The organism is Pantoea sp. E2023-21, assembly GCF_051302795.1.
Taxonomy (GTDB): domain Bacteria; phylum Pseudomonadota; class Gammaproteobacteria; order Enterobacterales; family Enterobacteriaceae; genus Pantoea; species Pantoea ludwigii_A.
Map to the genome: position 1 here is coordinate 743,828 of NZ_CP195344.1, position 56,425 is coordinate 800,252.

Here is a 56,425-nt window from a genome sequence, read left to right on the forward strand (position 1 = left end):
CAAACAGCATGCCGCTGACGAACGGTTTGCCGCGGAAACGATAGCGATACAGGGCGACAGCGGTCAGCGAGCCGATAAGGGTGGCGCAGCTGGCGGAGAGTACGCCCATCAGCAGCGAATGTTGTGCCGCCTGAATCAAGCTGTCGTTATTCATCAACAGGCGATACCACTGCGTGCTGAAGCCCTGCCAGTTAATGCCGAAGCGCGAACTGTTGAAGGAGTTGACGATTAAAATGATGATCGGGATATAAAACCAGGCATAAATCACGGTCATGAAGCCGCTGCGTAACCAACGCGCCATCATTGCAGCTCCACCTTGCTGTTCAGCATACGCGCCGCACGCCAGTAAGCCAGCAGCATCAGCCCCATCAGCAGCGTCATCACAATACTGGTGGCGGCACCGAACGGCCAATCACGGATATTAAGGAACTGGCTCTTAATGACGTTACCAATCAACAAATTTTTTGCGCCCCCCAGTAAATCCGCCACGAAGAACAAGCCCATCGCCGGGATAAACACCAGCAGACACCCGGCGACAATGCCCGGCATGGTCAGCGGCAAAATGATGCGCCAGAAAGTTTTCACTTTATTCGCGCCAAGATCGCGTGCCGCTTCGAGGCAGGATTTATCCAGCTTTTCCAGGCTGGAGTAGAGGGGCAGCACCATAAACGGCAACAGAATGTAGATCAGCCCCAGAATCACCGCTTCTGAGGTGTACATAATGCGAAACGGTTTGTCGATTACGCCGATCCACAGCAAAAATTCATTTAGCCAGCCGCGCGTGCTGAGGAAAATTTTCAATCCGTAGATGCGGATTAGCGAGTTGGTCCAGAACGGCACAATCAGCAGGAACAGCATCAGCGGACGCAGACGCGCGGGCAGCTTAGTCAAACACCAGGCAAACGGATAACCGAGCAGCAGGCAACAGAGCGTGGCGATAAACGCCATATTCAGCGAATGCAGCAGCACATCGGCGTAAAGCGGATCGAGCAGCCGCGTGTAGTTGTTGAGGGTGAAGGCCATACTGACAAAATGCGCATCGTCACGCGTCAGGAAGCTGGTGGCGAAGATCATCATGTTGGGCAGCAGCACAAACAGCGTCAGCCAGCTGACGATAAGCAGCACAATGACGTTCTGCAGACGGTTACGCATCAACTTCATACGGCAGCACCACCTCCCAGTTTGCTACCCAGCTGACGGCCATCTTCTGGTTCAGCGAGTGGTCAAAATCGGGATCGTCTTCGTTGAAGAATTCGCTCACCGTCAGCAACTTGCCGTTCTCCAGCTCAACGGTAGATTCCAGCGTCATGCCTTTATAGTTGCGCTCGCGCACATAGCCGATCAGATTATCGCTGCGGCTGTCGTGATCGATCTCTTCCACGCGCAGATCTTCCGGACGCAGCAGCACATGTAGCTTATCGCCCACGCTCACCGGAAAATCACACTGCAGTTCACATTCGCGGCCTTCCACGCAGGCGCGGATGGTGGGCGCATGATCGCTGTTTAGCACCTCGGCATCGAACACGTTAATCTCGCCAATAAAGCGCGCTACAAACAGGTTGGCGGGCTCTTCGTAGATTTCGCGCGGTGTGCCGTCCTGTTCGATGCGGCCATCGCGCATCACCACGATACGATCGGACATGGTCAGCGCCTCTTCCTGATCGTGAGTAACAAAGACAAAGGTAATGCCGAGCTTACGCTGCAGCGCTTTTAGCTCGTTTTGCATTTGACGACGCAGCTTGTAATCCAGCGCCGACAGCGACTCATCCAGCAGCAGTACTTTCGGACGGTTGACCACCGCGCGTGCAATGGCCACGCGCTGTTGCTGACCGCCAGAAAGCTGATGCGGACGCCGATCGGCAAAGCTCTCCAGCTGCACCATCGCTAGCGCATCGTTAACGCGCGTGATGATCTCCGCTGATGGCGTTCTCTGCATACGCAGGCCAAAAGCGACATTTTCAAACACCGACATATGCGGAAACAGCGCATAGCTCTGAAACACGGTGTTGATGTGGCGATGCTCGGCCGGCAGATCGGTGATGTCATTATCATCAAGAGTGATGTGACCGCGATCGGCATCTTCCAGTCCGGCAATCAGGCGTAAAATGGTGGTTTTTCCGCAGCCGGAAGGGCCGAGCAGCGTGATGAATTCGCCGTGACGGATGGTCAGGTCGAAGTCGGAGATGATGGTTTTGCCATCAAAAGCTTTACTGATGCCAGAAAGCGTAACCAGCGCGGGAGCGCGTGTTTGCGTCATTTTAGTCACTCAGTCTGATGGTGAATCAGGTTACAGCATAGCCGCGGTTGACGGCTTGCGGTGATGAAGGGCGCGATGATACCGCAAAAATGTGTCAATGCCATGTTTTGCCACGGATTTACCTTGAAAACTCCGAAAAATGCCGGAGTATGCGTAACGGGAAAGTCGGACAGGCAACAGTGAGCGAATTTTCAACGCAATTCCCGTTGAGAGAGCTAACCTGAAGGATAATGATTTGACGCAACATGGCGGCAGTAGGCCACCATGATAATGACGCAGGTTCTTTAGAGGGATGACAGATGGATCAATTACTTGAGCGTTTTCTCAGTTATGTCGCAGTAGAAACTCAGTCAAAACCTCAGGCACGACAGGTGCCAAGCAGTGAAGGGCAGTGGGCGCTGGCGCGTCAATTACAGGAAGAACTCATCGCGCTAGGCTTTGTTGATGTTTCTCTGAGCGATCATTGCTGCGTAATGGGTACTTTACCGGCAAACGTCGATTGGGCTACGCCGGTGATCGGCTTTATTTCGCATATGGACACGTCTCCGGATTTCACCGCCAAAAACGTCAATCCGCAGATTATCGAAAACTACCGTGGTGGCGATATCGCCCTCGGCAACGGCGATGAAATTCTGTCGCCGGTGATGTTCCCGATCCTGCATAAGCTCATTGGTCATACGTTGATCACCACCGATGGCAAAACCCTGCTGGGTGCCGATGACAAAGCCGGTATCGCCGAGATCATGACCGCGATGGCGCGTCTGGCAACCAGTGATACGCCGCACGGGGCGATTCGCGTGGCCTTTACGCCGGATGAAGAGATTGGCCGCGGTGCGTCGCACTTCGATGTCGAAGGTTTCGCTGCCGATTGGGCTTACACCGTCGATGGCAGCGATCTCGGCGAATTTGAGTTCGAGAATTTTAACGCTGCCACCGCGATGGTTAAAATCACCGGCAACAACGTGCATCCTGGCAGCGCCAAAAATGTGATGGTTAATGCGCTGGATTTGGCAATGCGCTTCCACGCTGAACTGCCAGCCAAAGAGAAGCCGCAGTATACCGACGGTTATGAAGGTTTCTTCCATCTGCATACCATCAAAGGGACGGTTGAGCATGCCGAGCTGATGTATCTGATCCGTGATTTTGATGCCGACAGCTATGCCCAGCGTAAACAGCTGCTGGAAGAGATTGGCCAGCGCGTGAGCCAAGGGCTGCAAAGCGAGTGTTCGATAAAAGTCGAGATCAGTGATAGCTATCGCAACATGCGTGAGAAGGTTGAACCGCACCCGCACATTATTGAGCTGGCGCTGCAGGCGATGCGCGACTGTGGCATTGAACCGAACGTCAAACCCATTCGCGGTGGCACCGATGGCTCTGCGCTATCGTGGAAAGGATTGCCTTGCCCGAACTTGTTCACCGGTGGCTACAACTATCACGGCAAGCACGAGTTCGCCTCACTCAATGTGATGGCGCAGTCGGTGGAGGTAATTGTGCGTTTGGCTGAGCTGGCGGGGCAGAAGAAGTGACAGTAACCGGTGCGCATAAATGCGCACCTTACAACGCAGGGCCGCCATTCATGGCGGCCGAAAAGTAGCTTACTCGCCGAAGAACCAATACCCGCTATTTACCAACGCTGCCAGCTGCGCCAGCAGTGAAGGATCGTCCAGCGCATCCCCGAAATCTTCCAGCGTCAGCACGTGATTATGCGCCAATGCTGCCAGCACATGCGGATGGCTGCAGGTGACGGATTCACCGTTGACAAACACCACATCGCCGATGGTCAACACGCGCAGGCCGCCGAGTCGCGTTAGCGCATCACCTTGCTGTAACGCATCATAGATTTCATCCGGCTGATAAGGCGGCTCCGGCGGGGCGACGTCCAGTTCGTGACGCGACTGGGAAATGAATTCGCCAAACCACTGATTAAACTGCTCCGGCTGGTTAATCACATCCATCATCACTTGACGGATACCTTCCAGTTCCGACGGCAGGATTTGCGATGGGCAATCACGCGATGGCACATCCGGATCGCTGTAGCGATAGCTGCCCAATTCGTTAGCCAGCATGTGATCGGCAAAACCGCTGATCAACTCGCGACCATTTGGCGCGCGGAAACCGACCGAATAGTTGATGGCGTTTTCCAGCGAATAGCCTTCATGCGGGAATCCAGGCGGAATATAAAGAATATCGCCGGGCTCCATCTCTTCATCAATAATGGCGTCGAAAGGCTCCACTTGAAGCAGATCCGGGTGCGGGCAGTGCTGCTTCAACGGCACTTTTTCACCCACGCGCCAGCGACGACGGCCAGTGCCCTGAATGATAAACACATCGTATTGATCAAAATGCGGGCCCACGCCGCCGCCGGGAACGGCAAAGGAGATCATCAGATCGTCAACGCGCCAGTCGGGCAGGAAACGGAACGGGCGCATTAGCGCAGCAGAAGGTTCATGCCAGTGGTTTACCGCCTGCACCAGCAGCGACCAGTTACTTTCGCCGAGATGATCGTAGCTCTCAAACGGACCGTGGCTGACCTGCCATTTGCCCTCGTTATGGCTAACAAGGCGACTATCCACCTCATTTTCCATTGCCAGACCGGCTAGCTCGTCTGGAGAAATAGGGTCGACGAAGTTTTTAAAACCCCGTTTAAGCACCACCGGGCGTTTCTGCCAGTAGCGCTGAATAAAGTCGGGCCAGTTGATGTCGAGCTGATAGTCCATATAAGGCGTCCGTTTGCTGCAAAGAATGATGGCAAGTATAACAGCCCGCGTCCCATTCTACTCGCGGTGATGCTCGACTTCCTGTCGCTGAAAAATGACTTCCATGCGCGCGCCACCGAGCGGGCTGGTCGTGGCGATCACCTGACCGGCATACTGTTCGAGGATGTCGCGCACCACGGCTAAACCTAATCCCTGGCCTGGGCGCAACGTGTCAGCGCGCTGACCGCGCACGAAGATCAGGTCGCGTTTGTTTTCCGGAATACCAGGCCCGTCGTCATCGATAAACAGATGCAGCGTTTTGTCGGTTTGGCGCGCGGTGACTTCAATGAATTCGAGGCAGTATTTGCAGGCGTTATCCAGTACGTTACCCAGCACTTCCATAAAATCATTTTTGTCGCCGATAAAGGTGAGCTCTGGCGAGATATCCAGCGTAATCGCCACGCCTTTGCGCTGGTAGACCTTGTTCAAGGCAGAACACAGGCTATCAAGTAACGCCGAGACCGAATGCAAATCACGCTGAAGCGGATTGTGATCGGCCTGCATGCTGGCCCGATGCAGGTAATAGCCAATTTGCTGCGAGATGCGGCTGATCTGCTCCAGCATCACCGGTTCGGCCTCTTCAATGGTTAACTCTTTGCCATTGCGTACGGAACGCAGCGTACTTTGGAGCACTGCCAGCGGCGTTTTCAGGCTGTGGGTGACATCTGAAAGGGTAGTGCGATAGCGCGTATAGCGCTGGCGTTCGTTAGTCAGCAGCAGGTTAAGATTGCGCACCAGGCTACGGAGCTCTTGCGGCGGATTATCATTGAGATTCTCGCGCTGCCCGGTTTCCAGCTCGCGCACCTGCGAAGTAAGATCGCCAATCGGACGCAAACTCCAGTGCGCCGCCAGCCACAGCAGCGGAATCACCAGCAACAGATTGGCCGCCAACACATAGCTAAACCACGACCACACCACATCAGAGTGCTGTAGCTCTTGTGGAATCGAATCGACCACCACGATGGTCAGCGCGGGTAAGTTGGTCGTGGCATCGTAACGGTTAACCGCCACCGAGTGGGTAAAGGTATCGTTGCTGTCGCTATCCAGAGCATGCAGCCGCTCTTTCGCTTGCGTGTTATTTCCCATCGCCGCCATGCTGGTACGCGTGCTGGTGTCGATTTCGTAAAAATCAGGTTTGAGCAGCCATTCGCGATGAATCTTGGTTCGGATGTCCGGCACGTCACGCTGTTGCCACAGCAGCTTACCGTGCTCATCGTAAATAAATACCAAGGTGGGGAAATTGAGCGTCATGCGCTCCGGCTGGCCGATGGTGAGTTGATTGTCGTGCCACTGTGCTAGCGTGAAGAACAGATTGCTCTCGCCGCGCATCACGCGATAAGTATTTTTATCGAAGCTGACTACGTAGCCAACCACGGCCACCATGCCGTAGGAGAGCGACAGAAACAGCACGATCGCCGCTGTCGCCAGCAAAAAACGGGCGCGGAGTGAAAAAGGGCGTAAACGTTGTAACCACGTCATAAATCACAGATCAAAGCGATAGCCCTGGCCGCGCACGGTGTTAATCACTTCGCTCGGATAGAGTGAAAGAATTTTTTTGCGCAGACGACCCATCAGCACGTCGATGGTGTGACTTTCGCGCAATTCAGCATCGGGATAGAGTTGCAGCATCAGCGAATCTTTGCTCACGACTTTACCGGCGTTACGAATCAATGTTTCGACGATGGTGTACTCAAAAGCGGTGAGTTTCACCGGTTCGTCTTGCACCGTCAGTTCGCGGCGTGACAGATCGACCTGGAACGGCGGCATGGAGATAATCTGCGAAGCGTGTCCGCTATTACGACGCATCAGCGCCTGTAAACGGGCGGCAACTTCCTCGATATGGAACGGTTTGGTTACGTAGTCGTCGGCCCCGGCTTCCAGCGCTTCAACTTTGGCTTGCCAACCTTCGCGCGCGGTCAATACCAGAATCGGTTGGCGAACGGCATCGGTGCGCCAGCGACGGATCAGCGACATGCCATCTTCATCGGGCAAACCGAGATCCACCAATGCGATATCGGGGATATGCTCTTGCAGGAAATAATCCGCTTCTTTGGCATCTTCTGCGGCATCGACCTGATGGCCCATTTCACGCAACTGCACGGCGAGATGATGTCGCAGCAGCGCGTTATCTTCCACAACCAGAACACGCATAGTATTTCCTTAGCTTCCAACGTAGTGATGTTGGAAAGAGTATATGCGAAGGCAGCTAAACCAGAGAACAACCAGGCGCGCGAAACGCGCCTGGTTAACGCATTACTTCAAATCATCAACCATCTGAATTGCACGGCCGAGGTAGTTGGCTGGCGTCATCTGCTTCAGACGCACTTTTTCCTCTTCCGGCAGGTCGAGACTGTCAATAAAGGTCTGCATACCTGCGGCATCAACACGTTTTCCGCGCGTCAGCTCTTTCAGCTTCTCGTACGGTTTTTCAATGCCGTAACGACGCATCACGGTTTGGATCGGCTCAGCCAGCACTTCCCAGTTATGATCCAGCTCATCCAGCAGACGATCGCGGTTCACTTCCAGTTTAGAGATGCCTTTCAGCGTGGCTTGATAGGCGATCAGCGCATAGCCGATGCCTACGCCCAGGTTACGCAGCACGGTAGAATCGGTCAGGTCGCGCTGCCAGCGTGAAACCGGCAGTTTGCTGGCCAGATGCTGCATCATCGCGTTGGCCAGGCCAAGGTTGCCTTCGGAGTTTTCGAAGTCAATCGGATTCACTTTGTGCGGCATGGTGGAAGAACCGATTTCACCGGCGATGGTTTTTTGTTTGAAGTGATTCAGCGCGACGTAACCCCAGATATCACGATCAAAGTCGATCAGAATGGTGTTGAAGCGCGCGATGCAGTCAAACAGTTCAGCGATATAATCGTGCGGCTCAATCTGCGTGGTGTACGGATTCCAGGTGATGCCCAGCGAGGTCACAAACTGCTCGCTCAGCTGATGCCAATCCACTTCCGGATAAGCAGAGATGTGGGCGTTGTAGTTGCCGACCGCACCGTTGATTTTACCCAGTACGTCAATCTTGCTCAGCTGACGCAGTTGGCGCTCCAGGCGGTACGCCACGTTCGCCATCTCTTTACCCATGGTCGACGGCGTCGCGGGCTGGCCGTGGGTGCGCGACAGCAGCGGAATGTCACGGTATTCGTGCGCCAGACCTTTAACGGCATCGATAAGCTGGTTCCAGAACGGCACGATCACATCGCGACGTGCGGTTTCCAGCATCAGCGCATGAGACAGGTTATTGATATCTTCTGAGGTGCAGGCGAAGTGGATGAATTCAGACACCGCATGCAAGGCGGGCACATTGGCCACTTTCTCTTTGAGGAAATACTCCACGGCTTTAACGTCGTGGTTAGTGGTGCGCTCGATGGTTTTAATGCGTGCCGCGTCTTCTTCGCTGAAATTGGCGACAATGGCATCAAGGAAAGCGTTTGCGTCGGCATCAAATGCAGGAACTTCCTTGATCTCTACAGTCGTAGCCAGTTTTTGTAACCAGCGAACCTCAACCTCAACGCGAAATTTCAGCAAACCGAACTCGCTGAAAATGGCGCGCAGTGGGCTGACTTTATCGCCGTAACGACCATCGACAGGTGAAACGGCGGTCAGAGAGGATAATTCCATCAGTGCAACTCCTGAATCGTTTAACAATGATGCCAGGGCAGCGCTTAATACGCCGGGCCCAGGCGGGATAAAATGGTTTTGGCTTCGCCCAGCAGACGCTGGCGCGAGAACATCAGCTGCAGACGGCCACCGCCAACCTGCTGCCATAACACCGCAGAGCGAATGCCGGCCAGCAGGGCGGCGCGCACTTTACTCTGCACTTGTGAATTCTGTAATACCTGCGGCGAACCCGTTACCTGAATGCGCGGGCCCAGCGGGCTAATCACATCCACATAAATGCCGGCCATCGCGCTGGTGATGGTGTCCGATTCCAGCTCGTAATGCGCTAACTGGCGGTCGAGTTGGCTAATGCGCTGTGCCAGCGTATCCATCGCGGTTTTATTGCCGTGTAGCTTACGCTCCAGCACCATCATGCTCAGCGTATAACGGGTCAGTTCCGCGCTAGCACCTTTACGGTTGCTGCTGTTCAGCACGGCCATCAACGTTTCTAAGCCTAACTGCAGATTGGCCTCATCGTTGCCAAACACCGCCAGCGTCGAGCCGGGATTGAGATCGATCAGGCTGCGCAGCGACACATTCAGTGCCGCGTTATTGCAATGTCCTTGCTGCGCGAGCTGTTGCACCACATGGGCGGCCTGGCATACGCCCGCCAGCGCCAGCGTAATCTCATAATAGTTCTTAGCCACGCTTAACTCCTGTCATCGCGTCGGGCAGCGCCGACCTTAGGCTTCTGCCAGAGGCAGGCGTTGTTCGATAATGCCGCCGCCAAGGCACACGTCACCGAGATAGAACACGGCGGATTGGCCTGGCGTGACGGCCGCAACCGGCTCGTCAAAACGGACTTCAATACGGTCGTCGCCATGTGGAATGATTTCACATGGAATGTCGGTCTGGCGATAGCGCGTTTTCACCGTACAGCGCAGTGGGGCGGTGATCGGCTGGCGATCGACCCAGTGCAGCTGTTGGGCAATCAAACCCACTGACATCAGGCGCGGATGCTCGCCACCTTGCGCGACGATCAAGCGATTGCGCGCCACATCTTTGTCGACCACATACCAGGGATCGTCATTGCTCTCTTTACGACCGCCAATGCCCAGGCCTTTACGCTGGCCGAGCGTGTGATACATCAAACCCTGATGCTCACCGACGATGTCGCCGTCAACGGTCTCAATCTCGCCCGGCTGCGCAGGCAAATAGCGGCCGAGGAAGTCGCGGAACTTGCGCTCGCCGATGAAGCAGATACCGGTAGAGTCTTTCTTCTTCGCGGTGATCAGATCAAGCTGTTCAGCGATGCGGCGCACTTCTGGTTTTTCCAGTTCGCCCACCGGGAACAAGCTTTGCGCAATCTGCTGGTGGCTCAAGGTATAGAGGAAATAGCTCTGATCTTTGTTGCCGTCGAGGCCGCGCAGCAGACGGCTTTGCCCGTCAACATCCTGACGGCGCACATAGTGGCCGGTGGCGATGAAGTCTGCGCCGAGATCGTCCGCCGCGAATTCGAGGAAGGCTTTGAACTTGATCTCTTTATTGCACAGGATGTCGGGGTTCGGCGTGCGGCCGGCTTTGTACTCTTCCAGGAAGTGTTCGAACACGTTATCCCAGTACTCAGCGGCGAAGTTGATTTTGTGCAGTTTGATGCCGAGTTTGTCACACACGGCTTGTGCGTCGGCCAGATCATCGGCGGCGGTGCAATACTCCTCGCCATCGTCTTCCTCCCAGTTCTTCATGAACAGGCCTTCTACCTGATAGCCCTGCTGTTGCAGTAACCAGGCGGAAACGGAAGAATCGACGCCGCCGGACATTCCGACGATCACTTTTTTCTGGCTGTTGTCAGACATGACGCACTCTTAAATTACAATAAAAACAGGCGGCGCATTCTATCATGCAGAAGCGGGGCGCGCACCCTCATGAAACGGCCACTGGAACGGCGCGACCAGTTGCAGCGGATATCGCTCGCCTTGTTGCCACAGCCGCACGCTTTCTGCCACTAACGGCGAACGCAGGCGATTGGCCGTTAGAATCTGCTCTGGCGGCAGCCACCAGCAGCAATCGATGTCACGATCGTGCGGCGAAGTCTCGACTTTTTCGGCCAAATCGAGGCCAAACAGGAAACGCACAAAAGGTGTATCGTCCGGCGCAATCCACTGCTGTACGCCAAGGAAATATTCGGGTTGGGCGTCGATGCCCGTCTCTTCAAACAGTTCACGCTGCGCAGCTTCGAGAAGGGTTTCATCGGCTTCAAGATGCCCGGCGGGCTGATTCCAGGTGATGCGGCCATGCACGCGCTCTTCGACCACCAGCAAATGTCCCTGTGCTTGCACCATACAGGCGACGGTTACATGAGGTTTAAACATCCTTCCTCCGAAATTGTTAACTAAAAGTTATTAAATGGCTGCGCTGATGTCGCGCCATTCACCCGGCGGCAAATCGCCTAACTGATGTTCGCCCATCGCAAAGCGAATCAGGCGCAGCGTCGGAAAACCGATATGTGCCGTCATGCGGCGAACCTGCCGGTTACGCCCCTCAAACAGGGTGATTTTCAACCAGCGAGTGGGGATCGCTTTGCGCTCGCGAATCGGCGGCTGGCGCGGCCACAGCCACTCAGGCTCGGCCACTAACTCCACGCCCGCCGGCAAAGTTGGGCCATCTTTCAGCGTCACGCCACTGCGTAATGGGGATAAATCTGATTCCTGCGGTGCCCCTTCCACCTGCACAAAATAGACTTTCCCGGTGCGCTTGCCGGGCTGCGTCAGTGCGGCCTGCAGTGCGCCATCGTTGGTTAAAATCATCAAACCTTCGCTATCACGATCGAGGCGGCCTGCGGCATAAACGTCGCTTACCGGCACAAAATCCTTCAGCGTGCGGCGTCCAGCTTCATCACTAAATTGTGGCAAGACATCGAATGGTTTGTTAAAGAGTATGACGCGTCTTGGGCCTTGTGGACGGGCATCGCGGCGCATGGGCTTACGTACCGGGGCGTTCGCACGCTTATCCTGGTGAATTCGTTGAGAAGTTTTTCGCATGGGCTTTGCAGTCAGAAACATTCGGCGCATTATAGCGCGAAACTACGGTGATTGGCGTAGCGGAAATAATCAAGTAGTATTGACCCGCATCTTACAAATCATTAACAAAAAATCGCTCGAAGGAGAGGTTGATGGAAAGCAAAGTAGTTGTTCCGGCGGAAGGTCAAAAAATCACCCTGGATCAGGGAAAACTGAATGTTCCGAATAACCCGATTATTCCTTACATTGAAGGTGACGGTATCGGCGTTGATGTTTCCCCGGTAATGTTGAAAGTGGTTGATGCCGCTGTGAAGAAAGCCTACAACGGCGAGCGAAAAATTTCCTGGATGGAAATTTACACCGGCGAAAAATCAGTAGAACTCTACGGCCAGGATGTCTGGCTGCCGCAGGAAACCCTCGATTTAATCAAAGAATACCGCGTTGCTATTAAAGGCCCGCTGACCACCCCAGTCGGTGGTGGTATTCGTTCTCTTAACGTTGCGTTGCGTCAGGAGCTGGATCTGTACGTATGTCTGCGTCCAGTTCGCTACTACAAAGGCACACCAAGCCCGGTTAAGCGTCCAGAAGAGACCGACATGGTGATCTTCCGTGAAAACTCAGAAGATATCTATGCCGGTATCGAGTGGAAAGCGGGCACGCCAGAAGCGGATAAAGTGATCAAGTTCCTGCGCGAAGAGATGGGCGTGAAGAAAATTCGCTTCCCTGAGCAATGCGGTATCGGCGTTAAGCCATGCTCGGAAGAGGGCACTAAACGTCTGGTGCGCGCAGCGGTTGAATACACCATCACCAACGATCGTGATTCTCTGACCCTGGTTCACAAAGGCAACATCATGAAGTTCACCGAAGGTTCTTTCAAAGACTGGGGCTACCAGTTAGTGAAAGAAGAGTTCGGCGGCGAGCTGATCGATGGCGGCCCGTGGATGAAGTTCAAGAACCCGAACACCGGTAAAGAGATCATCGTTAAAGACGTGATCGCCGATGCCTTCCTGCAGCAAATCCTGCTGCGTCCAGCTGAATACGACGTAATCGCCTGTATGAACCTGAACGGTGACTACATCTCTGATGCCCTGGCGGCTCAGGTTGGCGGTATCGGTATCGCCCCTGGCGCGAACATCGGTGACGAATGTGCACTGTTCGAAGCGACCCACGGTACGGCACCTAAGTATGCAGGTCAGGATAAAGTGAACCCAGGTTCAGTGATTCTGTCAGCAGAAATGATGCTGCGTCATCTGGAGTGGTTCGAAGCGGCTGACTTAATCGTGAAAGGTGTTGAAGGCGCTATCGCTAACAAAACCGTGACTTACGATTTCGAACGTCTGATGGAAGGCGCTAAACTGCTGAAATGTTCAGAGTTTGGTGACGCAATCATCAGCAACATGTAATTTGCCCTTCAGGCAGAAAGCATAACGGGAGCCATTGGCTCCCGTTTTTTTTAATCTGCAATTCGCGGTTACCGCGGCTAAAATTTATTGCATTGCCAGCACCGACTGAGCATCAATGATCATACACTTGCCTGTGCAGTTCTCATTACCGGTAAGCACAGGTGATACAGGTAGAATGAAATTCATCGCCGTCTCTTTTTTCACGGTGAATGCCATACCTGCAAATGTCCAGGGCATACCCAAAGATAAAGAACCAAACTCATCATATTTCGATGATTTTGCAATTTTAGGCAAATTTTCAGTATTCAATCGGTAGTAAAGGGCGCCATCAAACTCTTTTGGGACGACTTTAGTGATCTCGGCCTGTAAAAGCGCATATTCTTTTTGCTGAGGCGAAGAAAAGCCCTCGTTAATATTACTGGCTGCGAGTAATCCGGCAGCGACAGGAAGCAAAATAGCGATATAACGTGAATATCTGGTTTTATCGATAATAAAGAAAAGCCCGAGCAGGAAACAGGATGTGGTAATCAACGAGATCGCCACTATAGTGCGGTAAGCTGCCCAACTCTCAGTGACGAGCAAGTTTGGTGTCACAGCTGCAATAGCGAACAGCAAAGATAACACGACTTTCTCTTTGCCATGATCTTTAATCTTATTCAATCCAATGAATATAAAGATGAGAGAAATAATGATTGATAATGCTTTTCTGCCGGTATCAAAATTACAGATGGCATTTTTTAAGGGTTCAGCAAAGAACCATTTTATTTTTCCAACCACGTCAAAAGTAATGTTACTTCTTGACAGTGTCTCGCCAAACAACAGCTGCGGTACAGATTTGGCTAATATCAATGCCATCAACATGCCAAAGAATATCATGGCAAAAATGCGCAACAGTTGCTTTTTTTCGACTTTCCGTGCGGTTAGACAGGTATCCATAAAGGCAAAAAAAAGGAAACACATTGCGGTGGGTTGATAAATAGCAAAGGACAGGATAATCAGCAAGGCTGACAAGGCAATTCCGATAAAACCACGCAATTTAGTGAGGGCCGAGTAGCTTAATCCCGCAAGAAGAATAGATGTGACAAACGGAAAACACACTGACCAGGCGTTGAATACCTGAAAAGAGGGCAGCAAACAAATTATTAAAGAGAATATCACTCGCTGAAAATTATTTCTTAGAATCCCTCTCTCAGTGATGAATCTGTATAAATAACAACTCAGTATTATGAGAGTAAAAACAGATAACAACCTTAGCAGTATTAATGAATCGACACTGAATATCAGGAAAGAAAACAGGAAGCGCAAAGCGCCATATGCTGGCCTTCCTGAAAGGGCGTCCCACTTAAAAATGCTTGCGGGATCACTCTGAGAATTGAACAAATAGTACCAATCATCAGAAAAAGCATAGCTTGAGAGAAAAACAGGACTGTAGCAGGCAAACAAAGCGGCAGCTAAAAAAATATAAACTTTGAGGTTGCTTCTAAATATGTTAGTCATTTGTTTCCTTTTTTATATATCGAGGTCTATGTTTGGTTTCAATATATATTCTGCCAATATATTCACCTAATACACCTATCCCTATTAACTGAACTCCACCTAAAAAGAGTATTGATACCAGCAATGATGGATAACCTGCTACAGGGTTTCCCCAGATTATTTTATCAATAATCATCCATGCCCCAATCATCCATGCCCCATAAAGGAAAGACAACGCTGCAACCATAAACCCAATATAGGTCCAAACTCTTAGCGGAAAGGTTGAAAAACTGGTTAGTCCTTCAAGAGCCAGATTCCAAAGTCGCCAGCCGTTGAACTTGGGTTTTCCTGCGACGCGCGCTGAGCGGCTATATTCTACGATGGCAACATCACCTTCAACCCAACTTAGAATACCTTTCATAAACAGATTTCGTTCCTGCAACAGCTTGATGTTTTCTACTGTGGCGCGGGAAAGTAAGCGGAAATCGCCAACATTCTCCTCAAGCTTTGGTGAACTGATTTTATTGTGTAGCTTGTAAAACCATGCGGCAGTTTGACGCTTAAAATGACTATCACTACTTCTATCAATGCGTTTTGCTAATACAATCGGCCAGCCTTCCTGCCATTTTTTTATTAGCAGGGGAATCACGTCAATAGGATCCTGAAGGTCAACGTCGATCGGAATCACTGCATCACCACTCGCATGCTCAATGCCTGCGAGCAATGCGGCTTCTTTACCGAAGTTTCGAATTAAGCTAATGACTAACACAGACTCGTCATCATCCCGAAGTGACTGAATAATCTGCTCTGTTTTATCGCTACTGCCGTCGTTAATGAAGATGATTTCGAGATCGTAAGAAGAGAGTTTTTCTTTAACGGTACGGTAAAATAGGGGAATGGCATCTTCTTCATTGAAAACGGGAACAACCAGAGAAATTTTCACTTTTTCACCTTAAAAACAATAAAGTTTGAATAGATGAAGCCAAATATTAAGCTTAATAGAGAAAATGAAATAAGCGTAATAATCGGATTGATTTGCGTATGATCGGCAAAACTGCCAATACCTGCAGCCATCATGCCCATAAAAGCAACAAACATTACATAGCGAAGTGTTGTGGCTTCGGTTTTGAAGGTCCAGCGTGCATTAGCAAAGAATGAAAATGTCACGGCGACACTGAAAGCCATTAGATTAGCCAGCCATTGACGAGTATTCATAGAATACAAAGCGGCAAACACCATCCAATGTATCAACGTGTTAATGATGCCAACGGATAAAAAACGAGAGAAGAGTTTTAACATACTGAAATGTTAGCCATGGCGACATCATTATATTCAAAATGGATGGGAATTTTACATGCTGAGGTGGAATAAATAAAGTTGTAAAATCAACGTTTTCTCAGTCACGTTATCAGCGAAATGCATTCACTCACTATCAAAAAAATAACGGGAGCCATGGGCTCCCGTTTTGATGGCTTGCATCAATCGACTTGCTGCTCATTGGGTTTGGCCAACTGCGCCCGCTCCTGCGACAACCGCCAGAAATCGCTGCCGCCCGGCTGCTGGTACATCCGTAGCGAGAAGTGACCCACTATCGCGTAAATATATTCGAATATAGCCGACTGGGAGTTCTCGTAATCCACCCACAGCACTGACGAGGTGAAGCAATACACTTCAACCGGTAAGCCCTCAGGCGACGGTTTCATGGCGCGCACCACGATATACATGTCCTTTTTGATATCATCGCGCTGCGACAGCCATGCCGTCAGGTATTTACGAAATACCGTCAAATTGGTAATGCCGTTTTCAGCAAACCAGCGTTCGCCTACTGCATTGCTATCGCGGCCATCCATCAGTGCTGAAAGTTGCTCACTGACGCCACGGATTTGGCTCATTTGCTGCACCATGTCGTGATCGAGAAAGCGTATCGACATCTGATCAAGATGAAAACTGCGCATGATGCGGCGAGCGCCCGAAGAGAACATCGCTTGCCAGTTGGTGTAGGTTTCCGTGAGGAAGTTTTTGGTGGGGATGCGCGACAGCGTATTGTCCCAGTTACGAATGGTGATGGTGTGCAGCGCGATATCGATCACTTCGCCGCTGATGCCGTTATCCGGCATCTCAATCCAGTCGCCAAGTTGCAACACATCGTTTGATGAAACCTGAATATTGGCCACCAGCGACATCAGCGTGTGCTGGAACACCAACATCAATACCGCCGCGACCGCACCCAAACTGGAGATAATAATCACCGGCGATTTATTCGACATAATCGCCAGAATCATGATCGCCGAAATAATGTGCACCAGAATTTTGCCGACCTGAATATAACCTTTGATCGAGTGATTCTTGCGTTTGGCTTTTTTCGAATAGGAGTTATTAACAATCTCCAGTACTTCGGTAAAGAACAGCGATAAATAGACGAAGAACAAAATGCCGCAGATGGTCTTTATCGCTATCAGCAAATGCTCAGGTAAATCCGGCATAAATTGCAGCAGGTAATAAACCGTGATCACCGGGATAAAGTTGGAGAGCTTCTCCGACAGCCTGACGTCCTTATCCAGCGGCACCTGATTCTTGTGCGTGCTGAAGAACACCTTTCTGACCACCTTAACGATAAAGAATTTACAGATAAGATGAGCAATCATGCCGGCAAACATCAGTAATAGCAGGCTAAAAGCGGCCGAAAGCACCGTGTTGCCCTCAATAAAATTTTGTATCTTGCTTAAGTAATTCATTTCAACCACATGCCGGACAGTGTTGGCGGGAATTCAAACATAAACACGCCGAAGGCGATATACGACGCGTGCGCAATAGTCTACATCATCTCTGGTTTACATTCCCTTTCGCAGAAATTTGAAATCGATAGCAATTAAGCGTTAGCGACAGTGTGTCTTACCCATTAACCCGCTATCTTCAACGCTTACGATTTAGGAGGTGGTATGCAAGGTGTCATCAAGTTCGTCAAAGGCTGGTTGCTGTTTTCCCTGTTGTGGGGCGTTTTTATGTGGTTTGTGTCGTGGCAGGCGCAGGGTAAAGAGTTTGGCATGGTAATCGTGATGAGCTTGTATGCGGGATTGATATACCAGGCGCTGATGACCATGGTTGCACGCTATAAGGCGCGGCGTTCGCAGGCTTGAGCGTTACAGATTAACGAGTAACGGGGCCAGCACGGCCCCGTTTTGACGGATTATTTCCGTCCGAGCAGAAAACCGACAATCACACCAATGCTGGCTGCAACTGCCAGGCCGGTCGCGGGATTATCGCGTACCGATTTCACCACACAATCCGCTGCGTCCTGAACCGCATAGCTGGCCTGAGCCGGATAACGACGCGCCGCGCCTTTAGCTTGCTGGCGGCGTGAGCCGGTGAATTCGCCAAATTTTTCCTGTACGGCACCTGCCGCTTCATTCAATTTTGCTTCCGCTTTGTCGCTCATAATAACTCCCTGATAGTGGTGAATGTCCTGTAAAGCGTAGTCAGAGAAACTGTAGTCAGCAAATGACGCAGCGGTAAAGGTTGTAACAGCAGTTTGCAGTACGCGAAAATTCTGTCTCTTGCAGAAAGCTATTCGTTTCCACGATAAGCCGGATACCAGCTGACCAAAAAGTGGCGCAGATGATCAAAACACCATTCGGCATCATCGGCTTGCTGGCAATAGTAGCGTATGGTCACTTTCTCATAGCGCAGATGGCGCTGCTGCAGCGGTGACCAGCCCCAATCGAGCACGGCACGTGCGTAATTGATCAGCGTGCCACTCTGCATATTGTGCTGCTTCTCTTGCCGACTCAGGTAGATCTCAAACGCCCGATCGAGATTTTGCGTCTCTTCCGTGTTGAAGCCAGCGATGGTCGGGCGAAACGCCACGTCGATAAAACCACACACGCCATCTTCACGCTGCTGCCAATCGCAGGCGAGCGTCATAAACAAGCCATCCTGCAAATTCACCTCTTCCAGCAGACGCCGCATATTTTCGGAATGTTTACCTGCGCTGATTTCATCAATACGATCGGTTTCCTGCGTGAGGTCAAATCCACAGGGATTAAGCGTGCCATTAGTATTGGTGGTGGCCGGGAAGGGGAAATCGATATAGCCGTTGTTATCCAGACTTTTTTCCATCATGCAGGTCCGCAGCGTGAGATGGGCAGACAATAAACCATCTCGCGCTGCGACGCACGGCTTATGGGCACGTCCAGGTGATCATGGTGTTCTGATAGGGATTGATCAGGCGGAATTGTTTATCCGACAAACGCTGCGCGTACAGGCCTTCAGCGGTGACGGCCGAGGGCACATATTGAAAACGATCGGTGGAGTGCAACGTTCCGCTTTGCACTTTTACCCCATCGCGCGACACAGCGAAGGCGCTCACCAAATCAAAGATGCGCGCTTGGGTATTGCCCATCGATTGTCCATAAATCGTCGACACTTCGCCCGGACAATCGACACCTTTCGGCGAGGAACTGCAGCCAGCTAAAACTAAAAGGGTGAGTACAACCGTAATTCGCCACATGAGCACCTGCTTCTTTCCCTGGTTTGCAATGGCACGCCAATGCGTACTGATAAGTGGATCATAGCAGGTCTGACGCTGCTTCCCATTTGTCATTTGTATAATCGTTAAGCGGAAGGAATGTTAAGGGGTGACTTTAGTAGCAGAGAAACGGTATTCTTGCCAGCGTTGCGCATCAGGTAAGCAAAACAAGGGTAAATGAATGAAAGAAGAAGAAGCGAGTTTAATGATTCTTCAGCACGCGATTGACAAATTAGAAGCCGACAAAAAAAAGCAGGTCATGAACTGCGTAGCGGCCATCCAGGAAGTAATGCAGCGTTTTGATGCCGACGAGGCCGGGCTGGCATTGATGTTAGTCGCGGCACAAGTGGCTGCTGAGTAGTTTCCTCTTCCCTACCATCCCGTCGCGTACTCTGTAAAATGGCATTGCTGCTGTTAAGTCGAAAGACTTACCGCAGCAGCAATGCCATTACGTCTTCATCTTTCTGCTGCCTGGCATTCAATATGTGCTACCCTTCTGTAGAAAATACCAACGAAATCATCATGTAACCTCAGCGGAGAATCCAATGAAGGCGATAATAATGGCCGTTGGCGTGCTGGCTTGTCAGATTGCGCCCGCCTGGAGCGAAACCGAATATCAAATCACCTGTCCCGGTCGTCCCACTATGACGGTATCGCGTGCCGAATATGGTTTGAGCACTTTAATGTGGCCCACGCGCCATTTCCAGATTGCTGCCGGACAGCAGCGTACCAGCCTGAAAGGCGGTGACAAAGTCGCCATCACCCGTTTTCGCAATGGCGATCAGCTAATCGTGAATAAAAATAACGATGAAACCTTCTTCGTCTATGCCAACAGCAACAAGTTGCTGCCCTGTAGCCGCACCGATCAACGTGACGCGCAGATTCTTTCGCTGGAACGCGACGACGACAGCGCACGTCCTCACTCGTGACTTAAATCAGTTGCCGTTGGCGCAGATCCAGCGGTGACTGTTCCGCCTCATCAATCGCTGCGAGCCAGCTCTGCAAGTTCACTTTTGCCCATGAAAGATGGCCGCGCGTGGTGCTCATTAACACCACATCGGGACGCAATGAGCGGTAAAGCTCCAGCGACTGCTGCAATTCGGTGGGATTACTTTCCGGCATCAGCACGCTGATCCAGCGGTTGTAGTCGCGGGTAAGCGTATCGCCAACGAAAAGATACGTGTGGCCCAGCGGCGAGTGATAGAGATAGCTGCTACTGCCGGGCGTATGACCGGGCGTTGGCAACAGGTGAAAATCGCCGAAGTGCGTCTCTTGCTGGGTGAAGGTTTCGTCAGGCTCAATCACCAAACTGACCGGACCCAGCGAACGACTGTGACAATAAAGCGCGCTATTAAAGCGTTGCTGAATAGCGATTGCGCCTGGCGCGGCTTCATGCCAGTGGGTGAAATAGTGGCGAATAATACCGCCGGCATCATTGATGAATTCATGGTCGAGCGGATGCTCCACGCGACCAATCAATAAATTGCCACGTGGATGGCACAGCATAAAGCCATGCATCATTAAATCACTCGCCGTCTCTTCAGCGGGGAATTCTGGGGTGGAGATCCACAAGTCGTCGTACAGTGGCTTCAATGTCGGTCTCCTGCGGCAAAACGTTAGCGCAATGTCGGGTGGCCGGTGAAGGCGAACTGTGCTTCTCCCTTCTCAATCTGCAACGTGGCGCTGGCACCGAGCGGCAATGTCACAGTATCGGCATCGTGGCCAAAAGCCAGATCGCTGATCACCGGAATCTGGAACTCGTCACGGATGCGCTGCCACACGGTGGCAAAATCAAAACCGTTGTCGTACGCCGACAGCGTGGTGCTGGTAAAGCTGCCGGTAATAATCGCTTGCTGGCGTGACAAGATGCCACTTTGCTGCAGCTGGATCAGCATCCGTTCGATGCGGAACGGATGCTCGTTCACATCCTCGATCACCAAAATGCCACCTTCGATTTGCGGCATCCACGGCGTACCAATCAGCGAGCAAATCATCGCTAAATTGCCGCCCCACAAGGTGCCTTGCCAGCGACCGTGGTCCGGGCTTTCGCTGCGCCAACTCAGATTAACTGTAGGTGATGTTAGCGTTTGCCAAAAGTGCGATAGGGTAAAATCAGATAATGTCTCTGCGCCGAAATTACCGGCCAGCATCGGGCCACTGAAAGTAATAAGCCCGCTATGCGACAGTAACGCCAGTTGAATCGCGGTGAAATCGCTGTGTCCGCACAGCGCCACCGGCTGATCAAGCAAGCGACGTTGCAGGCCCGCATAATCGATCTTATCCAGTAATCGTGAGGCACCATAGCCGCCACGTACCGCCAGCACGATATCGGGCAGGGTATCCAGTGTTGCCAACGTATTAATATCATTCAGCCGCTGTGCATCATCACCGGCAAAACGCTGATAGCGGCGGGCGATCGCTGAAAGGTTCTCAAGGTGATGACCTGCGGTCTCTAAACGACTCACCGCGCGTTGGGCGGCATCCTGATTGTGGCAATAACCTGAAGGGGCGATGAGACGTAGCGTGCGGGGCGTAACCATAACTTCCATCCTGCTTAGAGTCGCTGGCCGATGATGACGAAATACGTTATCACAGTCACGGTAGCGTAAGGGTTTTTAACGATTTAGGATAAACGGTAATTTTGCATCGCGCTGCGCCAGGTATGATAGCTTGCGCCAACCTTATTGCGGAACCAAAAATCAGTGAAAATTCGCCTACTTATGCTTTCTGCACTGCTGCTTGCTGGCTGTTCAAGCGAGCCGGAAAAACCGGCACTGCCCGAAAAGAATACGCCGTTAACCCAGGCACCGCCGTCGAAAGTGAATGATGCATGGTCAATGTTTACCGAAGATGCCGCCAGTCATTATGGCGTTGATGAGAAGTTAATCAGCGCCATTATTAGTGTCGAATCCGGCGGCAATCCCACCGTAGTGAGCCGTTCCAATGCGGTCGGTCTGATGCAAATCAAGGCCTCTACTGCGGGCCGCGAAGTCTATCGCACTCAGGGCCGTCATGGTCAGCCTTCCTCTTCTGAGTTGCGCGATCCGGCGAAGAACATCGATATCGGCGCGGCCTACCTTAAAATCCTGCAGGACTCCGCGTTAGCCGGTATCCGCGATCCGCTGACCCTGCGTTACGCCACCATTGTGTCCTATGCCAACGGTGCGGGCGCCTTGCTGCGCACCTTCTCGCGTGACCGCGACCGCGCCATTGCGATGATCAATTCCATGACGCCGAATGAGTTTTACCAGCACGTGCAGAACAAGCATCCAGCGGCGCAGGCCCCGCGCTATTTGTGGAAAGTCACCACCGCCTATCGCACCATCGGTTAATGTTCGTAGGGTCGCCATTCATAGCGACCTTATCAACAACCGCACCACGCTAACCCTCTGCTAATAATCTCGCCGTCGGATAATCGACAATCAACACCTGTACGTAACCGCCGCGTAACGCACCGCGGATCGCCTGGGCCTTCTCTTTGCCGCCCGCTAACGCCACCACCTGCGGGCAGCGTTTCACCTGCTCTAACTCCATGCCGATGACCGGATCTTCTGCCGCGCTGAGCACTGGCTGACCATCGGCGTCGAAATAGTGCAGGCAGATATCGCCCACCGCACCGCGCTCGGCCAGCGTTTGTAGCATCTCACCATCGTAATAGTTGCCGGAATTGCGCAGCAGGGCGGAGGGCTCAAGATCGCCGATGCCGACAATCGCCAGATCCACCTGATCAAACTTCTCCAGTACCACCGCCACATCGGGATTGACCGACAAACGCTGGCGATCCTGCACCGAATGTTCAATCGATTGCGATGGCAGCAGCCACGCCGGGCAATCCAGCAGTGCCGCAAGATTCTGTGTCAGTATAGTGGCCTGCACATTGCCGTTGGCCCCCACGCCACCCAGCAGTTGAATCACCCCTTTACACGGCGCGCTCAACGGATGAAGGGCATCGACCATGGCACGGATCGTGCCGCTCCATGAAGAGATCCCAATCAGCTCGTCGGCACGCACACGTGTTTCCAGATAGTGCGCGGCGGCGGAACCGATCGCCTGTTTGATCTGCAACGCAGAAGCCTGATCTGGCACATCCACCACAATCACTTGCGGCAGTTGATAAAGCTGCTCAAGGGTTTTTTCCAGTTCGGGAAACACATTGGCCGGCGGCACCACGCTGATCTTTACTACCCCTTCTTTCACGCTGCGATTGAGGATGCGCGAGACAAAGGATTGCGACAGCTTCAGCAGTTGCGCAATGTCGGACTGCTTCCTGCCTTCCACATAATAAAGCGTGGCGATTTTCACCATCAGCCGCTGTTCATCCTGTTTTGCCATGGTTTTTTCTCTCTCTTAATCTGCCTGGTATTGTTAATCAGCCGGTCATAAATAACAACGCAGAACATTTTGTGATCGTTTTCGCTTTTTGACGATTGGGCATTGGACGTGCTCAGAAAGCCAGCGCATAGTCATTATGCATATAAAATCGCAATTGAATATATATTCAATCGGAGATAACAAATGAAAGCCTCTGTCCTCAAAGTCTCTCTACTTGCTTCTATCATGATGATGTCAGCGGCGTCGCTGGCAGCGGATAAGGGGTTGCTGGCCATCATTACGCCATCGCATGACAACCCATTCTTTAAAGCCGAAGCCGACGGTGCGCAGGAAAAAGCCAAAGCGCTCGGTTACACCACGCTGGTGGCATCGCATGACGATGACGTCAACAAGCAAAACCAGCTGATTGAAACCGCCATTGCGCGCAAAGCCAAAGCCATCATCCTGGATAACGCCGGCGCTGATGCCACGGTTGGCCCGGTACAAAAAGCCAAAGACGCGGGTATTCCGACCTTCCTCATCGACCGCGAAATCAACAAAACCGGCATCGCCGTGGCACAGATCGTCTCCAACAACTATCAGGGCGCGCAGCTCGGCGCGGAGAAGTTCGCCAAACTGCTGAACGGTAAAGGAGATTATGTTGAGCTGCTGGGCAAAGAGTCGGATACCAACGCGGGCGTACGTTCACAGGGTTATCACGACGTGCTGGATGATTATCCCGACCTGAAAATGGTGGCACAGCAGAGTGCCAACTGGAGCCAGACCGAAGCCTTCAGCCGCATGGAAACCATCCTGCAGAAAAATCCCAACATCGTTGGTGTGATCTCGGGTAACGACACTATGGCGCTGGGTGCGGAAGCGGCGCTGAAAGCGGCCGGTAAAACCAATGTGATCATTGTCGGCTTTGACGGCAGCGATTACACCCGTGACTCCATCATAAATAAAGGCAACATCAAAGCCACCGTCCTGCAGCCGGGCTGGGATCAGGCGCAAATGGCCGTCGAGCAGGTGGATTATTACCTGAAGAATGGTAAAGCGCAGAAAGAAGAGAAGCAGCTGATGGATTGCGTGCTAATTGACGACAGCAACGCCTCGAAGCTGAAAACCTTCAAGCTGGCGCAATAAGGTGGAGGTCGGCATGAAGGGGAAAGCGCTGGGCGGCATGTTGGTCGCGCTGCTGACGCTGATGTTAGCCGCCTGCACCGTGGTGGATCTTGATGCAGACGGCAAGCCCATCATGCCGAAAGATCCTCATGCCAAGCCGGGGTACAGCGATCAAACGCCGCAGCAGATCGCGGAATCAAGCTGGACCAGCCGCGTGCAGCAGCCGGCAGAGAAGCAGGCGCTGAGTTGGGCAGACATGGAAACCAAGAGCCACACCGTCAAAGCGGGCGGCAGCGAGAGCGTGTTTGTGCGCGCGGCGGGCACGGTGACGGCATTTGATCACAGCAATGAACGGGAGCGCAGCCTCACCCTCACCATTAACGGTAAACCGGTGAAGGTATTGATCGGCCCGGTGCTGCGCGGCAACGCCATTCGCGATGCAGCTGGATTCCGCTTCGAAGAGTTCACCAATCAGGTGCAATACGCGCAGCTGACCAAAGCGCTCAACCGCCATGCGGTGAAGCAGCTGCCGACGGTGGATGCCAGCTGGGTGGGCAAACCGGCGCAGGCGCTGCTGGCGGTGAGTATGGGCGCGGGCACGGTGGATGATGTGGTGGCGGTTCACCTGCAGCAGGGGAATCCATAATGAGCGACGAGATTATTCTGCAGGCCAACCAGATGTCGATGCTGTTCCCCGGCACGTTAGCGCTGGACCGGGTGGACTACCGCGTGTGGCGCGGCAAAGTCAATGTCATCATCGGCGAAAACGGTGCCGGAAAATCGACGTTGATGAAGATTCTCGCCGGCGTGCAGCAGCCGAGCAGCGGTGAAATGTTCCTCAACGGCAACAAAGTGGCGTTTCACAGCACGCGTGATGCCGCGCACCACGGCATCGGCATGGTGCATCAGGAGCTCAACCTGTTTGAAAACCTCAGCGTAGCGGAGAACATTTTCCTTGGCCGTGAGATCCAGAGCGGCATTAGGCCCATTAATGAAGCCGAGCAGAAACGCCGAACTGCCGCGCTGATGCAGCGACTCGATCAGCCGATTTCGCCGGATGAGAAGGTCGGCAACCTAAAAGTCGGTCAACAGCAATTGGTGGAGATCGCCAAAGCGCTGGCGGAAGACGCCGACATCCTGATCCTCGATGAGCCCACCTCGGCACTGAGCAAAACCGAAGTGGAGATCCTGTTTCGCGTAATCCGCGAGCTGACGCGGCAGGGCGTTTCCATCATTTATATCTCGCATCGGCTGGAAGAGCTGATGGCGATTGGCGATGTGATAACCATTCTGCGCGACGGGCGCTTTCAGGCCGAAGCGCAGGTTAGCGATATTGATGTGCCGTGGATTGTGCATGAAATGCTCGGTAGCGATCCGGTTAACACCTTCCTGCCGACGCATCGCCAGTTTGGTGCAGCGGTGTTGGAAGCGGAACACATTACCTGCGTCAGCCCCAACGGCAACACGCTGGTGGATGACGTCAGTTTTCAGGTGCGTTCTGGTGAGATCGTCGGCATTTACGGTTTGATGGGCGCGGGGCGCACCGAGTTGTTTGAGTGTCTACTCGGCACGCAACGCAATTATCTCGGCAAGCTGTGGCTCGACAGCAAACCGCTGCCCACGCGTTTGCCAACCGCTGAACGCATCCGCATGGGCATGAGTCTGGTACCGGAAGATCGTAAACGCTCGGGCATTTTTCCCATCTCATCGGTGGCGAGTAATCTGACCATCGCCAGCCTGTGGCGACGTCTTTCACATCGCACTGTGATTTCTGAACAGGCCGAACGCGAAGTGGTGAACAGCACTGTCGGCAATCTGGCAATTAAGATCTCTTCGCCAGACGTTGCCATCAGCGCCTTAAGCGGTGGCAATCAGCAAAAAGTGGTGATTGGCCGTTCGCTGCTGACCAATCCGCGTTTGTTGCTCCTGGATGAGCCAAGTCGTGGTATTGACGTCGGAGCCAAAGCCGAAGTGTTCCGCATGATGGTCAAGCTGTCGGAGCAGGGCATTGCGGTGGTGTTTTCGACTTCCGACCTGAAAGAGATCATGGCCGTCGCCGATCGCATCATTGTGATGTCTGGCGGCAAATTGACTGCTGACCTACCGCGCGCTGAAGCGGAAGAGGCGGCGCTGGTTAAAGCAAGCGCACAAGGGTTCTGATATGAAAAACAACGGCGCGCTCGCGCTCGCATCGCCTGGTAAAGCCTTTAACTCACGCGAAAGCCTGATTCTGCTGCTGCTAAAACTGCGCACCTTTATTGCGCTGTTTTTGATTGTCGGTTTCTTCGCTATTACGGTGCCGGATTTCCTCGCGGTCGGCAGCATGGTGATCATGGTGAAACACATCGCCATTAACGCCTTCCTCGCCCTCGGCATCACCTTTGTCATCATCACTGCAGGTATCGATCTCTCGATCGGTGCCACGCTCGGTTTGTGCGGCATGATTGCCGGCTGGCTGATTACCAAAGGCATTGTGCTGCCGATGTTTGGCATCGCCATCTTCCCCAGCGTGTGGGTGATTGTGCCGATTGTATTGCTGATTGGCGGGATAATTGGCGCGGCAAACGGCTGGATCATTACCCGTTACAACGTGGCGCCGTTCATCTGCACGCTCGGTACCATGTACATCCTGCGCGGCACGGCCATGCTCACCTCGGGCGGCGAAACGTTTCCCGGCCTGCAGGGCAATGACATGCTGGGAAATACCGGATTCGACAAGATTGGCGCGGGCTATTTCCTCGGTTTGCCGTGGGCCATCTGGATGATGGTGCTACTGGCGTTGGTGATCGCTTACGTTGCGCGACGTCTGCCGTTTGGCCGCCAGGTTTACGCCATCGGCGATAACGAACGCGCCGCGGAGCTCTCGGGTGTGAAAGTGAAGTCCGTAAAAATCTGGGTGTATGCCATCTCCGGTTTTTGCGCGGCGATTGCCGGCATCGTGGTCTCGTCACAGCTGGTGGCCAGCCATCCGGCGAACGGGACGTCGTTTGAAATGAACGCGATTGCTGCCGTGGTGCTGGGAGGCACCTCGCTGGCGGGTGGACGCGGCACTATTCTCGGCACGCTGATTGGTGCCTTTGTTATCGGCTTCCTCGCGGACGGTTTGATCATGATGGGCGTTAGCGAGTTCTGGCAAATGGTGATCAAAGGCATCGTCATTATCGTGGCCGTGATCATCGACCAAATGCAGAGCCGTATGCAGCAGAAAGCGGCAGTAGTGGCGCAGAAAGCGCTGATTGAGGAGGGCGGTAGCCCGGCAAAAAGTTAATCGGTTGGGTGCAGGCGCTGATTGTCTGCACCTTTTTTTCATCATTGTGAATAAATATTCATCCGTGCTTTAAAATTCAGAGGTGTCTATGAATCCTTTCAAATACTCGGTAGCGGATCTGGCAGCGAAAGCGCGCGCCGTGCGCCGCCGCATTATCCAGCTGAACGCGGGCAGCCCGGCGGGCGGTCACACCGGTGCCGATCTCTCTCAGGTGGAGATCCTCACCGCGCTCTATTTCCGCATTCTTAACTGCGCGCCCGATCGTACCAACGATCCGCAGCGCGATATCTATATCCAGTCAAAAGGTCATGCGGTGGGTGGTTATTACTGCGTGCTGGCAGAAGCCGGTTATTTCCCCACCGAATGGCTGCCGACATATCAGCATTCAGATTCGCACCTTCCCGGCCATCCGGTACGACAAAAAACGCCGGGCGTTGAGCTGAACACCGGTGCGCTGGGCCACGGTTTACCCGTGGCAGTTGGCATTGCCTTGGCCGCGAAAAAAGATAACAGCGACCGACGCATTTTTGTCGTCACCGGCGACGGTGAACTGGCAGAAGGCAGTAACTGGGAAGCGGCGCTGGTCGCGGCGCATTACGGCCTCGATAACCTGGTGATCATCAACGACAAGAACAAGCTGCAGCTGGCGGGCCATACACGCGACATCATGAACACCGATCCGCTGCCGGATAAATGGCGCGCCTTTGGTCTGGACGTGAGCGAGTGCAATGGCAATGACATGGCTGCTGTGGTGGAGGCCATCGAAAACCTGCCGCGTAACGGCGGCAAGCCACAGGTGATTGTGGCGCATACCGAAAAAGGCTTCGGCATCTCCTTTATTCAGGGCAAACCGGAATGGCATCACCGCGTACCGAAAGGGGAAGAGATTGAGTTGGCACTGGAGGAGTTGAAAGATGAGTAATGCAAAACACCTGGCGACAGTAATGGTCGAGGCATTTATTGATGCGGTTAATCGCGGCGTCGATTTAGTGCCGGTGGTGGCCGATTCCACCTCAACCGCCAAAATTGCGCCTTTTATCAAGGAGTTTCCCGATCGCCTGATCAACGTTGGTATCGCGGAGCAAACGCTGGTCGGCACCGCCGCTGGCCTGGCGATTGGTGGCAAAGTCGCCGTTACCTGTAACGCCGCGCCGTTCCTGGTTTCTCGCGCCAATGAGCAGGTCAAAGTTGATGTCTGCTACAACAATACCAACGTCAAACTGTTTGGCCTGAATGCCGGGGCCAGTTACGGCCCGCTCGCCAGCACCCATCACAGCATCGACGACATTGCAGTGATGCGTGGCTTCGGCAACATCGAAATCTATGCGCCTTCTTGTCCGCTGGAGTGCCGCCAGATTATTGAGTATGCGCTGGCCCACGTCGGCCCGGTATATATCCGTCTCGATGGCAAAGATCTGCCACAGCTGCACGATGAAAACTATCAATTCCGTCCGGGCCAAATCGATGTTTTACGTGAAGGTCATGACATTGTACTGGTGGCGATGGGCTCCACCGTTCACGAGGTGGTTCACGCCGCCGAGCAACTGCATGAGCAAGGCATTACAGCGGGTGTGATCGCCATTCCATCGATTCGACCTTGTGATACCCAACAGCTGCGCGAGCTGTTAAATCACTATCCAGCGGTGATTACCGTGGAGGAGCACAACGTCAACGGCGGCGTCGGCAGTTTGGTCGCTGAAGTGTTAGCGGAAGGCGGTTGTGGCATTCCACTGTTGCGTTTAGGCATCCCCGATGGCGAATACGCGATTGCGGGCGATCGCGCCTCAACCCGCGCGCGTCACGGTATTGATGCCGCCAGCGTGGTGAAGAGTGCAGTGCGCATCTGTGCAGGAGCGTAAAGATGGCAGGTTCGTTAATACTGGCAATTGATGAAGGTACCACCAACGCTAAAGCCATTGCGGTGGATCGCGCCGGAAACGTGGTGGCACGCGGTAGCCAGCCGCTGACGCTGGAACATCCACAGCCCGGACTGGCGGAGCAGGATCCGCTGGCGATTTGGCAGGCGGTGAAACAGGCCGTAAGCGATTGCCTGGCACAGTGCTCAGGTGCTGCGGTAGCAGCGGTGGCGATCAGCAACCAGCGCGAATCGGTGCTGATTTGGCAGCGACATAACGGTGAGCCATTGACTCCGCTGGTGAGTTGGCAGGATCGCCGCTCAGAGGCTTTTTGCCGCGACTTACGCGTGGCGGGTAAAGCGCCGCGCATCACTGGACTCACCGGATTAGCGGTCGACCCGATGTTTCCGGCCGGCAAACTCACTGGCATGCTCGCGACGCTGCCAAATGGATTAGCACGCGCGCAGGCGGGAGAACTCTGCATCGGTACGGTGGATAGCTGGCTCAGTTGGCAGCTGAGCGACGGCGAAAGCTTCGTCACCGATCATGCCAATGCGGCGCGCACTCAACTCTACAATCTGCACAGCGGTGACTGGGATGATGAATTGCTGGCGCTGTTCCATATTCCGCGCGCGGCATTGCCGCAGATTGTGGCCTCCGCCAGCGCGCAAGGCGTGGTAACACGCAATGATATTCCCGGTTTAGCGCCCGGCACGCCGATTTTGTCACGCATCGGCGATTCGCACGCTGCGCTGCAAGCCCAGCGCAACGGCAGCGAAGAGGTGGTCAAAGCCACTTACGGCACCGGTTCATCGCTGATGATGTCGATGGCAACGCCGCTGCTAACGGAAAATGGCCTCAGCACCACGGTGGCGTGGCACGACGGCACGCTGCGCTATGCCTTCGAAGGCAACATTACGCACACCGGTTCCGGTGCGGCGTGGCTCGGCCGCATGCTGGGCATCAATGATCCGCGAGCGCTCACCGCGCTGGCGCAGCGCAGCGAACACAATCAGGGTATTTATTTTGTACCAGCACTCTCGGGCCTGGGTGCGCCCTGGTGGGATTTAAAAGCACGCGGCATGGTGTGCGGGCTAACCGATGCGGCAACGCCAGAGGTACTGGCGCGCGTGGCGCTGGAATCGATCACCTTCCAGATCGCCGACGTGTTTTTTGCCATGGAGCAGGCCAGCGGTGTGCAACTTCCTGCGTTGTGCGTGGATGGTAGCGCCACAGAAAATAGCTGGTTGATGCAGATGCAAGCCGATGTGTTGCAGCGGCCGCTGAAACGCGTGCCGACGCCAGAGGTTTCAGCGCTGGGTGCGGCCCTGTTGGCGGGCCGCACGTTGGGCTGGTGGCAGCAGGGCAGTGAGATGCAGGCGTTACAGGGCGGCAGCGTGATCATGCCGCGTGAGGAACAGGCGCAAAGCATGCAGGAAAATTATCAAGGCTGGCTGGATGCGGTGGCGCGCTGCCGTTTTCAGCCGCATTGACCAGGCGGTCGCCATGAATGGCGACCTACGATTGCACGATGCGCAGCGGGATTACTGGAAACGATTCGCCTTGTCACGTGCCAAACGTTCCAGCGCAAAAATCACCTGCTGTAACTGGCGTTCCTGAATCGGTTCGATGGCGGTAAAGCGGAAGCTGAGGCGCGGTGTAACACGGGTGTCGTTCTTGCTGGTCACCACGGTACGTTCACCAATGTGCAGCAGCTGAGCCGTCACCTCAAAATGACCGTATTCAGCCAGATCGACGCGCAGCTTTTTAAACGTATCGCCGCGATTAAGGCCTTCCGGCAGCGCTTCGTCCAGCAGCACGCCCACGCCACCTAATGAGAGATCCTGCAGGCGGAAACGCGCCGTGCGACCGTCCGGCCACTGGCTGTGGCAATAAAAAACCGGTTCCAATGGCGCATTGACGCGGAAAAATTCACGACGCTGAATCTGCCATACCAGTTCGGGTAGTGAAGCGGCAAAAGCAGGTAAGCCTTCGAATTCAATACGCTGTAAACCGGTTAAACCAAATTCTACTTTGGCACCGTGCGTTTCGGCGGCGATATTCACTTCGCCACCTTGCAGCGCTAAATCGTTATCCAGCGCGTTGCTGCCGAGGTCAAAGATCACCTGATCTTCATCGGCTGACAGCAAGCGGCTGATAAACTGACCGCGCGAGAAATTCACCATCAACAGGGTTTGAAAACGCAACAGGTCTTTCATCACGCCTAAAACAGCTAACGTGCCTCGCTTGAGGTATTGTTCTTTATCGGCTTCACCCACGTCCTGCTCCACTTATCCGATTATTATTTTCACGACTGACAATGCTGTTCGTCTGTTATCGGCGACGCTTCGCTAAGCTTTAGCCTGCGAACGATGATTTACTGTGCTGAATTGCGATGCAGATCAAAAAATCCCGGCTATACTTGTTGCGGTGAACACATTGATTAATAAAGTAAGGAGCAGTAAATGGGTATTCTTTCATGGATTATTTTTGGTCTGATTGCCGGGATTATCGCCAAGTGGATTATGCCGGGTAAAGATGGCGGCGGCTTTATCATTACCGTGGTGCTGGGTGTGGTAGGTGCGGTTGTCGGTGGCTGGATCAGTACCCTGTTTGGTTTCGGTAAAGTTGATGGTTTCAACTTCGGCAGTTTCGTGGTGGCGGTCATTGGCGCCATTGTGGTGCTGTGGATCTACCGTAAAGTGCGAAGTTAACCGCGCAGAGATTTGATGAAATCCGCCATCCCGCAAAGGATGGCGGATTTTTTTATGCCTGCTTAAAAGTCGTAGCCCACCGTGGCCATCACGGTACGCTCAGCCCCGCGATAGCAGTAACCGGTGCCGTAACAGGCGGCCAGATATTTTTTATCGGTCAGGTTGTTGGCATTAACCTGCAGCCAGGCGCCTTTCAGCTGCGAATTCCACGCACCAAGATCCGCGCGTACCGACGCATCAAACAGCGTCACGGATGGCAAACGCGTAGTGTTCTCGTTATCGGCCCATTGCTTACCGATATAACGCACACCGGCACCGGCGCTCAAGCCGTAATCAAACTGATAATGCCCCCACAACGACGCCATGCTGTTCGGCGTGACATACGGCGTATGGCCTTCGTTACCGTCTACGGAATCCTTAAAGCGCAGATGGTTCAGCGTGTAGCCCGCGATGGTGCTGAAGCGCGGTGTCAGCTGATTACTCGCCTCCAGCTCAATGCCCTGCGAATGCACTTTGCCCGACGGCGTGTACGTGCCGTCCTGCACGTTGCGGTTGGCGACATCGTCCTGCGTCAGATCGTACACCGCGATCGAATACATATCGCGCGTGCCCACCGGCTGATATTTCACGCCCGCTTCATACTGCTCAGAGGTGGTCGGTTTCAGCTGATTGCCCTGCGGATCGGTTAATGAAGCTGGCGTAATCGCCTGGCTCCAGCTCACGTAAGGTGAAATACCATTGTCGAAGGCATACAACAGCGCGGCGCGGCCACTGATGTGATCGTCCTGACGACGGCTGGTGCCGTTTTCCGAGACGATGCGGTCATAGCGGCCCGATAAGTCCAGATGCCAGCGATCCAACTGCAACTCGTCCTGCAGATACAAGCCGGTCTGATAGTAGCGGCGCGTCTGCGATGTCCAGGAGAAGTCCGGCATGATGCCCACTTCTTCACCGTTCCACGCATTCAGCGCGCTGGCGGCGCCGCTGGCTTCAGTAATGTCGTTTTTATAGCGATGATACTCCGCGCCCAGCGTCACACGATGCTGGACCGCGCCCGTCGCAAAATCGGCCTGCAACTGGTTGTCGTTAGCCCATGCGCTGAGCGAAGAACGCTCGCCGGAGAAGTAGCGGTTCAACAGGTCTGGATTGGTGGCATTCCAGCCAATTTGATACACCTGATCGAGCTCGGTATTCGAGTGGCTATAGCTGCCGGTGGAGTGTACCGACCATACTTCGTTGAAGCGGTGGGAAAAGTCATAGCTATAAATCTGTTCACGACGCTTGAACTGATCGAGCGCGCTGTCGCCTTCGTAAAAGCCGTCGCTCAACGTGCGGCCATTGTGGCTGTAAAGCGTGCCTTCTGCTGGCACCGATCCATGATAGCCGCCAGAGGGATCTTTCTGCAGGTAGGCGCGCAACACTAAATTGGTGTCTTCACTTGGCTGCCACATCAGCTGCGGTGAAATCGCGTACTTCTCTTCACGCGTGTGATCGTACTGCGTATCGCTGTTGCGCGTGATGCCGGTTAAGCGAAATGCCCACTGATCGTTAATGGCGTTGGTGTAATCAAACGCAGCGCTATTGGTGGCGTTCGTCCCGCTCGACAGGCGGAAATGGCCCTCTTCGGCGAACTGTGGACGCTTACTCACCATGTTCACCAATCCACCCGGCACCGTTTGGCCATACAACGCGGAAGAGGGACCTTTAATCACATCAATACGATCGAGGAACCAATTATCCACCTGCAGGATGTTGAAGCTGCCGCCGTCACTCATGACGCGCAGGCCATCGAGGAAGGTGTTATCGACATCGCCGCCGTGGAAACCGCGCAGCGCGATGGTGTCGTAGCGCGTGGCCGCGCCGCCAAAGTTGGTGAATACGCCCGGCGTGTAGCCCAGTGCCTGATTAAGATCTTGTGCGCCCTGATCTTCCATTTGCTGACGCGTTACCACCGAGATGGATTGCGGTGTGGTAATCAGCGGCTGATCGGTTTTGCTGGCACCGCTGCTACGCGTGGCAAGATAACCCTGCGTCGGTGAGGTGGCGCTTTCTTGCGGTTGCGCCGTGACGACAATCGACTCTTCGGCGAAGCTGGCAGCCGGTAAAGCCAGCGCCAGCGCACACAGCACGCGGCCACGTTTAAGGGTAAACAGCGAGGTCATGAGAGGTTCCTGTTGTTTTAATGAGAATGACTATAGAAATTAGATTGAGAATTATTATCTTTTGCGAGGTGTGTTTCAAGGTGTGAATTTGTTGTAAGAAGGGTATGAGAAAAATGCACAAGGTGGCACGAAGCATCCGTAGCGGCGCAATTTATTGCGCATTCTTTGGATGGGCATAATGCCGCCATTATTACGCGCGATAAATCGCGCCGCTACGGATTGTGCGGTTGCCGGGTGTATTCACCCGGGCTAAGGAACAAGGTTACTTCGTGGAGGTTAACGCCGGCATATCAGGAATATCACCGGCGCTGTTACAGGTTTTGTCTTTCGGGCAGTACTTGTCGAGCAGTTTCAACGTCACGCCATTGGTCCAGCCGAAACCATCCTGCAACGGATACTCACCGCCGCCTCCGCCGCCCAACTGTGCGCCTTCAACCACATACTTCTCCACCAGTTTGTGCTCCTTGTCATAGGTGGCTTGCACGTTTTGCAGGAAGCGCTGACCAATCTGCTGCGCCAGTTTCGGTTGGTTATAATGCTCCAGACCTTCCACCGCCACCCATTGTAGCGGCGCCCAGCCGTTTGGCGCATCCCATTGCTGGCCGTTATTCACCGTGGTGGTCACCAGTCCGCCCGGTTTCAGCAGCTGTTTCTCCACCGCTGCAGCGGTGCGTGCGGCTTGCTTGTCGCCGGCCAACTGCATATAGAGCGGGAACAGCGTCGCGGCGGTCAGCTGTGGGTGAACCTGCTTCTTCTGGAAGTCGTAATCGGCGTACCAGCCTTTTTTGTCATCCCAAAGATAGCGATTGATCGCGGCCTGACGTTTCTCGGCATCCGCCGCAAACTGTTTGGCTTTGTCATCCTGCTTGTCCAGTTTGGACGCTTTAGACAATGTCTGTTCGAGGTGGAACAGCAGGCTGTTGAGATCGACCGGTGCCAACTGCGTGGTGCGGATGGACGCCAGATTGTGCGCATCAGTGAACCAGCGCGAACTGAAATCCCAGCCTGACGCCGCACCCGCGCGCAGATCGCGATAGACCTGCTGCTTGTTGCGCTCTGGCGCTTTATTGGCAGTGTTAACGTCATCCAGCCAGGATTCGGTACGCGGCGCATCGCGATCGTCCCAGTAGCGGTTGAGCAGCGTGCCGTCGCTGAGTTTGATCACACGTTTGCTGGCCTGTCCGGCAGCGACTTTGTCGCTGTCCGCCATCCAGTAATCGTACTCTTTCTGCAACTGCGGCAGGTATTGGCGATAGACATCGTCGCCTTTATGCGTCGCCAGCAGGTCAACCATCAAGCTGAAGAACGGCGGCTGCGAGCGGCTGAGGTAGTAACTGCGGTTGCCGTTGGGGATATGGCCATATTTATCGAGTTCGGTGGCGAAGTTTTCCACCATATCCTGCACGCGATCCCAGTGACCGCTCTCCGCCAGACCGAGCATGGTGAAGTAGCTGTCCCAGTAATAGACTTCGCGGAAACGGCCGCCAGGCACGACGTAAGGTTTTGGCAGCGGCAGCAGCGAATCGTACTGGCTGGCGCTCTGCGCCGTGCGCGTCAGCACCGGCCATAAACCGTTGATGTGCTCACGCAGGCTTTGCCCGGCAGGCGGCACATATTTGTCTCCCTCTTTTGGTAGCGTGAAGTTGCTATCGACAAAGTGCTTGAGATCGAAGTTGCGCTGGTTTTTTTGCATCTGCCAGTCGGCCAGAATCGAAGAGGGATTAGATTTCGGCACCGCATCGGCGAAGGTTTTTTGGTCCGGATAAAATTTAGCCTGCTGTACCGCATTGAACAACGGTCCCAGGCGCACATCCGGTGGCTGCGGTTGGTTGCTGAGCATGCGGCTTTGATCGTCGGCGTGCGCGGCGCTGGCACCGGCCAGCAGAGCGGCGCTCAGTAAAAAGGTCAGACGCGCGGGCGTGAATACGGCATTTTTTATCATCGGTTTTTCTCCTTGTCCGAAAAGGTGGTGTGCTAACGCATTGACCACCCGAACAACTTTAGTCGCTATCGCGCCGCTTAGCCTCGCACAGCGGCGGAAATGTGAAGCACCCGGAATTAATCACGCGAGAAATTGCATCAAGGCTAAGGTTTTTGCTTGCCCTGTTCGGCTATTTGCCTGAGGCTTAAGCAAAAAAAGGAGAGTCGTATGGAGATTATCTGGTATCACCCGTCGCTGGCGCCCCAGGGCTGGCTCGACGGCTTGCATCAGCGTTTACCGGGGGCGCGCGTGCGCTGCTGGCAGCCGGACGACACTGCACCGGCCGATTATGCCGTGGTGCGTTCTCCGCCGGTTGAAATGCTGGTGGACCGCCCGCTGAAAGGCGTGTTTGCCATGGGCGCGGGCGTGGACGAAATCCTCAAACAGCTGCGCGATAATCCGCGGATGCTGGCAGACGACGTGCCGTTATTCCGTCTGGAAGATACCGGCATGGCGCGCCAGATGCAGGAGTACGCTAACTGGTGCGTGCTGGGCTGGTTCCGCCGTTTCGCTGAATATCGTCAACTGCAGCAGCAGGCGCAGTGGCAGGAGCTGGACGGCTTCGATCGCGAGAACTTCACCATTGGCGTGCTCGGCGCGGGCGTGCTGGGGCGTAGCGTGCTCGAAAGCCTGCGTCAATGGGGCTTCCCGCTGCGCAGCTGGAGCCGTTCGCCGAAGCACATCGACGGTGTGCAAAGCTTCCATGGCCGTGAACAGCTTGATGCCTTCCTGAGTGGCACACAGGTGCTCATCGACCTGCTGCCCACCACGCCGGAAACCACAAATTTAATCGACAGCTCCTTGCTCAGCGCATTACCGCAAGGCGCGTACTTCCTTAACCTGGCGCGTGGCGCACATGTGGTAGAGGACGATCTGCTGGCGGCACTGCATTGTGGTCAACTGGCGGCTGCCGCGCTGGATGTGTTTCAGACCGAGCCATTGCCGCAGCATCATCCGTTGTGGTCTCATCCGCATGTCACAATCACGCCCCATACTGCGGCCATTACTTTGCCTGGCGAGGCGATGGATTACATTGCGGATGCCATACTTGCGCTTGAGCAGGGTAAACAGCCGGGCGGTTTGGTTGATCGCCAACGCGGCTATTAATGCACATTGGTCAGGAGATGAAGATGTATCCCGTTGATTTACATATGCACACCGTTGCCAGTACGCATGCTTACAGCACGCTGCACGATTATGTGGTGCAGGCAAAACAAAATGGCCTAAAGCTATTCGCGATTACCGATCACGGACCCGATATGGCCGATGCACCGCACCACTGGCACTTCATTAATATGCGTATTTGGCCGCGCGTGATTGATGGCGTCGGCGTACTGCGTGGTATTGAAGCCAACATTAAAAATCAGCAGGGCGAGATTGATTGCAGCGGCCCGATGCTTGATGCGCTGGATCTGATTGTCGCAGGCTTCCATGAACCGGTTTATGCGCCGCGTGACAAAGCGCATCACACTGAAGCGATGATTGCCGCGATGGCCGGCGGGCTGGTGCATATCATTTCCCATCCAGGCAACCCGAAATTCCCGGTAGATATCCGCGCGATTGCTGAAGCCGCCGCGCATTATGATGTCGCGTTGGAAATCAACAACTCCTCCTTTACCCATTCGCGTCCGGGCAGCGAACCGAATTGCCGCGCCATTGCCGAAGCGGTACGCGATGCCGGTGGCCGTCTGGCCTTTGGCTCAGATTCACACACGGCCTTTACGCTGGGACATTTTGAGCACTGTCTGCGCATCACCAGCGCAGTGGATTTTCCTGAAGATCGCGTGTTAAATGTCACGCCGCGTCGCCTGCTCGATTTCCTCGAACAGCGTACCGGCAAACACATTGCTGAATTTGCTGATTTTTAACTTTTTTGCCTCAAGGAATTCTGTTGCATGAATGAGTTTTCCATTCTCTGCCGCGTTATCGGCTCGCTGTTTAATCGCCAGCCGCAGGATCCGCTGCTGGTACCGCTGTTCACTCTGCTGCGTGAAGGCAAACTGCAACAGCAGTGGCCGCTGGAGCAGGATGAACTGCTGACGCGTCTGCAGCAGAATAGCGATCCGCAGGCGCTGGCCGCCGACTATAATGCGCTGTTTGTCGGCAGCGAGTGCAGCGTGCCGCCTTATGCGTCACAGTGGCCGAACGGTGTCGCTGAAGCGGACGTGCGTGCGTTCCTCAGTGCTCGTGGCATGCCGCTGAGCGAAGCGCCAGCCGATCACTTTGGCGTGCTGCTGCTGGCGGCATCGTGGCTGGAAGATCAGTCGGCAGAAGATGAATCCGCCGCGCAGCTGGCGCTGTTTGATGAGTACCTGCTGCCGTGGTGCGGCGCGTTCCTGGGCAAAGTGGAAGCGCATGCGACCACGGCGTTTTATCGCACGCTAGCGGCCTTGAGCCGTGAGGCGATTCAGGCGATGTACGACGAGCTGAACGAAGAGCAGGGCGACGAAGCCTAATCGTTACCAGCTTGCTGCGCTGCTACCGAGCTTCACGCCCGGTGTCGCGCAGATCATTGGCGTGCCGGGCAAATAAGCCGCGGCACGCAATCTCTCCGCAATGCCCCACTGATTGAACTCAACGCTGCTCAGCACATCATCACGCTGCGCATGAATACCGTTTTGCGCATTCTCTGGCGCGGCACCGCACTGCTGCAACAGCCGCGCGGTGCGGGCCAGCGATAAACGTGCCTGCCAGCCGACGCCATGGCGTAAACGCTGACGCAAACCTTCCAGCACCGTGGCGGCTATCAGGTAACCGGTGGCGTGATCAAGCGCCTGCACCGGCAGCGGCGTTGGTTTATTGCTGCCGCTCCAGTGCATGCCCTGTTCGGCGATGCCGCAGCCCATCTGTACCAGACTGTCGAATCCGCGTCGGTTGCGCCAAGGCCCGCTCCAACCCCATGCATTCAGGCTTACATCGACTAAGCCAGGCGCGAGTTTGCGGCGTGCATCGGCATCCAGCCCGAGTTTTTCTAATGCATCAGCACGATAACCCTGTACCAGCACATCGCTATGCTGCAACAGGTGGCGCAGCTGTTCACGCCCGGCGCGCGATTTGATATCAAGCCGCGCACAGCGTTTGCCGCAGGTGATCTCCTCTTCCAGCGTCGGTTCGTGCCAGTCGGGCGGATCGATGCGCAATACCATGGCGCCGAGGCTGGCAAGAAAGCGCGTCGCCACCGGCCCGGCAATGATGCGGGTGAGATCCAACACCCGCACGCCGAGCAACGGGCGCGCGGGCGATAACGCCCAGGCTGGGATCGCTGCTTCACCGTTTGCCTGCTGCGCGATCAGCGGTTCCTGTTGCACGGCGCGGCCTTGTGGATGCTGCAACCATTGCGCTTCGCTACGCATCTGCGCGGCGCAGCCGCCGGCATCAATCACCGCCTGTTCCAGCGTAGTGGCGGACCAGCGTGCGACCGCGGCGGCCAGCGAGGCACGATTCGCATGCTGACCAAGCACGCGCTCCATCGCCGCGCGATGATGAGCCGCATTGGTGTGCAGACGGATCCAGCCGTCAGCGCAGGCATAATCACCGGCGAATTCGTCCCACAGAGCAGCGGGCGGGCGATTGAGCGGGATCAGGCTGTGTTGAAACCAGCGCGAGGCGAGACGCACGTTGACGCTGACCGGCGTGGATTGACCGAGCAGATCGCTCAGCGCCTGGCAAGCGAGGCCCGTGCTGGTGGCCGCCAGTTCGCTCACGGCGAAGGCAGACGAGAACGTATCGGGCTGGAGAAAGGTAAGCGCGGGCAGCGGGGCCGTGCCTCGCAATCCCTGCCACATTTGCTGCCAGAGTGCGGCAGCACGTTGAGAATCCATGTTGAGTCTCCGGATAACGCGCGAGACTCAAGCATAGCAGAGGGAATTTAACGGCGGCGTAAGCGCGGGAAACGCGCGTGCATGCGCAGGTTACGCAGGTTAATCACCGCAATCGCGGTGCCCAGCACCACCAATGAGGCGCCGAGGATTTTGAAGCTGTTCATGCTGTCGCCGAGCACCAGCACGCCCATCAACACCGCCAGCACCGGCGTCAGCAGCGAATAAGGCATGATCAGGTTGACGTTGTACTTCTTCAGCAACGCGTACCACAGCGTATAGGCCACAATCGACGAGGCGAGGGCGCTATACAGAATGCCAAACCAGCCGCGCCAGCCCGCGTGGCTTAACGCGTAAATCTGGTTTGATTCGGTGAGCCATGAGGCCGCGCCAACAATCGGCACCGCGAGGAAGGAGATCCAACCGGTGAGCGTGAGCGGCTTAATCGGCGGCGATTTTTTTACAATCATATTGCTGATTGCCCAGCCGAAGGCGCTGCACAGCAGAATGCATAGCACCCACCATGCCGGAATGGTTGGGCTGCCCGACAATACTGCGACGCCACTCAATGAAATTGCGATGCCGATCAGCTGTATCAAGCGCAATTTCTCTTTCAGAATCACCATCGCCAACAGCATGGCAATCGGCGTACCGAGCTGCACCACGATGGCGCCGGTACCGGCATCGGTGTAACGCATGCCAACAAACAGCAGCGAGAAGTGCATAAAGCCGAAGGTGAACGCCAGCGTCAGCAGCCACGGCAGCTGTGCGCGCGTGATGCGACAGAAAGGCACCAGCACAATCGCCACCACGACAAAGCGCATCCAGGTGAGAAACAGCGGAGGAAGTTCCAGCAATCCCCACTTTACCGCTACGTTATTGAAAGCCCAGATGGAAACCACCATCAAAACCATAAGTAAATGCCGCACTGCCACAATGTCTTCCTTCACGGGTAATCAGAATTATCACCGGCTAATGATGGCATGAAGCCAGCGAATTCGGGCGCTACCGACGACTTTTTTTTCGAGGGAGCATTAGCTCATGCAGGAAAAAAATAAGACATGTCGGTAATTTACTGTCAGAGTAAACGTCCGAAAGGCGACCATAATGAGGACCGTATTCGGCATGACACATACCCGCGCTTTACCTCTTGCTCTGATTCAACTCGACGTTCCGCCGCCGCAGGTGGTGGCGCAAATTGGTGAACAACCCCGGTGGTTTATCGACGCGCTGCAGCTGCAGCCTGATGACTATGTGATTGTGCGTCCGCATCTGGGCGATGATTTACCGACTTTTGGCCGCGTCAGTGGCGCGATCCTCAGCGGCTCCTGGGCGATGGTCACCGATCATGCTGACTGGAGCGAACGCACTGCCGCCTGGATTCGTGGCGCGCTGGAGGCGGATCTGCCGCTGCTTGGCGTGTGTTACGGACACCAGCTGATGGCGTATGCGCTGGGTGGCAAAGTGGGCGATAACCCCAATGGCTGGGAGCGAGGACTTAAGTCGCTGACGCGCAGCGCGCAGGCGAACAACGATCCGTGGCTGGCTGATTTACCGGGCGAATTTCAGGCGTGGTTGTCACATCGGCAATCGGTGTTGACGCCGCCGCAGCATGCGCAAGTGCTGGCAAGCTCGGCGCTGGATAGCTGTCAGATTTTGCGTTATTCACCTCAGGCGATGTCGGTGCAGTTCCATCCGGAGTTTACCCACAGCATCATGACCGCCTGTTTGCCGGCGGAGGTGAGTGACGATGGGACGCCGTTGGCGGGCGAAGATTGGTCGCGCGAATTATTGCGCAGCTTCTGGCTGCAAACGCGGCCGCAGCCGCGCGTGCAGGCTCAGGGCGCGTAGTGACGCGTGCAGCGATAAACCCATGCGGGTGGCATATTTTTTAGCACCCGCTGGCGTTCCCAGGTGAAGTAGCGTGACAGATTCGGTTGGGTAAACGAGGTGTATTGAAACTGTACAAATACGCCGTGGGGACCCAGCGCATCATGCACCGCACTGAGAATGTTGTCGCGCGTGGCGGGCGGCAGTGACAGCAGCGGCAAACCAGAAAAAATCACGTCATATTCCCCGGCGAGATATTCCGCCGAACAGGCGCGCACCTGCATGCGTGTGTCGGGCAATCCACGCAGACTTTTCACCAGTTCCGGGCAAATTTCAAACACATCAAGCTGAGCTTGCGGCGACATGCGCGCCAGCACGTGGCGGGTGAGCACGCCATCACCGGCGCCGAGTTCGGCGATACGCAGGCTGTTATCCCAATTCACCGCATCACACATGGTGCGGCACAGCGCGGCGGAAGAGGGCGTGATGCTGCCCATTTTGCGCGGGTTGCGGATAAATTGCTGAACAAAGTTCGCTTTGGCGCGCATTAACGTCAGGGCTGAAGCCAACATCTGTTTCTCCTGGTTAGTATCCTGCTTCATATTGACCACATATTTCGCCCATGTTCCGCTTTTTGCTGCATATGTGGGAAAACTCGGATTTATCTGTAGGTCACGCCGTGCGCCATATTTCCCTCGGCGCGGTCACAGTTTCCTGTGCGGCGATCTGACAGGCTGGCATTGATCGCTCAATGTTAATAACAGGTTTCTTAGTTGTTAATCGCCACTCTGTCCGCAAGGAGAAACACCATGCGTTACGCTGCTCCGGGAGAACAAGGTTCTCTCATTACTCTGCAATCGCGTTATGGCAACTTTATCAACGGCGAATTTGTTGCGCCGGTTAACGGCAACTACTTCGTCAACACCTCACCGATTAATGCTTCCACCATTGGCGAGTTTCCGCGTTCGGACCGCGCTGATGTCGATAACGCCGTGGCTGCCGCGCAGGCCGCCGCTGATGCGTGGGGCAAAACCTCGCCGCAGGCGCGCTCATTGGTTTTGCTGAAAATTGCTGACCGGCTGGAAGAGAATCAGGAATATATCGCGGTCAACGAAACCTGGGATAACGGCAAGCCGGTACGTGAAACCCTGGCGGCGGATCTGCCGTTGGCGGTAGATCACTTCCGTTATTTTGCTGGCTGCGTGCGTGCACAGGAAGGTACCGCCGCTGAAATTGATGAGTTTACCGCCGCTTATCACTTCCACGAGCCGTTGGGCGTAGTAGGGCAAATCATCCCATGGAACTTCCCACTGCTGATGGCGGCATGGAAACTGGCGCCGGCACTGGGCGCAGGTAACTGCGTGGTGCTAAAACCGGCCGAGCAAACGCCGCTGTCGATTACGCTGTTTATGGACGTGATCAAAGATCTGCTGCCGCCGGGCGTGATTAACGTGGTGCACGGCTACGGTAAAGAAGCGGGTGAAGCGTTGGCCTCGCATCCGGGCATTGCCAAGATCGCCTTTACCGGTTCAACCGCCACCGGCGGTCATATTCTGGAGTTGGCAGCAAAAAGTCTGATTCCCTCTACCGTTGAACTCGGCGGAAAATCGCCGAATATCTTCTTCGAAGACATCATGGATGCCGAAGAGAGCTTCATCGAGAAAGCCGCAGAAGGCGTGGTGCTGGGCTTCCTCAATCAGGGTGAGGTCTGTACTTGTCCGTCACGCGCGCTGGTGCAGGAATCGATCTTTGAACCGTTTATGGCCGCGGTGATGAAGCGCATCAAAACCATCAAACGTGGCGATCCGCTCGATACCGAAACCATGATTGGTGCGCAGGCGTCGCAGCAGCAGTTCGATAAAATCCTTTCCTATCTGGAGATTGCGCAGCAAGAGGGCGCACAAGTGCTGCATGGCGGCGGCGTAGAAAAAATTGGTGAAGAGTTTGCCAGCGGTTATTACATTCAGCCGACGTTACTCAAAGGTGACAACAGCATGCGGGTATTCCAGGAGGAGATCTTTGGGCCGGTAGTCGGCGTGCTGACGTTTAAAGATGAAGCGGAAGCGCTGGCTATCGCGAATGACTCGATTTACGGTCTGGGTGCAGGCGTCTGGACGCGCGATATCAACCGCGCCTATCGTATGGGCCGCGCGATTAAAGCCGGTCGCGTGTGGACCAACTGTTATCACCTCTATCCGGCCCACGCGGCGTTTGGCGGCTACAAGAAATCAGGTATCGGCCGTGAAACCCACAAAATGATGCTCGATCATTACCAGCAGACCAAAAACCTGTTGGTGAGCTATAGCACGCAACCGCTGGGTTTCTTCTGATGGCTAATGGCAGCGGGGCAATCCTGCTGCCTTTTCATCTGCCGGTCATCTTGCTGGGGCAAGATAATGGCGTCACAAGAAATTTCTGATGAAACGACATCATTAAGCCAGGTCTTGTGTTCTTTAAAGAGGGCAATTCGGCAAAATGCCACACCAATTTTAAGGAGAACCCATGAACACGTTGTATAACTTCCTGGAACAGCATGATGAGATGCTGGACGGTGTGGAACAAAATATTATTACTGTTAATCTGCCTGGCCGTCAGGTGGTGTATGTGATTGGTCAGAATGATGCTGACCTGCTGCTGGAAGTGAAGGCGCGTGAAATCGCCACGGCACAGCGCATGGAAACGCTGCGTCAGCTGGAGAGTCAATTCCGTTTTTAACGCTGCTACCTACCTTATTCGATGAACTCTTCGCCAGACATATCGCAATAAAAAAGCCGCTATCGCGATGATAACGGCTTAAGAAATGGCACGCGGGAAATATTACTTCACGCAGGCGGCACAGTTATTGTGGATCTGTTGGAAGAAGTCATTACCTTTGTCATCCACCAGAATGAAGGCCGGGAAGTTCTCCACTTCAATCTTCCAGATCGCTTCCATGCCCAGTTCGGCATACTCCACGCATTCCAGACTCTTAATACTCTGCTGTGCCAGCACCGCTGCCGGACCGCCAATGCTTCCCAGGTAGAAACCGCCGTGTTTCTGACACGCATCGGTCACCTGTTTGCTGCGGTTACCTTTGGCCAGCATCACCATACTGCCGCCGTTGGCCTGCAGCAGATCAACGTAGGAATCCATACGGCCTGCGGTGGTGGGGCCGAGGGAGCCAGAGGCGTAACCTTCTGGCGTCTTCGCCGGACCCGCGTAATACACCGGATGATCTTTAATGTACTGCGGCAAACCCTCACCGTTATCAATACGCTCTTTTAACTTCGCGTGGGCAATATCGCGCGCCACAATGATGGTTCCGTTCAGCGACAGGCGGGTTGAGACGGGATAAGCTGACAGCAGGGCCAGAATTTCGCTCATCGGCTGGTTCAGATCAACCTGTACCACTTCGCCTTCGCCCTGCTGACGCAGCGCTTCCGGAATATAGCGGCCTGGATTGTCTTCCAGCTTCTCAATCCAGATGCCTTCGCGGTTGATCTTGGCTTTGATGTTACGGTCTGCGGAGCAGGACACGCCCATGCCAACCGGGCAAGATGCGCCGTGACGCGGCAGACGCACCACACGGATATCGTGCGCGAAGTATTTACCCCCAAACTGTGCGCCCAGGCCCAGCTCCTGCGAGGCTTTCAGCAACTCTTCTTCTAGCTGCACGTCGCGGAAAGCCTGGCCATGTTCGTTGCCTTCGGTCGGCAGCGAATCGTAGTAATGCGTTGAGGCCAGCTTGACCGTTTTCAACGTGCTTTCTGCGGAAGTCCCACCAATCACAAACGCGATGTGATAAGGCGGGCAGGCTGCGGTGCCCAGCGACATCATTTTGTCGACCAGATAATTTTTCAGCTTCGCGGGGGTAATGAGCGCTTTGGTTTCCTGATACAGATAGGTTTTGTTAGCGGAACCGCCACCTTTCGCAATGCACAGGAATTTGTATTCGTCACCATCAACGCTGTACAGGTCGATTTGCGCCGGCAGGTTGGTGCCGGTGTTCACCTCTTTATACATATCCAGCGCGGCGTTCTGAGAATAGCGCAGGTTATCTTCAATAAAGGTGTTGTAGACGCCTTGTGATAGTGCGGCTTCATCGCCGCCGCCGGTCCAGACGCGCTGACCTTTCTTGCCCATGATGATGGCGGTGCCGGTATCCTGACAGGTTGGCAACACGCCTTTGGCGGCAATTTCCGAGTTGCGCAGGAACTGCAGGGCGACGTATTTGTCGTTCTTGCTGGCTTCGTCATCGGCAAGAATCGACGCGACCTGCGCCTGATGCGAGGCGCGCAGCATAAAGGAGGCATCATGGAATGCCTGCTTCGCCAGCAGCGTCAGCGCTTTGGGATCGACTTTGAGCACCTCTTCGCCATCGAAGTTAGCCACAGAAACGTAATCGCGGCTCAGCAGATAGTATTCGGTATCATCTTTGGCGAGAGGAAAGGGATCTTGATAATAGAAGGGTTTGTTCGACATGTTGGCTCACTTAGCTTCGTGTAGCCCGCCAGCATGACGGGCGACAAATTAGGCGTTCTGTTATTTGGTTTTCTCTCGCCAGCCCTCCGCAGGGCTGACTGGCGAGTATCATAACATTTTCACGGTAATGCGCGGCTCCGTTTTTAACATCGAAGCAACATCATCAGAACATCATCACCATCCATGGATAGGCGACAACCATCAGAAGAACCAGGAACAGCGCGCCGAAGATGGTACCCAGACGCCAGTAATCTTTAGTTGGCAGATAGCCGCTACCATAATAAATCGGGCTTGGGCCGGTGCCGTACGGGGTGATAATGCCCATCACACCGAGAGAAACACACATCATCAGACAGAACACCGGCATATTGATACCCGGGATAGAGGCAGCAATGGTCAGCATCGCGGGCAGCAGCGCGGTGGTGTGCGCCGTGGTACTGGCAAACAGGTAGTGCAGCAGGTAGAAGGCAATTAACAGGACCACCGCTGAAACCTGTGGATCGTAGCCTTGCAGCAGCATCGCACCTTCTTTACCCAGCCAGGCAATGAAGCCCACACGGGCTAAGCCATCGGCCAGCGCGACCAGTGTGGCGAACCAGGCAAAGGTGTTCCAGGCGGCTTTATTGCTGGTGATGTCGTTCCAGTTCAGTACACCGGTCCACAGCATCAGTACGATGACCAACAGCGCGGCCATCGCGGGCTCAATCCATGCGGTGGCGAAGATCCACATCATCAGCGCAGCAACCACGAAGCCCAGCAGCAGAATTTCATTGCGTTTCAGCTTGCCCAGTTTTGCCAATTCAGCGGTCGCCCAGCGTGGCACTTCATCATTGACTTTCACTTCTGGCGGATAAAGCCAGTAAGCCAGCAGAGGCATGGTAAGAATCAGCAATACACCCAGCGGCAGGAAGGCGAGGAACCACATGCCCCACGAGATATCAAAGCCCACCACACTTTTCACCAGCGCCAGCGCCAGCAGGTTAGGTGCCAGAGCAGAAAGGAACATCGAACTGGTGATACACGCGGCGGTGATAGCAACCCACATCAGGTAAGAACCGATCTTACGCGCGCTTGGGTCATTCGGTTTTGAACCGTAGAGCGGCGGCAAGTTAGCAATGATGGGATAAATGGTACCGCCACTGCGCGCCGTGTTTGACGGCGTAAACGGGGCCAGCAACAGGTCAGCGAAGGTGATGGCGTAACCGAGCGTCAGGCTGCGGCGACCCAGATATTTCACCAGAATCAGCGCCAGTCGGCGGCCAAACTGGGTTTTATCGTAGCCCGCGGCGAACATAAAGGCACCGAAGATCAGCCAGACCGTAGAGTTGCCGAAACCGCTTACTGCCCATTTAAAGGACTGTGCTGCCGTTTTGAACTTGGGATCGGCCAGTTCCGCCGGGCTAAACAGCACCCATTGGCTGCACAGCGCAATCACCACCACGCCGGTCAAACCGATAACGGCGCCCGGCAACGGCTCGAAAATCAGTCCCACAATAACCCCGACAAAAATCGCGAAGAAGTGCCAGGCGTAAGGTTCCAATCCCGCAGGAGTCGGTACCAGCAGCAACAGCACAGCCACAATAATTGGCAGGCACAACATAAACAGGCGGTTCTTTTTCCCCGGCGCCGGAGGGGGCGCTGTTAGGGATTCACTCTGGGTTGTTTGTGTGTTCATAGTTTTGGTCTGCAAGTTATGGAGAATGCGTTTATACGCCCCGAACTAAATGGTTTTTTAAGTTACAAAACCCTTGTAGCAGATTAGCCGTGACATTTAAAACTGAGTTTTAATAAATCGCTGATTTCAAAATTCGATACGCGAATTATCTATTGAATGTGAATATGATGCGATTAATTAAAATATCTATTTTGATCCAGATCAATAAAATTTATCGGTGGTTTTTTTGCTTTAAGCATGCGCCTGTTAATAAATGAACCATAAGGTGAAAATTAACTGTGCAAGGCAAACGAAACGCAACAAATCAAGCAAAAAACAGAGAAGGGCGGTGATTTATCTTTATGATAAGACTGGTTTTGTTTTAAATGTAAGGAAAAAGTTGATTTTTGTCAAGTCTTGGTTAAAACTTAGCGGAACGCAGCTTTCAGCAATTAGCATCAAATATTATTTTCATGCGTAAAACTTATATAACTAACGAATAAGGTTATGTAAGTAAATTAAATGGTATATTTATGGCATGAAGTCGGACCACTCAAATAAATATAAAATTCCTCCGAACTGCCAAAGAATTGAATACAAAATTTCTTAATTCTGGAGTTGCTCATCATGAATACGCTCACCCCGATTCTTAATCCGCTGACATTGCCGAAAGGTGCGGTGCTTAAAAACCGTTTGGTTATGGCCCCCATGACCACCTGTACCGGCTATTACGATGGCGGTGTCACCAGTGACCTTGTCGAATATTATCGCGTCCGTGCCGGTAGCATCGGCACCGTTATTGTTGAATGCTGCTTTGTCGATAATCGCGGCCCTGCATTCCCTGGCGCGCTCGGTATTGATAGCGATAACAAAATCCCCGGCCTGGCGAAAATCGCCCATGCCATCAAATCACAAGGTTCTAAAGCCGTTCTGCAGATTTATCATGGCGGCCGCATGGTGGAACCCGCGCTGATCGGCGGTAAAACGCCGGTTGCGCCCAGCGCCATTGCCGCACCGCGTGAAGGTGCAACCACGCCACAAGCGCTGACTGCAGAAGAAGTGGACGTGATGATCACCAAGTTTGGTGACGCAGTGAACCGTGCGATTAAAGCCGGCTTTGACGGCGTAGAGATCCACGGTGCGAATACCTATTTGATCCAGCAGTTCTACTCGCCAAACTCTAACCAGCGTGACGATAAATGGGGCGGCAGCCGCGACAATCGCGCCCGCTTCCCACTCGAAGTGTTGGAGATCACCCACAAAATGGCTGACCGCTTCGCCGCGGCAGACTTTATCATCGGTTATCGCTTCTCACCGGAAGAGCTGGAAGTACCGGGCATCCGCTGGGACGACACGCTGTATCTGCTGGAAAAACTGGCGGAACGCGGTCTGGATTACGTTCACTTCTCTGTCGGCCAGTTGCTGCGTCCGTCGATTGTCGACACCAAAGACCCAACGCCGCTGATCACCAAATATCTGGCGCAACGCTCACCCAACCTGGCGAAAGTACCGGTTATTGGCGTTGGCGGCATCGTGAATAAAGAAGATGCCGAGAACGCGCTAGAGCACGGTTTCGATCTGGTTGCCGTGGGTAAAGCCTGCATCGCCTATCCGGACTGGACCGATCGCGTTATCAAGAATCAGCACATGGAGCTGTATATCGACAGCACCAAGCGCGAAGAGCTGACCATCCCGGAACCACTGTGGCGCTTCTCGCTGGTGGATGCGATGATCCGCGACGTCAGCGATACCGGCCGTAAATACAAAGCCGGCGTCTATCAGGCGAAAGTGGAAGCCGAAGCGCTGAAGCTGAAAATTAACGTGACGCTCGACACCGACCGTATTACCGACATCTCGCTGGTGCCGGATCCGAGCCTTGACGTCGACTTCACCAGCACCTTTGAAAGCCTGCGTGAGCGCATTCTGGTGGCGAACAGTCCGCATGTCGATGCCATTACCGGCGCCACCACGCAGAGTGAAGCGCTGAAAAAAGCGGTATCGCGTGCCATGACCACCTCAAGCAAAGAGTATGTGATTGAAGAGGGCGGTAACCCGAACGCACCGGTGAATTATGATGTGGTGGTAGTAGGAACCGGCGGTGCCGGTCTGGCGGCGGCGATTCAGGCACATGATGATGGCGCCCGCGTGGTGATCATCGAGAAGATGCCAACCATCGGCGGTAACACCATCAAAGCGTCGGTTGGCATGAACGCGGCAGAAACCCGTTATCAGAAGCTGAAAGGCATTGAAGACAGTAAAGAACTGTTCTACGAAGAGACGCTGAAGGGCGGAAAATTCAAAAACAATCCGGTGCTGCTACGCGAGTTTGTTGAGCAGGCACCTGAAGCGATTGAATGGCTGGCGGCGAAAGAGATCGAGCTGTGTGACATCACTATCACCGGCGGCATGAGCATCGATCGTACGCACCGTCCGGAAGATCGTTCTGCAGTCGGCGGCTTCCTGATCAGCGGCCTGGTGAAGAACGTTAATCAGCGCAATATCGAAGTGCTGCTGGAAACCTCGGTGGCAGAAATTCTGGTGGAAAACGGTGCGGTCAGCGGCGTGAAAGTGGTCGATGAGTACAACGATAGCCGCATCATTAACGCTAAAAGCGTGATTGTCGCCACCGGCGGTTTCAGTGCTAACCGCGAGATGGTGGTGAAATATCGTCCTGAGCTGGACGGCTTCGTGACCACCAACCATAAAGGTGCCACCGGCAGCGGCATCGCGATGTTGCAGCACATCGGTGCGGATACTGTCGATATGGGCGAAATCCAGATTCACCCAACGGTTGAGCAAACCACGTCGTACCTGATTTCCGAAGCGATGCGCGGTGGCGGGGCCATTTTGGTCAGTCAGGCGGGCCAGCGTTTCTACAATGAAATGGAAACCCGTGACAAAGTTTCCGCTGAGATCATCGCGCTGCCAGAGAAAAGTGCGTGGATCGTGTTTGATGAGCAGGTACGCGCCAATAACAAAGCGGCTGATGAGTATATCGCCAAAGGTTTCGTGATCAGCGCACCGACGCCGCACGAGCTGGCAGTGAAACTCAATATGGATCAGGAAGCGCTGCAAACCACGCTCGGTCGTTACAATGAGTTTGTGGCGAAGCAGGATGACGAAGACTTCGGTCGTAAAACCGCGCTACGTCACCCGCTGAACAAAGGTCCGTACTTTGCGATTCGCATCGCACCGGGCGTGCACCACACCATGGGCGGCGTGACAATCAACACCGATACCGCGGTGCTGGATGCGCAGAAAGCGGTGATTCCAGGCGCCTGGGCGGCAGGTGAAGTGGTGGGCGGTATCCACGGCGCGAACCGCATCGGCGGTAACGCGGTGGCCGATATCATCATCTTTGGTATCAAAGCCGGTCACAATGCCGCTAAACTGGCGCTAGGACACTAAGTTGTAAAGATGCCCGCCTTGTGCGGGCATCGTTTTCATTAGAGGCATGCAATGACCGCTGGCGTCTTTTCTTACTCTGCCGTACTCATGGGTTCGCCCATTCTGCTCAAATTGTTTGATGACAATCCCACGCTTGCCCGCCACGTATTTCAACTGATTAAACAGCAAGAAAACCTGTTCACCGTCAACCGCGCCGAATCCGAAGTGATGTCGATCAACCACGCCGCAGGCCGTCATCCGGTGATCGTTAGCGAACCGGTGTTTGCCTTGATCAGCGTGGCGCACGCAGTGAGTTTGCTGCCGGACAGCGCGTTTAATTTCACCATCGGCCCGGTGGTGAAGCGCTGGAAAATCGGTTTTCACGGTCGCGCCGTGCCGCCCGCGCAGGAGATCGCCGCACTGCTGGCGCTAACCGACCCGCATCAGGTGGTACTCAATCCCGCTGAGCGCTCGGTGTTTTTGCAACAGTCGGGCATGGAGATCGATCTTGGTGCCATCGCCAAAGGTTATATCGCCGATCGCGTACAGGCGTTTTTACGTCAGCAGGGCGTACAGCAGGCGCTGATTAATTTGGGGGGTAACGTGCAAACGCTGGGCTCGCCGCCGCATGAGCCGCAAGGTTGGGGTATCGGCCTGAAAAAGCCGTTTGGTGGCGATGATGAACTGTTAGGCGTGCTGCAGGTGCAGGGAAAATCAGTGGTGACGTCGGGGATTTATGAGCGCTACTTCGAGTTGGACGATCGCTGTTGGCACCATATTTTTGATCCGCAAACAGGCTATCCTCTTGATAACGAACTGCTGAGTGTGACAGTGATTTCCGATCGCTCGATTGATGGCGATATCTACACCACGTTGCTTTATGGCATGGGCGTCGAGCAAGGGCTGGCGACGCTCGCTGACCAGCCCGACATCGACGCGGTTTTTGTCACGCGCGACCGGCAGATTATCTGCTCCTCGCCGCATCACTTCCACTTCCAGCAGCTCGATTTCAATTGGCAGCTGCGTTACTGACAATATTGCTGCAGCAGCGAATGGTATTCCGGCTGCAAACGATAGCGGTACACCGGACGCCCGGTGGCGCCATAGTGAATACTGGTGAACAGAATATTAATCTGTGCCAGCCAAATCAGGTATTTACGGCAGGATACGCGCGAAATATTCACTTCAGCCGCCAGCTCATCAGTGGAGAACTCGTGACCCGGATGCGCGTCAATCCACTGACACAGCGTACGCAGCGTTTGCGGCGTTAAGCCTTTCGGCAGGCGCTTATTATCGTGTTGCGTCGCCGGGCTGCCGTGGATCAGCAGATCGACATCCGATTGCTGATAGTAATGCTGATTGTCCATCAGCGATTTCTTCTGCCGCCAGCCGGTGAGCGCCTCTTCAAAACGCGGGAACTGGAACGGTTTGATCAGGTAATCCACCACGCCGTAGTGCAGCGAGGTTTTGATATTCTCCGCATCGGCCGCCGACGAAATGATGATCACGTCCACCGCGCTCTGCGCCGTTCGCAACTCCGGTAACAGATCGAGGCCATTCTCCTGCTGCATATAGATATCCAGCAATACCAGGTCGACCACGGTATCGCTGTTAAACAGGATCTCTTTCGCCTGCTTCAAGGTTGAGGCGGTGCCACAACAGTGAAAGCCCTGAATTTGGCCGATATACGCGCGATTAAGCTCGGCGACCATGGCGTCATCATCGACCACTAACACATTGATCATGCGGATTGGTTTCCTCCATCCCAGGGAAGTTGGACTAAAAATTGGGTAAACACGCCGGGCTCTGATTCTACACTTACACTGCCACCGAGATTCTCGGTTTGCTGCTGCAGCAGAAACAGCCCGACACCGCGGTTTTCACCTTTGGTGGAGAAGCCTTTTTCAAAAATGGTGCTAAGGCGATCGGCTTCAATGCCCGGACCATCGTCACTCACTTCACAGGTCAGCCAGCCGTTTTGATAGTGCAACATCACGTGAATCTCGCCTTCAACCTGCTCGCTCATGGCATCCAGTGCATTCTCAATCAAATTACCGATCACCGTGATCAGCGCCGCCATCTGCTGCTCATTGCCGCTATCGGGTAGGAAGCTGGCATCGCTGATGGTCAGGCGATGGCCACAATCTGACGCACGATTGATTTTACTCAGCAAGAAACCGGCAATGACCGGCGACTTAATCTTGTCGAGCAGAAAACCAATCTCTGTCTGGTAATTATTGGCCGTCTTGAGAATGTAGCTTTCCACCTGCGTGTAGTTTTTCATGTGCAGCAGGCCAAGGATCACATGCAGCTTGTTCATAAATTCGTGTGAGCGCTCACGCAGCGCATCGACGTAGTTTACCATGCCCGTCAGACGCTGCATCAGTTGACTGATTTCCGTCTTATCCCTGAAGGTGCAGACCGCGCCGATAATCCGTCCCTGACTGCGCACCGGTACAGTGTTACTCAGCAATACGCGGCCATTCACATTCAGCTCTTCATCACGGCGCGCGCGTCCGCTGTGCAGTACATCGCGCAGATGATCATGAATCACCGACGCATCGTAGATGCGCTCGCCGCTGATGGTGCCCATCGACTCGTTAAGCAACGACCGCGCGGCCTGATTCACCAATGTCACCTGCGCCTGTTCGTCCATCGCCACTACGCCCTCTTTCAGCGAGTTGAGAATCGCCTGGCGCTGTTCAAATAGGGTGGAAATTTCATAAGGTTCGAGGCCGAACAGAATGCGTTTCAGCACGCGCACCAACACAAAGGTGCCGATGGCGCCCGCCAGCGTGCCAATAAAAATGGTCCACAGGATGCTCCAGCGGCTCTCATTGATCTGCACCGAAACGGCATCCAGCGAGATGCCAATCGCCACCACGCCAATCTGCTGATGCTGATCGTTATAAACTGGGGTGAAGACGCGCAGCGCTTTTGCCAGCGATCCTTTATTCACCGAAACGTTTTCATGGCCGCGCAGCGCAGGCTCAAGGTCATCACCGATAAAGTGTTTGCCGATCAGCTCGGGATTGCGATGCGAATAGCGAATGCCGTCCATGTTGGTGACGGTAATGAACAGCAGGTTATTGGTCTCTTCAACCGCTTTGGCGATCGGCTGAATACGTGTGCCGTCCGGCGGAAACGCCAGCGCGCGCTGTATTTCCGGTGAATCGGCCAGCGTGCGCGCCACGGCCATCGCTTTATCTTCCAGCTGCGCGCGGGTCGCAGCGCCAATCTGGAAGAAATAGAACATATGTACGCTGAGCAGCACCAGCACAATCACTGCGCTGAGCATCAAAGTGACCAGCGTATTGAGCTTCATCGGCTGCTTGCGCGCCGCGATTCCTTGCTGTGGAGAAGACATGATCGCTCTCGGATGAGAAGAGGGCGAGTATTATGACGGATAAAAGAGGCAAGGTCGCCAAAAAGGCGTCATGCGAGGATCTTCCTGCGCGCGCATAGAGGGGAGCGGCGCAATGTATTGCGCGATGAATCGCGCCGCTACGGTATGTGCATTAAATTCGTAGGGTGCGCATTTATGCGCACCTGGTCGCCATGAATGGCGACCCTACGCTACGGAATTAACTTGATTTGACGCGATTCGCAAAACTCTTACGCAGCTTCTGCAGTTTTGGTGGAATTACCGCCATGCAGTAACCGTTGCGCTGGCCTGCGCCTTCCCAATAATCCTGATGATAACCTTCCGCCGCATACCACTCTTTCAACGGCTCGATGGTGGTCACCACCGGATCGCTCAAGCCTTCCTGCGCGCGTGCAATGGCGGCAATGGCTTCAGCTTCCTGCTCAGGGTTCGCCGGGAAAATCGCCGAACGGTATTGGGTGCCAATATCATTGCCCTGGCGGTTAAGCTGGGTAGGATCGTGCGTGGCAAAGCTGATATCCAGCAGATCGCCGTAGCTCACCTGCGCCGGATCGAAACCCACGCGAATCGCTTCGGCATGGCCGGTCGCGCCGCTGCACACCTGCTCATAGGTGGGATTCGGGCGCGCGCCGCCGGTATAACCGCTCTCGACTGACTCCACGCCAATCACATCTTTAAACACTGCTTCGGTACACCAGAAACAGCCACCCGCGATCACCGCATATTCGGTTGCCATTATAATTACTCCTGTCAGGACGAAAGGATCAAAGTGGGGGCAAGCCCATTTCAATTCAAGCAGTTAAATTAACATTTCTGGCTTAAAGTCGCCGCGCTTGTCGAGCAACACATTGCTCATCACGCTAAAGCGTCCTTCGCCAGTGTAGTGCAGCGTCGGCGGAAACTCCGGCGTTTCCGCTACATGCGCTTTGACGATCTCAAAGATAAAGAAGTTGTAGTTATCCACCATTGAATCGTCATACAGCTGGCACTCGAAGCTGGCAAAACACTCATCAATCAATGGCGCATTGACCACGCTTGCCGGTTCGGGGGTCAGTTTAAAGGCATCAAACTTATCGAGACGATCGCCGTGGCTATTACCAATCGCCACCACGCTATCCACCAGATGAGTCGAGGGCACGTTGATCACGCATTGGCCGCTCTGGCGGATCAGGTCATGACTGTAATTGCCGCCGGCAATCATGCAGCCAACCAGCGACGGCGAGAACTCCAGAATGGTGTGCCAGCCAAGCGTCATGATGTCGCGGTGATCCTTAAACTGCGAACTCAACAACACCACCGGACCCGGCTCCAGATATTTCCGTGCCTTGCTGACCGGAAAGTCGATTTTATGCATCTGCATTCTCCTGTTGTAGGGACAGATGTTTTAAGTGTAGCTGCCTGCTTTACTGTGCAGGAAAATCGCGGCATGGTAA

The 56,425-nt window shown here is 54.2% G+C and carries 55 protein-coding genes (1 of these 55 only partly in view); 22 read left to right on the forward strand and 33 right to left on the reverse strand.

What is annotated here, in order from left to right; all coding sequences use genetic code 11:
* The 3 genes in view from potC to potA are tightly spaced (each overlapping or abutting the next) and all read right to left on the reverse strand, a layout consistent with a single transcriptional unit that may run on beyond the window.
* Positions 1-304 carry the 5' end (the start) of a spermidine/putrescine ABC transporter permease PotC gene (potC, locus tag ACRQ84_RS03570; RefSeq protein ID WP_064740902.1) on the reverse strand. 470 nt of this gene lie to the left of the window's left edge, so only the first 304 of its 774 coding nucleotides appear in the window; it begins with the start codon at positions 302-304; its stop codon lies beyond the left edge, outside the window.
* On the reverse strand, positions 301-1,161 hold the full coding sequence (gene potB, locus ACRQ84_RS03575) for a spermidine/putrescine ABC transporter permease PotB (protein ID WP_483817192.1): 861 nt from the start codon (positions 1,159-1,161) through the stop codon (positions 301-303). Before potB ends, potC begins: the two co-directional genes overlap by 4 nt.
* Entirely contained in the window at positions 1,145-2,257 is a 1,113-nt protein-coding gene (gene potA / locus ACRQ84_RS03580) for a spermidine/putrescine ABC transporter ATP-binding protein PotA (protein WP_483817193.1), read from the reverse strand. The genes potB and potA overlap by 17 nt, the downstream gene beginning before the upstream one ends.
* A 299-nt stretch (positions 2,258-2,556) precedes the next feature.
* On the opposite strand from potA, the gene pepT reads away from it, so the two are divergent.
* Positions 2,557-3,783, forward strand: a complete 1,227-nt coding sequence (pepT, locus tag ACRQ84_RS03585; protein ID WP_064740905.1) for a peptidase T — start codon at positions 2,557-2,559, stop codon at positions 3,781-3,783.
* Between the two features lie 69 nt (positions 3,784-3,852).
* Here pepT and ACRQ84_RS03590 read toward each other — a convergent pair whose 3' ends face one another.
* The 8 genes from ACRQ84_RS03590 to rluE form a co-directional block, all read right to left on the reverse strand.
* On the reverse strand, positions 3,853-4,974 hold the full coding sequence (locus ACRQ84_RS03590; RefSeq protein ID WP_064740906.1) for a ribosomal protein uL16 3-hydroxylase: 1,122 nt from the start codon (positions 4,972-4,974) through the stop codon (positions 3,853-3,855).
* A 57-nt stretch (positions 4,975-5,031) separates the two neighbouring features.
* Complete coding sequence (gene phoQ / locus ACRQ84_RS03595) at positions 5,032-6,492, reverse strand: two-component system sensor histidine kinase PhoQ (RefSeq protein WP_483817194.1); 1,461 nt, start codon at positions 6,490-6,492, stop codon at positions 5,032-5,034.
* A gap of 3 nt (positions 6,493-6,495) precedes the next feature.
* Positions 6,496-7,164: a two-component system response regulator PhoP gene (gene phoP / locus ACRQ84_RS03600; RefSeq protein WP_064740908.1), complete on the reverse strand. Its 669-nt coding sequence runs from the start codon at positions 7,162-7,164 to the stop codon at positions 6,496-6,498.
* A 102-nt stretch (positions 7,165-7,266) separates the two neighbouring features.
* Entirely contained in the window at positions 7,267-8,637 is a 1,371-nt protein-coding gene (gene purB, locus ACRQ84_RS03605) for an adenylosuccinate lyase (protein ID WP_483817195.1), read from the reverse strand.
* Positions 8,638-8,681: 44 nt separating this feature from the next.
* Complete coding sequence (gene hflD, locus ACRQ84_RS03610) at positions 8,682-9,323, reverse strand: high frequency lysogenization protein HflD (protein ID WP_064740910.1); 642 nt, start codon at positions 9,321-9,323, stop codon at positions 8,682-8,684.
* A 36-nt stretch (positions 9,324-9,359) separates the two neighbouring features.
* Positions 9,360-10,472 (reverse strand): tRNA 2-thiouridine(34) synthase MnmA, encoded by a 1,113-nt coding sequence (gene mnmA / locus ACRQ84_RS03615; protein WP_064740911.1) that lies wholly within the window; start codon positions 10,470-10,472, stop codon positions 9,360-9,362.
* Between the two features lie 42 nt (positions 10,473-10,514).
* Positions 10,515-10,988, reverse strand: coding sequence for an NUDIX domain-containing protein (locus ACRQ84_RS03620; RefSeq protein WP_064740912.1), 474 nt, complete (start codon positions 10,986-10,988; stop codon positions 10,515-10,517).
* Between the two features lie 30 nt (positions 10,989-11,018).
* On the reverse strand, positions 11,019-11,657 hold the full coding sequence (gene rluE / locus ACRQ84_RS03625; protein ID WP_483817196.1) for a 23S rRNA pseudouridine(2457) synthase RluE: 639 nt from the start codon (positions 11,655-11,657) through the stop codon (positions 11,019-11,021).
* A 131-nt stretch (positions 11,658-11,788) separates the two neighbouring features.
* On the opposite strand from rluE, the gene icd reads away from it, so the two are divergent.
* Positions 11,789-13,039 carry an NADP-dependent isocitrate dehydrogenase gene (icd, locus tag ACRQ84_RS03630; RefSeq protein ID WP_064740914.1) on the forward strand — a complete coding sequence of 417 codons (1,251 nt, stop codon included), beginning with the start codon at positions 11,789-11,791 and terminating at the stop codon, positions 13,037-13,039.
* 84 nt (positions 13,040-13,123) lie between these two features.
* On the opposite strand, the gene ACRQ84_RS03635 is transcribed toward icd, so the two are convergent.
* The 4 genes from ACRQ84_RS03635 to ACRQ84_RS03650 form a co-directional block, all read right to left on the reverse strand.
* Positions 13,124-14,536 (reverse strand): glucosyltransferase domain-containing protein, encoded by a 1,413-nt coding sequence (locus ACRQ84_RS03635; RefSeq protein WP_483817197.1) that lies wholly within the window; start codon positions 14,534-14,536, stop codon positions 13,124-13,126.
* Positions 14,529-15,458: a glycosyltransferase family 2 protein gene (locus ACRQ84_RS03640; RefSeq protein WP_483817198.1), complete on the reverse strand. Its 930-nt coding sequence runs from the start codon at positions 15,456-15,458 to the stop codon at positions 14,529-14,531. The genes ACRQ84_RS03635 and ACRQ84_RS03640 overlap by 8 nt, the downstream gene beginning before the upstream one ends.
* Positions 15,455-15,814 carry a GtrA family protein gene (locus ACRQ84_RS03645; RefSeq protein WP_483817199.1) on the reverse strand — a complete coding sequence of 120 codons (360 nt, stop codon included), beginning with the start codon at positions 15,812-15,814 and terminating at the stop codon, positions 15,455-15,457. Before ACRQ84_RS03645 ends, ACRQ84_RS03640 begins: the two co-directional genes overlap by 4 nt.
* A 179-nt stretch (positions 15,815-15,993) precedes the next feature.
* Complete coding sequence (locus tag ACRQ84_RS03650; protein WP_483817200.1) at positions 15,994-17,250, reverse strand: mechanosensitive ion channel family protein; 1,257 nt, start codon at positions 17,248-17,250, stop codon at positions 15,994-15,996.
* 204 nt (positions 17,251-17,454) lie between these two features.
* Between ACRQ84_RS03650 and ACRQ84_RS03655 the strand changes: the two genes are divergently transcribed.
* On the forward strand, positions 17,455-17,652 hold the full coding sequence (locus ACRQ84_RS03655) for a DUF6404 family protein (RefSeq protein WP_483817201.1): 198 nt from the start codon (positions 17,455-17,457) through the stop codon (positions 17,650-17,652).
* A gap of 50 nt (positions 17,653-17,702) precedes the next feature.
* Here ACRQ84_RS03655 and ACRQ84_RS03660 read toward each other — a convergent pair whose 3' ends face one another.
* The 3 genes from ACRQ84_RS03660 to ACRQ84_RS03670 all read right to left on the reverse strand — a co-directional run bounded on the left by ACRQ84_RS03660 (position 17,703) and on the right by ACRQ84_RS03670 (position 19,022).
* The gene (locus ACRQ84_RS03660; protein ID WP_007891510.1) at positions 17,703-17,951 is read right to left on the reverse strand and encodes a CsbD family protein; all 249 of its coding nucleotides are present in this window, start codon (positions 17,949-17,951) and stop codon (positions 17,703-17,705) included.
* 128 nt (positions 17,952-18,079) lie between these two features.
* Complete coding sequence (locus tag ACRQ84_RS03665; protein ID WP_483817878.1) at positions 18,080-18,631, reverse strand: hypothetical protein; 552 nt, start codon at positions 18,629-18,631, stop codon at positions 18,080-18,082.
* A gap of 61 nt (positions 18,632-18,692) precedes the next feature.
* A complete protein-coding gene (locus tag ACRQ84_RS03670; RefSeq protein ID WP_064741212.1) occupies positions 18,693-19,022 on the reverse strand; it encodes a hypothetical protein in 330 nt (109 codons plus the stop codon).
* A gap of 199 nt (positions 19,023-19,221) precedes the next feature.
* Here ACRQ84_RS03670 and ACRQ84_RS03675 point away from each other — a divergent pair, with 199 nt between their 5' ends.
* Positions 19,222-19,401 (forward strand): hypothetical protein, encoded by a 180-nt coding sequence (locus tag ACRQ84_RS03675; RefSeq protein WP_064740921.1) that lies wholly within the window; start codon positions 19,222-19,224, stop codon positions 19,399-19,401.
* A gap of 184 nt (positions 19,402-19,585) precedes the next feature.
* Positions 19,586-19,969 carry a hypothetical protein gene (locus ACRQ84_RS03680; protein WP_483817202.1) on the forward strand — a complete coding sequence of 128 codons (384 nt, stop codon included), beginning with the start codon at positions 19,586-19,588 and terminating at the stop codon, positions 19,967-19,969.
* Position 19,970: 1 nt separating this feature from the next.
* Here ACRQ84_RS03680 and ACRQ84_RS03685 read toward each other — a convergent pair whose 3' ends face one another.
* Positions 19,971-20,633: an MBL fold metallo-hydrolase gene (locus ACRQ84_RS03685; RefSeq protein ID WP_064740923.1), complete on the reverse strand. Its 663-nt coding sequence runs from the start codon at positions 20,631-20,633 to the stop codon at positions 19,971-19,973.
* 23 nt (positions 20,634-20,656) lie between these two features.
* The gene (gene ldcA, locus ACRQ84_RS03690) at positions 20,657-21,580 is read right to left on the reverse strand and encodes a muramoyltetrapeptide carboxypeptidase (protein WP_483817203.1); all 924 of its coding nucleotides are present in this window, start codon (positions 21,578-21,580) and stop codon (positions 20,657-20,659) included.
* 180 nt (positions 21,581-21,760) lie between these two features.
* Here ldcA and emtA point away from each other — a divergent pair, with 180 nt between their 5' ends.
* On the forward strand, positions 21,761-22,372 hold the full coding sequence (gene emtA, locus ACRQ84_RS03695) for a membrane-bound lytic murein transglycosylase EmtA (protein WP_064740925.1): 612 nt from the start codon (positions 21,761-21,763) through the stop codon (positions 22,370-22,372).
* Between the two features lie 49 nt (positions 22,373-22,421).
* Here the strand turns inward: emtA and ACRQ84_RS03700 are convergent, their stop codons facing one another.
* A complete protein-coding gene (locus ACRQ84_RS03700) occupies positions 22,422-23,372 on the reverse strand; it encodes a sugar-binding transcriptional regulator (RefSeq protein WP_483817204.1) in 951 nt (316 codons plus the stop codon).
* A gap of 183 nt (positions 23,373-23,555) precedes the next feature.
* On the opposite strand from ACRQ84_RS03700, the gene ACRQ84_RS03705 reads away from it, so the two are divergent.
* The 7 genes from ACRQ84_RS03705 to ACRQ84_RS03735 all read left to right on the forward strand — a co-directional run bounded on the left by ACRQ84_RS03705 (position 23,556) and on the right by ACRQ84_RS03735 (position 31,093).
* A complete protein-coding gene (locus tag ACRQ84_RS03705; protein WP_064740927.1) occupies positions 23,556-24,497 on the forward strand; it encodes a D-ribose ABC transporter substrate-binding protein in 942 nt (313 codons plus the stop codon).
* A gap of 13 nt (positions 24,498-24,510) precedes the next feature.
* Positions 24,511-25,122 (forward strand): DUF2291 family protein, encoded by a 612-nt coding sequence (locus ACRQ84_RS03710; RefSeq protein WP_483817205.1) that lies wholly within the window; start codon positions 24,511-24,513, stop codon positions 25,120-25,122.
* A complete protein-coding gene (locus tag ACRQ84_RS03715) occupies positions 25,122-26,636 on the forward strand; it encodes a sugar ABC transporter ATP-binding protein (RefSeq protein WP_483817206.1) in 1,515 nt (504 codons plus the stop codon). Before ACRQ84_RS03710 ends, ACRQ84_RS03715 begins: the two co-directional genes overlap by 1 nt.
* Position 26,637: 1 nt before the next feature.
* Positions 26,638-27,744 (forward strand): ABC transporter permease, encoded by a 1,107-nt coding sequence (locus ACRQ84_RS03720; protein WP_064740930.1) that lies wholly within the window; start codon positions 26,638-26,640, stop codon positions 27,742-27,744.
* Positions 27,745-27,832: 88 nt separating this feature from the next.
* The gene (locus ACRQ84_RS03725; protein WP_064740931.1) at positions 27,833-28,666 is read left to right on the forward strand and encodes a transketolase; all 834 of its coding nucleotides are present in this window, start codon (positions 27,833-27,835) and stop codon (positions 28,664-28,666) included.
* Entirely contained in the window at positions 28,659-29,603 is a 945-nt protein-coding gene (locus ACRQ84_RS03730) for a transketolase family protein (RefSeq protein ID WP_483817207.1), read from the forward strand. The genes ACRQ84_RS03725 and ACRQ84_RS03730 overlap by 8 nt, the downstream gene beginning before the upstream one ends.
* A gap of 2 nt (positions 29,604-29,605) precedes the next feature.
* Entirely contained in the window at positions 29,606-31,093 is a 1,488-nt protein-coding gene (locus tag ACRQ84_RS03735) for an FGGY family carbohydrate kinase (protein WP_483817208.1), read from the forward strand.
* A gap of 51 nt (positions 31,094-31,144) precedes the next feature.
* Here ACRQ84_RS03735 and ACRQ84_RS03740 read toward each other — a convergent pair whose 3' ends face one another.
* The gene (locus ACRQ84_RS03740; RefSeq protein ID WP_483817209.1) at positions 31,145-31,879 is read right to left on the reverse strand and encodes a flagellar brake protein; all 735 of its coding nucleotides are present in this window, start codon (positions 31,877-31,879) and stop codon (positions 31,145-31,147) included.
* A 186-nt stretch (positions 31,880-32,065) separates the two neighbouring features.
* Here ACRQ84_RS03740 and ACRQ84_RS03745 point away from each other — a divergent pair, with 186 nt between their 5' ends.
* Positions 32,066-32,314: a GlsB/YeaQ/YmgE family stress response membrane protein gene (locus ACRQ84_RS03745; protein ID WP_008102737.1), complete on the forward strand. Its 249-nt coding sequence runs from the start codon at positions 32,066-32,068 to the stop codon at positions 32,312-32,314.
* A gap of 62 nt (positions 32,315-32,376) precedes the next feature.
* Here ACRQ84_RS03745 and ACRQ84_RS03750 read toward each other — a convergent pair whose 3' ends face one another.
* Complete coding sequence (locus tag ACRQ84_RS03750) at positions 32,377-34,476, reverse strand: TonB-dependent siderophore receptor (protein WP_483817210.1); 2,100 nt, start codon at positions 34,474-34,476, stop codon at positions 32,377-32,379.
* Positions 34,477-34,738: 262 nt separating this feature from the next.
* Positions 34,739-36,418 (reverse strand): alpha,alpha-trehalase TreA, encoded by a 1,680-nt coding sequence (gene treA, locus ACRQ84_RS03755; protein WP_064740936.1) that lies wholly within the window; start codon positions 36,416-36,418, stop codon positions 34,739-34,741.
* Positions 36,419-36,625: 207 nt separating this feature from the next.
* Here treA and ghrA point away from each other — a divergent pair, with 207 nt between their 5' ends.
* The 3 genes from ghrA to ACRQ84_RS03770 are packed head-to-tail and all read left to right on the forward strand — an operon-like array spanning position 36,626 to position 38,913.
* Positions 36,626-37,564, forward strand: coding sequence for a glyoxylate/hydroxypyruvate reductase GhrA (gene ghrA, locus ACRQ84_RS03760; RefSeq protein WP_483817211.1), 939 nt, complete (start codon positions 36,626-36,628; stop codon positions 37,562-37,564).
* A gap of 23 nt (positions 37,565-37,587) precedes the next feature.
* Positions 37,588-38,325, forward strand: a complete 738-nt coding sequence (locus ACRQ84_RS03765; RefSeq protein ID WP_483817212.1) for a phosphatase — start codon at positions 37,588-37,590, stop codon at positions 38,323-38,325.
* A gap of 27 nt (positions 38,326-38,352) precedes the next feature.
* Entirely contained in the window at positions 38,353-38,913 is a 561-nt protein-coding gene (locus ACRQ84_RS03770) for a TorD/DmsD family molecular chaperone (protein WP_064740939.1), read from the forward strand.
* A 3-nt stretch (positions 38,914-38,916) separates the two neighbouring features.
* Here the strand turns inward: ACRQ84_RS03770 and ACRQ84_RS03775 are convergent, their stop codons facing one another.
* Both ACRQ84_RS03775 and ACRQ84_RS03780 read right to left on the reverse strand, forming a co-directional pair.
* Positions 38,917-40,278, reverse strand: coding sequence for a CoA transferase (locus ACRQ84_RS03775; protein WP_483817213.1), 1,362 nt, complete (start codon positions 40,276-40,278; stop codon positions 38,917-38,919).
* A 47-nt stretch (positions 40,279-40,325) separates the two neighbouring features.
* Positions 40,326-41,210, reverse strand: a complete 885-nt coding sequence (locus tag ACRQ84_RS03780; RefSeq protein ID WP_064740941.1) for a DMT family transporter — start codon at positions 41,208-41,210, stop codon at positions 40,326-40,328.
* Positions 41,211-41,400: 190 nt separating this feature from the next.
* Here ACRQ84_RS03780 and ACRQ84_RS03785 point away from each other — a divergent pair, with 190 nt between their 5' ends.
* Positions 41,401-42,126 (forward strand): glutamine amidotransferase, encoded by a 726-nt coding sequence (locus ACRQ84_RS03785; RefSeq protein WP_483817879.1) that lies wholly within the window; start codon positions 41,401-41,403, stop codon positions 42,124-42,126.
* Here the strand turns inward: ACRQ84_RS03785 and ACRQ84_RS03790 are convergent.
* A complete protein-coding gene (locus ACRQ84_RS03790; RefSeq protein WP_483817214.1) occupies positions 42,114-42,677 on the reverse strand; it encodes a class I SAM-dependent methyltransferase in 564 nt (187 codons plus the stop codon). The genes ACRQ84_RS03785 and ACRQ84_RS03790 overlap by 13 nt on opposite strands.
* Before the next feature lie 237 nt (positions 42,678-42,914).
* Between ACRQ84_RS03790 and exaC the strand changes: the two genes are divergently transcribed.
* Together exaC and ACRQ84_RS03800 are read left to right on the forward strand one after the other, a co-directional pair.
* Positions 42,915-44,435: an acetaldehyde dehydrogenase ExaC gene (gene exaC / locus ACRQ84_RS03795; RefSeq protein WP_483817215.1), complete on the forward strand. Its 1,521-nt coding sequence runs from the start codon at positions 42,915-42,917 to the stop codon at positions 44,433-44,435.
* A 172-nt stretch (positions 44,436-44,607) separates the two neighbouring features.
* Positions 44,608-44,820 (forward strand): hypothetical protein, encoded by a 213-nt coding sequence (locus ACRQ84_RS03800; protein WP_064740944.1) that lies wholly within the window; start codon positions 44,608-44,610, stop codon positions 44,818-44,820.
* A 102-nt stretch (positions 44,821-44,922) separates the two neighbouring features.
* Here ACRQ84_RS03800 and fumA read toward each other — a convergent pair whose 3' ends face one another.
* The gene (fumA, locus tag ACRQ84_RS03805) at positions 44,923-46,566 is read right to left on the reverse strand and encodes a class I fumarate hydratase FumA (protein ID WP_064740945.1); all 1,644 of its coding nucleotides are present in this window, start codon (positions 46,564-46,566) and stop codon (positions 44,923-44,925) included.
* Positions 46,567-46,729: 163 nt separating this feature from the next.
* Positions 46,730-48,241, reverse strand: a complete 1,512-nt coding sequence (locus ACRQ84_RS03810) for an anion permease (RefSeq protein ID WP_064740946.1) — start codon at positions 48,239-48,241, stop codon at positions 46,730-46,732.
* Positions 48,242-48,847: 606 nt separating this feature from the next.
* Between ACRQ84_RS03810 and ACRQ84_RS03815 the strand changes: the two genes are divergently transcribed.
* On the forward strand, positions 48,848-51,628 hold the full coding sequence (locus tag ACRQ84_RS03815) for a flavocytochrome c (protein WP_064740947.1): 2,781 nt from the start codon (positions 48,848-48,850) through the stop codon (positions 51,626-51,628).
* A 51-nt stretch (positions 51,629-51,679) separates the two neighbouring features.
* On the forward strand, positions 51,680-52,639 hold the full coding sequence (locus ACRQ84_RS03820; protein ID WP_483817216.1) for an FAD:protein FMN transferase: 960 nt from the start codon (positions 51,680-51,682) through the stop codon (positions 52,637-52,639).
* Here the strand turns inward: ACRQ84_RS03820 and dcuR are convergent.
* From dcuR to ACRQ84_RS03840, 4 genes are all read right to left on the reverse strand, one after another.
* Positions 52,633-53,352 (reverse strand): two-component system response regulator DcuR, encoded by a 720-nt coding sequence (dcuR, locus tag ACRQ84_RS03825; RefSeq protein ID WP_483817217.1) that lies wholly within the window; start codon positions 53,350-53,352, stop codon positions 52,633-52,635. The two genes, ACRQ84_RS03820 and dcuR, sit on opposite strands and share 7 nt — an antisense overlap.
* Complete coding sequence (locus tag ACRQ84_RS03830) at positions 53,349-54,974, reverse strand: sensor histidine kinase (protein ID WP_064740950.1); 1,626 nt, start codon at positions 54,972-54,974, stop codon at positions 53,349-53,351. Before ACRQ84_RS03830 ends, dcuR begins: the two co-directional genes overlap by 4 nt.
* 217 nt (positions 54,975-55,191) lie before the next feature.
* Positions 55,192-55,728, reverse strand: coding sequence for a peptide-methionine (S)-S-oxide reductase MsrA (gene msrA / locus ACRQ84_RS03835; protein ID WP_007891162.1), 537 nt, complete (start codon positions 55,726-55,728; stop codon positions 55,192-55,194).
* Positions 55,729-55,791: 63 nt separating this feature from the next.
* Positions 55,792-56,346, reverse strand: a complete 555-nt coding sequence (locus tag ACRQ84_RS03840) for a flavin reductase family protein (protein ID WP_483817218.1) — start codon at positions 56,344-56,346, stop codon at positions 55,792-55,794.
* Positions 56,347-56,425: the final 79 nt, after the last annotated feature.

Excerpts from the sequence above, each read along its gene's own strand:
- potB (WP_483817192.1), bottom strand. The coding sequence starts at position 1,161 with ATGAAGTTGATGCGTAACCGTCTGCAGAACGTCATTGTGCTGCTTATC.
- potA (WP_483817193.1), bottom strand. The coding sequence starts at position 2,257 with ATGACGCAAACACGCGCTCCCGCGCTGGTTACGCTTTCTGGCATCAGT.
- pepT (WP_064740905.1), top strand. The coding sequence starts at position 2,557 with ATGGATCAATTACTTGAGCGTTTTCTCAGTTATGTCGCAGTAGAAACT.
- ACRQ84_RS03590 (WP_064740906.1), bottom strand. The coding sequence starts at position 4,974 with ATGGACTATCAGCTCGACATCAACTGGCCCGACTTTATTCAGCGCTAC.
- phoQ (WP_483817194.1), bottom strand. The coding sequence starts at position 6,492 with ATGACGTGGTTACAACGTTTACGCCCTTTTTCACTCCGCGCCCGTTTT.
- phoP (WP_064740908.1), bottom strand. The coding sequence starts at position 7,164 with ATGCGTGTTCTGGTTGTGGAAGATAACGCGCTGCTGCGACATCATCTC.
- purB (WP_483817195.1), bottom strand. The coding sequence starts at position 8,637 with ATGGAATTATCCTCTCTGACCGCCGTTTCACCTGTCGATGGTCGTTAC.
- mnmA (WP_064740911.1), bottom strand. The coding sequence starts at position 10,472 with ATGTCTGACAACAGCCAGAAAAAAGTGATCGTCGGAATGTCCGGCGGC.
- ACRQ84_RS03620 (WP_064740912.1), bottom strand. The coding sequence starts at position 10,988 with ATGTTTAAACCTCATGTAACCGTCGCCTGTATGGTGCAAGCACAGGGA.
- rluE (WP_483817196.1), bottom strand. The coding sequence starts at position 11,657 with ATGCGAAAAACTTCTCAACGAATTCACCAGGATAAGCGTGCGAACGCC.
- icd (WP_064740914.1), top strand. The coding sequence starts at position 11,789 with ATGGAAAGCAAAGTAGTTGTTCCGGCGGAAGGTCAAAAAATCACCCTG.
- ACRQ84_RS03635 (WP_483817197.1), bottom strand. The coding sequence starts at position 14,536 with ATGACTAACATATTTAGAAGCAACCTCAAAGTTTATATTTTTTTAGCT.
- ACRQ84_RS03645 (WP_483817199.1), bottom strand. The coding sequence starts at position 15,814 with ATGTTAAAACTCTTCTCTCGTTTTTTATCCGTTGGCATCATTAACACG.
- ACRQ84_RS03650 (WP_483817200.1), bottom strand. The coding sequence starts at position 17,250 with ATGAATTACTTAAGCAAGATACAAAATTTTATTGAGGGCAACACGGTG.
- ACRQ84_RS03655 (WP_483817201.1), top strand. The coding sequence starts at position 17,455 with ATGCAAGGTGTCATCAAGTTCGTCAAAGGCTGGTTGCTGTTTTCCCTG.
- ACRQ84_RS03660 (WP_007891510.1), bottom strand. The coding sequence starts at position 17,951 with ATGAGCGACAAAGCGGAAGCAAAATTGAATGAAGCGGCAGGTGCCGTA.
- ACRQ84_RS03665 (WP_483817878.1), bottom strand. The coding sequence starts at position 18,631 with ATGGAAAAAAGTCTGGATAACAACGGCTATATCGATTTCCCCTTCCCG.
- ACRQ84_RS03670 (WP_064741212.1), bottom strand. The coding sequence starts at position 19,022 with ATGTGGCGAATTACGGTTGTACTCACCCTTTTAGTTTTAGCTGGCTGC.
- ACRQ84_RS03675 (WP_064740921.1), top strand. The coding sequence starts at position 19,222 with ATGAAAGAAGAAGAAGCGAGTTTAATGATTCTTCAGCACGCGATTGAC.
- ACRQ84_RS03680 (WP_483817202.1), top strand. The coding sequence starts at position 19,586 with ATGAAGGCGATAATAATGGCCGTTGGCGTGCTGGCTTGTCAGATTGCG.
- ldcA (WP_483817203.1), bottom strand. The coding sequence starts at position 21,580 with ATGGTTACGCCCCGCACGCTACGTCTCATCGCCCCTTCAGGTTATTGC.
- emtA (WP_064740925.1), top strand. The coding sequence starts at position 21,761 with ATGCTTTCTGCACTGCTGCTTGCTGGCTGTTCAAGCGAGCCGGAAAAA.
- ACRQ84_RS03700 (WP_483817204.1), bottom strand. The coding sequence starts at position 23,372 with ATGGCAAAACAGGATGAACAGCGGCTGATGGTGAAAATCGCCACGCTT.
- ACRQ84_RS03705 (WP_064740927.1), top strand. The coding sequence starts at position 23,556 with ATGAAAGCCTCTGTCCTCAAAGTCTCTCTACTTGCTTCTATCATGATG.
- ACRQ84_RS03710 (WP_483817205.1), top strand. The coding sequence starts at position 24,511 with ATGAAGGGGAAAGCGCTGGGCGGCATGTTGGTCGCGCTGCTGACGCTG.
- ACRQ84_RS03715 (WP_483817206.1), top strand. The coding sequence starts at position 25,122 with ATGAGCGACGAGATTATTCTGCAGGCCAACCAGATGTCGATGCTGTTC.
- ACRQ84_RS03720 (WP_064740930.1), top strand. The coding sequence starts at position 26,638 with ATGAAAAACAACGGCGCGCTCGCGCTCGCATCGCCTGGTAAAGCCTTT.
- ACRQ84_RS03725 (WP_064740931.1), top strand. The coding sequence starts at position 27,833 with ATGAATCCTTTCAAATACTCGGTAGCGGATCTGGCAGCGAAAGCGCGC.
- ACRQ84_RS03730 (WP_483817207.1), top strand. The coding sequence starts at position 28,659 with ATGAGTAATGCAAAACACCTGGCGACAGTAATGGTCGAGGCATTTATT.
- ACRQ84_RS03735 (WP_483817208.1), top strand. The coding sequence starts at position 29,606 with ATGGCAGGTTCGTTAATACTGGCAATTGATGAAGGTACCACCAACGCT.
- ACRQ84_RS03745 (WP_008102737.1), top strand. The coding sequence starts at position 32,066 with ATGGGTATTCTTTCATGGATTATTTTTGGTCTGATTGCCGGGATTATC.
- ACRQ84_RS03750 (WP_483817210.1), bottom strand. The coding sequence starts at position 34,476 with ATGACCTCGCTGTTTACCCTTAAACGTGGCCGCGTGCTGTGTGCGCTG.
- treA (WP_064740936.1), bottom strand. The coding sequence starts at position 36,418 with ATGATAAAAAATGCCGTATTCACGCCCGCGCGTCTGACCTTTTTACTG.
- ghrA (WP_483817211.1), top strand. The coding sequence starts at position 36,626 with ATGGAGATTATCTGGTATCACCCGTCGCTGGCGCCCCAGGGCTGGCTC.
- ACRQ84_RS03765 (WP_483817212.1), top strand. The coding sequence starts at position 37,588 with ATGTATCCCGTTGATTTACATATGCACACCGTTGCCAGTACGCATGCT.
- ACRQ84_RS03770 (WP_064740939.1), top strand. The coding sequence starts at position 38,353 with ATGAATGAGTTTTCCATTCTCTGCCGCGTTATCGGCTCGCTGTTTAAT.
- ACRQ84_RS03775 (WP_483817213.1), bottom strand. The coding sequence starts at position 40,278 with ATGGATTCTCAACGTGCTGCCGCACTCTGGCAGCAAATGTGGCAGGGA.
- ACRQ84_RS03785 (WP_483817879.1), top strand. The coding sequence starts at position 41,401 with ATGACACATACCCGCGCTTTACCTCTTGCTCTGATTCAACTCGACGTT.
- ACRQ84_RS03790 (WP_483817214.1), bottom strand. The coding sequence starts at position 42,677 with ATGTTGGCTTCAGCCCTGACGTTAATGCGCGCCAAAGCGAACTTTGTT.
- exaC (WP_483817215.1), top strand. The coding sequence starts at position 42,915 with ATGCGTTACGCTGCTCCGGGAGAACAAGGTTCTCTCATTACTCTGCAA.
- ACRQ84_RS03800 (WP_064740944.1), top strand. The coding sequence starts at position 44,608 with ATGAACACGTTGTATAACTTCCTGGAACAGCATGATGAGATGCTGGAC.
- fumA (WP_064740945.1), bottom strand. The coding sequence starts at position 46,566 with ATGTCGAACAAACCCTTCTATTATCAAGATCCCTTTCCTCTCGCCAAA.
- ACRQ84_RS03810 (WP_064740946.1), bottom strand. The coding sequence starts at position 48,241 with ATGAACACACAAACAACCCAGAGTGAATCCCTAACAGCGCCCCCTCCG.
- ACRQ84_RS03815 (WP_064740947.1), top strand. The coding sequence starts at position 48,848 with ATGAATACGCTCACCCCGATTCTTAATCCGCTGACATTGCCGAAAGGT.
- ACRQ84_RS03820 (WP_483817216.1), top strand. The coding sequence starts at position 51,680 with ATGACCGCTGGCGTCTTTTCTTACTCTGCCGTACTCATGGGTTCGCCC.
- dcuR (WP_483817217.1), bottom strand. The coding sequence starts at position 53,352 with ATGATCAATGTGTTAGTGGTCGATGATGACGCCATGGTCGCCGAGCTT.
- ACRQ84_RS03830 (WP_064740950.1), bottom strand. The coding sequence starts at position 54,974 with ATGTCTTCTCCACAGCAAGGAATCGCGGCGCGCAAGCAGCCGATGAAG.
- msrA (WP_007891162.1), bottom strand. The coding sequence starts at position 55,728 with ATGGCAACCGAATATGCGGTGATCGCGGGTGGCTGTTTCTGGTGTACC.
- ACRQ84_RS03840 (WP_483817218.1), bottom strand. The coding sequence starts at position 56,346 with ATGCATAAAATCGACTTTCCGGTCAGCAAGGCACGGAAATATCTGGAG.